Annotated in this window: 49 protein-coding genes and 2 tRNA genes (1 of these 51 running past the window's edge); 33 read left to right on the top strand and 18 right to left on the bottom strand. The window is 58.8% G+C overall.

Features of this window, described 5'->3' with window-relative positions; translation table 11 throughout:
• The 3 genes in view from carB to FW800_RS23815 are tightly spaced (at most 28 nt apart) and all read left to right on the top strand, a layout consistent with a single transcriptional unit that may run on beyond the window.
• Positions 1-3,013: the 3' portion of a carbamoyl-phosphate synthase large subunit gene (carB, locus tag FW800_RS23825; protein WP_446438572.1), read on the top strand. The gene continues 209 nt to the left of window position 1, outside the view; the window shows 3,013 of its 3,222 coding nt (coding positions 210-3,222); its start codon lies beyond the left edge, outside the window; its stop codon occupies positions 3,011-3,013.
• Positions 3,010-3,486 carry a transcription elongation factor GreA gene (greA, locus tag FW800_RS23820; protein WP_005791494.1) on the top strand — a complete coding sequence of 159 codons (477 nt, stop codon included), beginning with the start codon at positions 3,010-3,012 and terminating at the stop codon, positions 3,484-3,486. The genes carB and greA overlap by 4 nt, the downstream gene beginning before the upstream one ends.
• Positions 3,487-3,514: 28 nt before the next feature.
• A complete protein-coding gene (locus tag FW800_RS23815; RefSeq protein ID WP_005791492.1) occupies positions 3,515-3,919 on the top strand; it encodes a hypothetical protein in 405 nt (134 codons plus the stop codon).
• Between the two features lie 9 nt (positions 3,920-3,928).
• On the opposite strand, the gene FW800_RS23810 is transcribed toward FW800_RS23815, so the two are convergent.
• Entirely contained in the window at positions 3,929-4,237 is a 309-nt protein-coding gene (locus FW800_RS23810) for a YhbY family RNA-binding protein (protein WP_003176146.1), read from the bottom strand.
• 106 nt (positions 4,238-4,343) lie between these two features.
• On the opposite strand from FW800_RS23810, the gene rlmE reads away from it, so the two are divergent.
• From rlmE to FW800_RS23730, 16 genes are all read left to right on the top strand, one after another.
• On the top strand, positions 4,344-4,994 hold the full coding sequence (rlmE, locus tag FW800_RS23805) for a 23S rRNA (uridine(2552)-2'-O)-methyltransferase RlmE (RefSeq protein WP_003194199.1): 651 nt from the start codon (positions 4,344-4,346) through the stop codon (positions 4,992-4,994).
• A gap of 200 nt (positions 4,995-5,194) precedes the next feature.
• Entirely contained in the window at positions 5,195-7,105 is a 1,911-nt protein-coding gene (gene ftsH / locus FW800_RS23800; RefSeq protein ID WP_032803717.1) for an ATP-dependent zinc metalloprotease FtsH, read from the top strand.
• A gap of 8 nt (positions 7,106-7,113) precedes the next feature.
• Positions 7,114-7,965 (top strand): dihydropteroate synthase, encoded by an 852-nt coding sequence (gene folP, locus FW800_RS23795; protein WP_446438571.1) that lies wholly within the window; start codon positions 7,114-7,116, stop codon positions 7,963-7,965.
• A gap of 16 nt (positions 7,966-7,981) precedes the next feature.
• A complete protein-coding gene (glmM, locus tag FW800_RS23790; RefSeq protein ID WP_446438570.1) occupies positions 7,982-9,319 on the top strand; it encodes a phosphoglucosamine mutase in 1,338 nt (445 codons plus the stop codon).
• A 66-nt stretch (positions 9,320-9,385) separates the two neighbouring features.
• Positions 9,386-10,141, top strand: coding sequence for a triose-phosphate isomerase (gene tpiA / locus FW800_RS23785; RefSeq protein ID WP_005791483.1), 756 nt, complete (start codon positions 9,386-9,388; stop codon positions 10,139-10,141).
• A gap of 4 nt (positions 10,142-10,145) precedes the next feature.
• Positions 10,146-10,529, top strand: coding sequence for a preprotein translocase subunit SecG (gene secG, locus FW800_RS23780; protein ID WP_003194191.1), 384 nt, complete (start codon positions 10,146-10,148; stop codon positions 10,527-10,529).
• Between the two features lie 22 nt (positions 10,530-10,551).
• Positions 10,552-10,637: transfer RNA gene (locus FW800_RS23775), tRNA-Leu, on the top strand.
• A gap of 96 nt (positions 10,638-10,733) precedes the next feature.
• Positions 10,734-10,810, top strand: a tRNA-Met gene (locus tag FW800_RS23770).
• A gap of 140 nt (positions 10,811-10,950) precedes the next feature.
• Complete coding sequence (gene rimP / locus FW800_RS23765; RefSeq protein WP_003235029.1) at positions 10,951-11,409, top strand: ribosome maturation factor RimP; 459 nt, start codon at positions 10,951-10,953, stop codon at positions 11,407-11,409.
• A 47-nt stretch (positions 11,410-11,456) separates the two neighbouring features.
• Positions 11,457-12,938, top strand: a complete 1,482-nt coding sequence (gene nusA / locus FW800_RS23760) for a transcription termination factor NusA (protein ID WP_005791481.1) — start codon at positions 11,457-11,459, stop codon at positions 12,936-12,938.
• Between the two features lie 27 nt (positions 12,939-12,965).
• The gene (infB, locus tag FW800_RS23755; protein ID WP_005791478.1) at positions 12,966-15,482 is read left to right on the top strand and encodes a translation initiation factor IF-2; all 2,517 of its coding nucleotides are present in this window, start codon (positions 12,966-12,968) and stop codon (positions 15,480-15,482) included.
• 159 nt (positions 15,483-15,641) lie between these two features.
• Positions 15,642-16,037, top strand: a complete 396-nt coding sequence (gene rbfA, locus FW800_RS23750; protein ID WP_003176137.1) for a 30S ribosome-binding factor RbfA — start codon at positions 15,642-15,644, stop codon at positions 16,035-16,037.
• A gap of 3 nt (positions 16,038-16,040) precedes the next feature.
• Positions 16,041-16,958 (top strand): tRNA pseudouridine(55) synthase TruB, encoded by a 918-nt coding sequence (gene truB / locus FW800_RS23745; protein WP_005791476.1) that lies wholly within the window; start codon positions 16,041-16,043, stop codon positions 16,956-16,958.
• A 115-nt stretch (positions 16,959-17,073) separates the two neighbouring features.
• Positions 17,074-17,343: a 30S ribosomal protein S15 gene (gene rpsO / locus FW800_RS23740; protein ID WP_003177875.1), complete on the top strand. Its 270-nt coding sequence runs from the start codon at positions 17,074-17,076 to the stop codon at positions 17,341-17,343.
• 195 nt (positions 17,344-17,538) lie between these two features.
• Positions 17,539-19,644, top strand: coding sequence for a polyribonucleotide nucleotidyltransferase (gene pnp, locus FW800_RS23735; protein WP_005791474.1), 2,106 nt, complete (start codon positions 17,539-17,541; stop codon positions 19,642-19,644).
• A 294-nt stretch (positions 19,645-19,938) separates the two neighbouring features.
• Positions 19,939-20,559: a BON domain-containing protein gene (locus FW800_RS23730; RefSeq protein WP_032879445.1), complete on the top strand. Its 621-nt coding sequence runs from the start codon at positions 19,939-19,941 to the stop codon at positions 20,557-20,559.
• A 294-nt stretch (positions 20,560-20,853) separates the two neighbouring features.
• Here FW800_RS23730 and FW800_RS23725 read toward each other — a convergent pair whose 3' ends face one another.
• The 13 genes from FW800_RS23725 to dksA form a co-directional block, all read right to left on the bottom strand.
• Positions 20,854-23,769, bottom strand: coding sequence for a DUF748 domain-containing protein (locus tag FW800_RS23725; protein ID WP_446438569.1), 2,916 nt, complete (start codon positions 23,767-23,769; stop codon positions 20,854-20,856).
• An 87-nt stretch (positions 23,770-23,856) separates the two neighbouring features.
• Entirely contained in the window at positions 23,857-24,873 is a 1,017-nt protein-coding gene (locus tag FW800_RS23720; protein ID WP_078822319.1) for a class I SAM-dependent rRNA methyltransferase, read from the bottom strand.
• A gap of 93 nt (positions 24,874-24,966) precedes the next feature.
• Positions 24,967-26,904: an acetate--CoA ligase gene (gene acs / locus FW800_RS23715; protein WP_078822318.1), complete on the bottom strand. Its 1,938-nt coding sequence runs from the start codon at positions 26,902-26,904 to the stop codon at positions 24,967-24,969.
• 105 nt (positions 26,905-27,009) lie between these two features.
• On the bottom strand, positions 27,010-28,674 hold the full coding sequence (gene pgi / locus FW800_RS23710) for a glucose-6-phosphate isomerase (protein WP_446438568.1): 1,665 nt from the start codon (positions 28,672-28,674) through the stop codon (positions 27,010-27,012).
• Positions 28,675-28,897: 223 nt separating this feature from the next.
• A complete protein-coding gene (gene panC, locus FW800_RS23705) occupies positions 28,898-29,749 on the bottom strand; it encodes a pantoate--beta-alanine ligase (protein WP_122734166.1) in 852 nt (283 codons plus the stop codon).
• Positions 29,746-30,546: a 3-methyl-2-oxobutanoate hydroxymethyltransferase gene (gene panB, locus FW800_RS23700; RefSeq protein WP_005791461.1), complete on the bottom strand. Its 801-nt coding sequence runs from the start codon at positions 30,544-30,546 to the stop codon at positions 29,746-29,748. Before panB ends, panC begins: the two co-directional genes overlap by 4 nt.
• A 362-nt stretch (positions 30,547-30,908) precedes the next feature.
• On the bottom strand, positions 30,909-31,394 hold the full coding sequence (folK, locus tag FW800_RS23695) for a 2-amino-4-hydroxy-6-hydroxymethyldihydropteridine diphosphokinase (RefSeq protein WP_216092106.1): 486 nt from the start codon (positions 31,392-31,394) through the stop codon (positions 30,909-30,911).
• Between the two features lie 2 nt (positions 31,395-31,396).
• On the bottom strand, positions 31,397-32,800 hold the full coding sequence (locus FW800_RS23690; RefSeq protein ID WP_032879455.1) for a polynucleotide adenylyltransferase PcnB: 1,404 nt from the start codon (positions 32,798-32,800) through the stop codon (positions 31,397-31,399).
• A 697-nt stretch (positions 32,801-33,497) separates the two neighbouring features.
• Positions 33,498-34,937: a sigma-54-dependent transcriptional regulator gene (locus FW800_RS23685; protein ID WP_446438567.1), complete on the bottom strand. Its 1,440-nt coding sequence runs from the start codon at positions 34,935-34,937 to the stop codon at positions 33,498-33,500.
• 22 nt (positions 34,938-34,959) lie between these two features.
• Positions 34,960-37,914: a sensor histidine kinase gene (locus tag FW800_RS23680; protein WP_005791453.1), complete on the bottom strand. Its 2,955-nt coding sequence runs from the start codon at positions 37,912-37,914 to the stop codon at positions 34,960-34,962.
• The gene (locus FW800_RS23675) at positions 37,898-38,074 is read right to left on the bottom strand and encodes a hypothetical protein (protein WP_003176118.1); all 177 of its coding nucleotides are present in this window, start codon (positions 38,072-38,074) and stop codon (positions 37,898-37,900) included. Before FW800_RS23675 ends, FW800_RS23680 begins: the two co-directional genes overlap by 17 nt.
• Before the next feature lie 62 nt (positions 38,075-38,136).
• Positions 38,137-39,024, bottom strand: coding sequence for a tRNA glutamyl-Q(34) synthetase GluQRS (gene gluQRS / locus FW800_RS23670; RefSeq protein ID WP_446438566.1), 888 nt, complete (start codon positions 39,022-39,024; stop codon positions 38,137-38,139).
• Between the two features lie 82 nt (positions 39,025-39,106).
• Entirely contained in the window at positions 39,107-39,541 is a 435-nt protein-coding gene (dksA, locus tag FW800_RS23665; RefSeq protein ID WP_005791430.1) for an RNA polymerase-binding protein DksA, read from the bottom strand.
• A 319-nt stretch (positions 39,542-39,860) separates the two neighbouring features.
• Between dksA and FW800_RS23660 the strand changes: the two genes are divergently transcribed.
• Positions 39,861-41,033 carry a pyridoxal phosphate-dependent aminotransferase gene (locus tag FW800_RS23660; protein WP_005791428.1) on the top strand — a complete coding sequence of 391 codons (1,173 nt, stop codon included), beginning with the start codon at positions 39,861-39,863 and terminating at the stop codon, positions 41,031-41,033.
• Positions 41,033-41,746 (top strand): DNA/RNA nuclease SfsA, encoded by a 714-nt coding sequence (gene sfsA, locus FW800_RS23655; protein WP_446438565.1) that lies wholly within the window; start codon positions 41,033-41,035, stop codon positions 41,744-41,746. The genes FW800_RS23660 and sfsA overlap by 1 nt, the downstream gene beginning before the upstream one ends.
• Here the strand turns inward: sfsA and FW800_RS23650 are convergent.
• Entirely contained in the window at positions 41,743-42,060 is a 318-nt protein-coding gene (locus tag FW800_RS23650) for a Rieske (2Fe-2S) protein (RefSeq protein ID WP_005791425.1), read from the bottom strand. The genes sfsA and FW800_RS23650 overlap by 4 nt on opposite strands.
• Positions 42,061-42,216: 156 nt before the next feature.
• Between FW800_RS23650 and FW800_RS23645 the strand changes: the two genes are divergently transcribed.
• Genes FW800_RS23645 through FW800_RS23635 form a run of 3 tightly spaced genes read left to right on the top strand, consistent with a single transcriptional unit; the run spans position 42,217 to position 44,896 of the window.
• Positions 42,217-43,095 (top strand): heme/hemin ABC transporter substrate-binding protein, encoded by an 879-nt coding sequence (locus FW800_RS23645; RefSeq protein WP_446438564.1) that lies wholly within the window; start codon positions 42,217-42,219, stop codon positions 43,093-43,095.
• A gap of 50 nt (positions 43,096-43,145) precedes the next feature.
• Complete coding sequence (locus FW800_RS23640; protein WP_177327434.1) at positions 43,146-44,129, top strand: FecCD family ABC transporter permease; 984 nt, start codon at positions 43,146-43,148, stop codon at positions 44,127-44,129.
• The gene (locus tag FW800_RS23635; protein WP_446438563.1) at positions 44,129-44,896 is read left to right on the top strand and encodes a heme ABC transporter ATP-binding protein; all 768 of its coding nucleotides are present in this window, start codon (positions 44,129-44,131) and stop codon (positions 44,894-44,896) included. Before FW800_RS23640 ends, FW800_RS23635 begins: the two co-directional genes overlap by 1 nt.
• Before the next feature lie 243 nt (positions 44,897-45,139).
• Here the strand turns inward: FW800_RS23635 and FW800_RS23630 are convergent, their stop codons facing one another.
• From FW800_RS23630 to FW800_RS23620, 3 genes are all read right to left on the bottom strand, one after another.
• The gene (locus FW800_RS23630) at positions 45,140-45,412 is read right to left on the bottom strand and encodes a TfoX/Sxy family protein (protein WP_005791418.1); all 273 of its coding nucleotides are present in this window, start codon (positions 45,410-45,412) and stop codon (positions 45,140-45,142) included.
• Between the two features lie 202 nt (positions 45,413-45,614).
• Entirely contained in the window at positions 45,615-45,959 is a 345-nt protein-coding gene (locus FW800_RS23625; protein WP_032879466.1) for a pentapeptide repeat-containing protein, read from the bottom strand.
• A gap of 90 nt (positions 45,960-46,049) precedes the next feature.
• Complete coding sequence (locus tag FW800_RS23620) at positions 46,050-47,606, bottom strand: bifunctional aminoglycoside phosphotransferase/ATP-binding protein (protein WP_078822314.1); 1,557 nt, start codon at positions 47,604-47,606, stop codon at positions 46,050-46,052.
• Positions 47,607-47,724: 118 nt separating this feature from the next.
• Between FW800_RS23620 and mrcB the strand changes: the two genes are divergently transcribed.
• From mrcB to msrQ, 9 genes are all read left to right on the top strand, one after another.
• Complete coding sequence (mrcB, locus tag FW800_RS23615; protein WP_446438562.1) at positions 47,725-50,049, top strand: penicillin-binding protein 1B; 2,325 nt, start codon at positions 47,725-47,727, stop codon at positions 50,047-50,049.
• A gap of 16 nt (positions 50,050-50,065) precedes the next feature.
• The gene (locus FW800_RS23610; protein WP_005791411.1) at positions 50,066-50,800 is read left to right on the top strand and encodes a tetratricopeptide repeat protein; all 735 of its coding nucleotides are present in this window, start codon (positions 50,066-50,068) and stop codon (positions 50,798-50,800) included.
• Complete coding sequence (locus FW800_RS23605) at positions 50,800-51,129, top strand: YqcC family protein (protein WP_032879470.1); 330 nt, start codon at positions 50,800-50,802, stop codon at positions 51,127-51,129. Before FW800_RS23610 ends, FW800_RS23605 begins: the two co-directional genes overlap by 1 nt.
• A 431-nt stretch (positions 51,130-51,560) precedes the next feature.
• Positions 51,561-53,285: an acetolactate synthase 3 large subunit gene (locus FW800_RS23600; protein ID WP_005791407.1), complete on the top strand. Its 1,725-nt coding sequence runs from the start codon at positions 51,561-51,563 to the stop codon at positions 53,283-53,285.
• Positions 53,286-53,287: 2 nt separating this feature from the next.
• A complete protein-coding gene (gene ilvN / locus FW800_RS23595; RefSeq protein ID WP_003176102.1) occupies positions 53,288-53,779 on the top strand; it encodes an acetolactate synthase small subunit in 492 nt (163 codons plus the stop codon).
• Positions 53,780-53,826: 47 nt separating this feature from the next.
• Positions 53,827-54,843: a ketol-acid reductoisomerase gene (gene ilvC / locus FW800_RS23590; protein WP_003194132.1), complete on the top strand. Its 1,017-nt coding sequence runs from the start codon at positions 53,827-53,829 to the stop codon at positions 54,841-54,843.
• A gap of 144 nt (positions 54,844-54,987) precedes the next feature.
• The gene (gene pssA / locus FW800_RS23585) at positions 54,988-55,845 is read left to right on the top strand and encodes a CDP-diacylglycerol--serine O-phosphatidyltransferase (protein ID WP_005791399.1); all 858 of its coding nucleotides are present in this window, start codon (positions 54,988-54,990) and stop codon (positions 55,843-55,845) included.
• Between the two features lie 63 nt (positions 55,846-55,908).
• Positions 55,909-56,922 (top strand): protein-methionine-sulfoxide reductase catalytic subunit MsrP, encoded by a 1,014-nt coding sequence (msrP, locus tag FW800_RS23580; RefSeq protein ID WP_032879471.1) that lies wholly within the window; start codon positions 55,909-55,911, stop codon positions 56,920-56,922.
• Positions 56,922-57,542: a protein-methionine-sulfoxide reductase heme-binding subunit MsrQ gene (gene msrQ, locus FW800_RS23575; protein ID WP_032879472.1), complete on the top strand. Its 621-nt coding sequence runs from the start codon at positions 56,922-56,924 to the stop codon at positions 57,540-57,542. The genes msrP and msrQ overlap by 1 nt, the downstream gene beginning before the upstream one ends.
• The last annotated feature ends 129 nt before the right edge of the window (positions 57,543-57,671 follow it).

The raw sequence follows: 57,671 nt of genomic DNA, 5'->3' as shown, positions 1-57,671 counted from the left end.
ATGGCAGACCGTTGCCAAGATCATCGAGAAAGAGCGTCCGGACGCGCTGCTGCCAACCATGGGCGGCCAGACTGCATTGAACTGCGCCCTGGACCTGGAGCGCGAAGGCGTCCTGGAAAAGTTCGGCGTAGAGATGATCGGCGCCAATGCCGACACCATCGACAAGGCTGAAGACCGTTCGCGTTTCGACAAGGCCATGAAGTCCATCGGCCTGGCGTGCCCGCGTTCCGGTATCGCCCACAGCATGGAAGAAGCCAATGCGGTCCTTGAGACCCTGGGCTTCCCGTGCATTATCCGTCCGTCCTTCACCATGGGCGGCACCGGTGGCGGCATTGCCTACAACCGTGAAGAGTTCGAAGAAATCTGCGCGCGTGGCCTGGACCTGTCGCCGACCAAAGAGCTGCTGATCGACGAATCGCTGATCGGTTGGAAAGAATACGAGATGGAGGTGGTCCGCGATAAAACGGACAACTGCATCATCGTCTGCTCCATCGAAAACTTCGATCCGATGGGCGTGCACACCGGTGACTCGATCACCGTAGCTCCGGCGCAGACCCTGACCGACAAGGAATACCAGATCCTGCGTAACGCCTCCCTGGCGGTACTGCGCGAGATCGGCGTTGAAACCGGCGGTTCCAACGTTCAGTTCGGTATCTGCCCGGACACCGGCCGCATGGTCGTGATCGAGATGAACCCACGTGTATCGCGTTCTTCGGCGCTGGCCTCGAAAGCTACCGGCTTCCCGATTGCGCGTATCGCTGCCAAGCTGGCTATCGGCTACACCTTGGACGAACTGCAAAACGAAATCACCGGCGGCGCTATGCCGGCGTCTTTCGAGCCGTCTATCGACTACGTTGTGACCAAGCTGCCACGCTTTGCCTTCGAGAAGTTCGCCAAGGCTGATGCGCGCCTGACCACCCAGATGAAGTCGGTCGGCGAAGTCATGGCGATCGGCCGCACGTTCCAGGAATCCCTGCAGAAAGCCCTGCGCGGCCTGGAAGTCGGTGTTTGCGGCCTGGACGAGAAGCTCGACCTGAGCAATCCGGAAAGCATGAGCATCCTCAAGCGCGAGCTGACCGTGCCGGGTGCCGAGCGTATCTGGTACGTGGCTGACGCCTTCCGTGCCGGCCTGAGCGTCGAAGATATCTTCGGCATGAACATGATCGATCCGTGGTTCCTGGTGCAGATCGAAGATCTGATCAAGGAAGAAGAGAAGGTCAAGACTCTGGGCCTGTCGTCTATCGACCGCGACCTGATGTTCCGCCTCAAGCGCAAAGGCTTCTCCGACCAGCGCCTGGCCAAGCTGCTGGGTGTGACCGAGAAGAACCTGCGTACTCATCGCCACAAGTTGGATATCTTTCCGGTCTACAAGCGCGTTGACACCTGCGCCGCAGAGTTCGCCACCGACACTGCCTACATGTACTCCACCTATGAGGAAGAGTGCGAAGCCGCGCCGTCGGATCGCGACAAGATCATCATCCTGGGCGGCGGTCCGAACCGTATCGGCCAGGGCATCGAGTTCGACTACTGCTGCGTACACGCCGCCCTCGCCCTGCGCGAAGACGGGTACGAGACCATCATGGTCAACTGCAACCCGGAAACCGTGTCCACCGACTACGACACTTCCGACCGTCTGTACTTCGAGCCGGTAACGCTGGAAGACGTATTGGAAATCTGCCGCGTCGAGAAGCCTAAGGGCGTGATCGTCCAATACGGCGGCCAGACCCCGCTGAAGCTGGCGCGTGCCCTGGAAGCTGCCGGCGTGCCGATCATCGGTACCAGCCCGGACGCTATCGACCGTGCCGAAGACCGTGAGCGCTTCCAGCAGATGGTTGAGCGCCTGAACCTGCGTCAGCCGCCAAACGCTACCGTGCGCAGCGAAGACGAAGCCATCCGTGCAGCCAGCAAGATCGGCTACCCGCTGGTGGTGCGCCCGTCCTACGTACTGGGCGGTCGCGCGATGGAAATCGTCTACGAAGAAGACGAACTCAAGCGCTACCTGCGTGATGCGGTGAAAGTGTCCAACGACAGCCCGGTGCTGCTGGACCACTTCCTCAACTGCGCCATCGAAATGGACGTGGATGCGGTATGCGACGGTACTGACGTAGTGATCGGCGCGATCATGCAGCACATCGAGCAGGCCGGCGTTCACTCCGGTGACTCCGCGTGCTCGCTGCCGCCGTACTCGCTGCCGGCGCACATCCAGGACGAGATGCGCGAACAGGTCAAGAAAATGGCCCTGGAACTGGGTGTGGTCGGCCTGATGAACGTTCAGTTGGCGCTGCAAGGCGAAGACATCTACGTCATTGAAGTCAACCCGCGTGCCTCGCGTACCGTGCCGTTTGTATCCAAGTGCATCGGTGTGTCCCTGGCCATGATCGCTGCCCGTGTGATGGCCGGTAAGACCTTGAAGGAAATCGGCTTTACCAAGGAAATCATTCCCAACTTCTACAGCGTGAAAGAGGCGGTGTTCCCATTCGCCAAATTCCCTGGTGTGGACCCGATCCTGGGCCCAGAGATGAAGTCCACCGGTGAAGTGATGGGCGTGGGCGATACCTTCGGTGAAGCGTTCGCCAAGGCCCAGATGGGTGCCAGCGAAGTGTTGCCGACCGGCGGTACTGCGTTTATCAGTGTGCGTGATGACGACAAGCCACTGGTTGCGGGCGTGGCCCGTGATCTGATCAACTTGGGCTTTGAAGTTGTCGCGACTGCCGGGACCGCCAAGCTGATCGAGGCTGCGGGCTTGAAAGTACGTCGCGTGAACAAGGTGACGGAAGGCCGTCCGCATGTGGTCGACATGATCAAGAATGACGAAGTCACGCTGATCATCAACACCACCGAAGGTCGTCAGTCGATCGCGGATTCCTACTCCATTCGTCGTAATGCCTTGCAGCACAAGATCTACTGCACCACCACCATTGCTGCTGGCGAAGCTATCTGCGAAGCGCTCAAGTTCGGTCCGGAAAAGACCGTGCGTCGCTTGCAGGATCTACACGCAGGATTGAAGGCATGATCAAATACCCAATGACCGTCCAGGGCGCCAAGGCCCTGGAAGAGGAACACGCCCATCTGACCAAGGTCGTACGTCCGAAGCTGAGCCAGGACATCGGTACGGCCCGCGAGCTGGGTGACTTGAAGGAAAACGCCGAATACCACGCTGCTCGCGAGCAGCAGGGTATGGTCGAGGCGAGGATTCGTGATATCGAGGGCCGTATGCAGAATGCGGTGATTATTGATGTCACGACCATCCCGCATACCGGCAAGGTGATTTTCGGTACGACCGTGGAAATCGCCAACGTCGAGACTGACGAAAGCGTGACTTACCAGATCGTGGGTGAGGATGAGGCTGATTTCAAGCAAGGCAAGATCTCTGTCGGCTCGCCGATCGCTCGCGCCTTGATTGCCAAGGAAGAGGGTGACGTCGTTGCCGTGAAAACGCCGAGCGGCGTCATTGAGTACGAGATTGTCGAAGTCCGCCACATCTGAAAGACGGCGCCCGCTACGTGCGGGCGCCATGCTTTGGCAGCTCTCTCAGATGCTTTGGGTGGGCGGCCTGTGGCTGTTGCATATGGGTGTATTACCGGTGCTGGGCCTTATTGGTCTGGCACCGTTGCTGATCGATGAGATCGACAAATTGCTGAGCGCGCTGCTGGTGGGTTTTGCGGCGGCGTGTGTGTTGCTCCAGGCGTTAGTGCTGGTCAAGGCTGAGGGCTTTGAGAGTTTATGGCGGGACATTCGCGGGCAACTGCTGTTGATGTCGCTGTATGCGTGCGCGATGTTTTGCGTGGTGTATATTTGGCTGCCGCAAGCGTTGCGCTGGCAGTTATTCAGCTATCTTGTGCTAGGGTTTTCCGGTTTGGTGCTGGTCATGCAGCCGGCGCCGGGGTGGAGTGGCAGGGCGCGCGAAGCACGCCCGTGACCCTTTTCATCATTTGAAGCGATGAACGTTCGACAGTTGCTTGTTGACGCTGAAGTTCTTGCGATACAGCAGCGCCATCTTGCCGATGACCTGAACCAGGTCCGCTTTGCCCACCTTGCACAGTTCTGCAACGGCGGCCAAACGCGCTTCGCGATCAAGGATATTGACCTTGATCTTGATCAGTTCGTGATCGTTCAGTGCGCGTTCAAATTCGGCTAAAACACCTTCAGTCAACCCGTTGTCTGCCACAATCAGAACTGGTTTCAGATGGTGGCCAATGGATTTGTACTGTTTCTTCTGCTCTTGAGTGAGCGGCATAATCTGACCCCTGCGTCTGATCTTGTAAAAAGCGGCGGCCAGTTTACCCGAGCGAGTCCGGGACCGCCCAGTTAATCACGACCCGTTTTATTTTTCGAGGTGGCCCGTGGCCCGTTCCAAAACCAGCCTTAAGTGGCTACAAGAACATTTCAATGATCCTTACGTCAAAAAGGCGCAAAAGGACGGCTACCGTTCCCGGGCCAGCTACAAGCTGCTGGAGATCCAGGACAAGGATAAACTGATCCGTCCGGGCATGAGCGTTATCGATCTCGGCGCGGCCCCCGGTGGCTGGTCCCAGGTGACCAGTCGTCTGATTGGTGGGCAAGGCCGATTGATCGCTTCCGACATCCTCGAGATGGACAGCATCCCGGACGTGACCTTTGTTCACGGCGACTTTACCGAAGACAAGGTATTGGCCGAGATCCTGGAGGCTGTGGGAAATTCGCAGGTAGACCTTGTGATTTCCGACATGGCCCCCAATATGAGTGGATTACCGGCTGTTGATATGCCGCGTGCCATGTTCCTGTGTGAGCTGGCGCTGGATTTGGCAGGTCGGGTGTTGCGTCCGGGTGGCGATTTCCTGGTGAAGGTCTTCCAGGGCGAAGGTTTCGACGAGTACCACAAGAACATTCGCAAGTTGTTCGACAAGGTGCAGACCCGTAAACCGGACTCTTCCCGTGACCGGTCCAGGGAGCAGTATCTGCTGTGCCGTGGCTACCGCGGTGTTGAAGGCGCAGCGAGCGAAGAGCGTTTTTGAGAAATTCGAGGAGGGCGATAGGTTTTTTTATATCGCTTTCGTCACGAAGCTTTACGAATATTGTGTAGTCAAAGTTTCACAAAGGGTTACAGACGGCGCCTGCCAGAGTTGTAGGTAATGTAGTAAGTTAGGCCGGTGAATATCATGCGAAGCGCGCGCCAGTAGCGGAGCTTGCTTCAGAGGGTAGTTAATTGAACGATATGGCAAAGAATCTGATCCTGTGGTTGATCATCGCGGCTGTCCTGGTGACGGTGATGAACAACTTCTCCAGCCCTAACGAGCCGCAGACCCTCAACTATTCCGACTTCATCCAGCAAGTTAAGGATGGCAAGGTCGAGCGCGTAGCGGTTGATGGCTACGTGATTACCGGTAAGCGCAACGACGGCGACAGCTTCAAGACCATTCGTCCGGCAATCCAGGACAACGGTCTGATCGGTGACCTGGTGGATAACCACGTGGTTGTCGAAGGCAAGCAGCCTGAACAGCAAAGCATCTGGACTCAGCTCCTGGTGGCAAGCTTCCCGATCCTGGTGATTATCGCCGTGTTCATGTTCTTCATGCGCCAGATGCAAGGTGGTGCGGGAGGCAAGGGCGGGCCGATGAGCTTTGGCAAGAGCAAGGCACGTCTGCTCTCCGAGGACCAGGTCAAGACTACCTTGGCTGACGTTGCAGGTTGCGACGAAGCCAAGGAAGAAGTGGGTGAGTTGGTCGAGTTCCTGCGTGATCCGGGCAAGTTCCAGCGCCTGGGTGGTCGTATTCCTCGCGGCGTGTTGATGGTAGGTCCGCCAGGTACCGGTAAAACCTTGCTGGCCAAGGCGATTGCCGGCGAAGCCAAGGTGCCTTTCTTCACTATTTCCGGTTCTGACTTCGTCGAGATGTTCGTCGGTGTGGGCGCCAGCCGTGTTCGCGATATGTTCGAACAGGCCAAGAAGCATGCGCCGTGCATCATCTTCATCGATGAGATCGATGCCGTTGGTCGCCATCGTGGCGCTGGCATGGGTGGTGGTCATGATGAACGTGAGCAGACCCTCAACCAGTTGCTGGTAGAGATGGATGGTTTCGAGATGAATGACGGCATTATCGTCATCGCCGCGACCAACCGTCCGGACGTACTGGACCCGGCGTTGCTGCGCCCGGGCCGTTTCGACCGTCAGGTCGTGGTTGGCCTGCCGGATATCCGCGGTCGTGAACAGATTTTGAAAGTACACATGCGCAAGGTGCCAATGGGTGACGACGTGGCTCCGGCTGTGATTGCTCGTGGTACGCCTGGCTTCTCCGGTGCCGACCTGGCCAACCTGGTCAACGAGGCTTCGTTGTTTGCTGCCCGTACCGGCAAGCGCATTGTTGAAATGAAAGAGTTCGAATTGGCAAAAGACAAGATCATGATGGGCGCTGAACGCAAATCCATGGTCATGTCCGAGAAAGAGAAGCAGAACACGGCTTATCACGAAGCCGGTCACGCCATTGTTGGTCGCGTTGTGCCTGAGCATGACCCGGTCTACAAGGTGTCGATCATTCCTCGTGGCCGTGCGCTGGGTGTGACGATGTTCCTGCCGGAAGAGGATCGCTACAGCCTCTCCAAGCGTGCATTGATCAGCCAGATCTGTTCGCTGTATGGCGGGCGGATTGCCGAGGAGATGACCCTGGGCTTCGATGGCGTCACCACAGGTGCTTCCAATGACATCATGCGTGCCAGCCAGATTGCACGAAACATGGTGACCAAGTGGGGCTTGTCGGAAAAACTCGGTCCTTTGATGTATGCAGAGGAAGAGGGTGAGGTGTTCCTCGGTCGTGGTGGTGGCGGTCAAAGTGCCAGCTTCTCCGGTGAGACTGCCAAGCTGATCGACTCCGAAGTTCGCAGCATCATTGACCAGTGTTATGGCACGGCCAAGCAGATCCTCACCGATAACCGCGACAAGCTTGATGCCATGGCTGATGCGCTGATGAAGTACGAGACCATTGATGCCGATCAGATCGACGACATCATGGCTGGTCGTACACCGCGTGAGCCTCGCGATTGGGAAGGTGGTTCAGGTACTTCGGGTACCCCACCCGTCGTTCAGAACGAACGCCCTGAGACCCCGATCGGCGGCCCGGCAGCTGACCACTAAGGTTTGAAATGACTTCTGCTTTGTCCTCTACCCGGTTGCCTTGCGGCAACCGGGTTCTTGATTTGGCCCATACGCATGTCATGGGTATTCTCAATGTAACTCCTGATTCCTTTTCCGATGGTGGCCGTTTCAGCCAGCTGGATGCCGCGTTGCGTCATGCCGAGGCGATGGTGGCTGCCGGCGCGACCTTGATTGATGTGGGCGGCGAGTCCACTCGGCCTGGGGCTCGTGTGGTAACCCCGTTGGAAGAGCTTGAGCGGGTAGCGCCCATTGTCGAGCGTATCGCCCGTGAGCTGGATGTGATCATTTCTGTGGACACTTCAACTCCCGCGGTAATGCGTGAAACCGCGCGTCTGGGGGCGGGGCTCATCAATGATGTGCGTTCGTTGCGGCGTGACGGTGCTCTCGATGCAGCTGCAGCGACCGGCCTGCCGGTGTGCCTGATGCACATGCTGGGTGAGCCCGGTAACATGCAGGACAGTCCTCACTACGACAACCTGGTCGGTGAGGTCACTGGGTTCCTGGCAGACAGGATCGCTCAGTGTGTCGAGGTGGGCATCGCGTGCGAGAAGATCATCCTTGACCCGGGGTTTGGCTTCGCCAAGACCCTGCAACATAATTTAAGCCTGTTCAAGCATATGGAGGCGCTGCATGCCCTTGGTCGGCCGCTGCTGGTCGGTGTGTCGCGCAAGAGCATGATAGGGCTGGCCTTGAATCGCCCGGTGGGTGAGCGCTTGTACGGCGGCCTCGCCCTTGCAGCGCTTGCCGTGACCAAGGGCGCTCGTATTTTGCGTGTGCATGATGTCGCCGAGACGGTGGATGTGGTGCGCATGATTGCCGCTGTAGAATCAGCCGAATAAGAATGATGGAGCACTTATGACTAAAAAATACTTTGGCACCGACGGCATCCGTGGTCGGGTTGGCGAGTTTCCGATTACCCCTGATTTCATGCTCAAGTTGGGTTGGGCGGCAGGCATGGCGTTCCGCAGCATGGGGGCGTGCCGGATCCTGGTTGGCAAGGACACCCGTATTTCGGGTTATATGTTTGAATCCGCGCTTGAGGCAGGCTTATCTGCTGCCGGCGCCGACGTAATGCTGTTGGGGCCCATGCCGACGCCAGCGATCGCTTACCTGACGCGTACCTTTCACGCTGAAGCCGGTATTGTGATCAGTGCGTCGCACAACCCGCATGACGACAATGGCATCAAGTTCTTCTCGGGGCAGGGCACCAAGTTGCCTGACGAGATCGAGTTGATGATCGAAGAGCTGCTGGATGCGCCGATGACGGTGGTCGAATCCAGCAAGCTGGGCAAGGTGTCGCGTATCAATGATGCGTCCGGCCGTTATATCGAATTCTGCAAAAGCAGCGTGCCGAGCAGTACCAATTTTGCCGGTCTGAAGATCGTTGTCGATTGCGCCCATGGTGCGACCTACAAGGTAGCGCCGAGTGTTTTCAAGGAGCTGGGAGCGCAGGTCACTGTACTATCGGCTCAGCCTAACGGCTTGAACATCAACGACAACTGCGGCTCCACGCATATGGAGCAACTGCAGGCGGCGGTTCTGGCCGAACATGCGGACCTGGGTATCGCGTTCGATGGCGACGGCGATCGTGTGCTGATGGTGGATCACACCGGCATGATTGTGGATGGTGATGATTTGCTGTTCATCATTGCCCGTGATCTGCATGAGCGTAACAAGCTGCAGGGCGGCGTCGTGGGTACCCTCATGAGCAACCTGGGGCTTGAGTTGGCATTGGCGGAGTTGGGTATTCCGTTTATCCGCGCCAATGTCGGCGACCGTTATGTGATCGCCGAGCTTCTGGAGCGTAACTGGCTGATAGGCGGCGAGAACTCGGGACACGTCGTATGCTTCCAGCATACGACTACGGGCGACGCCATCATCGCTGCGCTGCAGGTGCTTCTGGCCTTGCGTCGTCGTGACGAGAGCCTGGCGCAGGCGCGTCAGGCCCTGCGCAAGTGTCCGCAGGTGCTGCTCAATGTGCGTTTTGCCGGTGGTGAAAATCCGATCGAGCACCCTGCCGTCAAAGAGGCTTGTGAGCGTGTTACCCAGGCAATGGCTGGGCGTGGGCGTGTGTTGTTGCGCAAGTCGGGCACTGAGCCTCTGGTGCGTGTCATGGTCGAAGGCGAGGACGAAACCCAGGTTCGCGGCCATGCCGAAGACCTGGCAAAACTGGTAACTGAAGTTTGCGCCTGAATTCGGCTTGCCAGTGATGGTGTGGTTGGGTAACATCTGCGCCCACTTTGACCGACGGGGTACAGCATGCGTCGCACTATGGTAGCTGGTAACTGGAAGATGCACGGTACCCGCGCCAGTGTCGCTGAGCTGATCAATGGCCTTCGTCACTTGGCCTTGCCTAGCGGTGTTGATGTCGCGGTTTTCCCACCTTGCTTGCATATCAACCAAGTGGTTGATGGCTTGAAGGGCAAGTCGATCCAGGTCGGCGCGCAGAATTCTGCGGTGGAGCCCATGCAAGGCGCATTGACCGGTGAGATTTCGCCGAGTCAGTTGGTTGATGCGGGTTGTGCCTATGTACTCGTTGGGCACTCCGAGCGCCGTCAGATGATGGGCGAGCGGGATGCGACGCTCAATCGCAAGTTCGCCGCGGCACAGGCTTGTGGCTTGGTTCCGGTGTTGTGCATAGGGGAGACCCTTGAGCAGCGCGAATCGGGGAAGACTCTTGAGGTTGTCTCGCGTCAGCTGGGCAGCATCATCGAGGAGCTGGGTGTTGGTGCGTTTGCAAAGGCGGTTATTGCTTACGAGCCGGTCTGGGCCATTGGCACCGGACTGACTGCTACACCGCAACAGGCGCAGGATGTGCACGCAGCCATCCGCGCGCAGTTGGCGGCAGAGAATTCTGAAGTCGCGCAAGGTGTGCGGCTTCTATACGGCGGCAGCGTGAAGGCGGCCAATGCGGTCGAACTGTTCGGCATGCCGGATATCGATGGGGGGCTCATTGGTGGAGCTTCCCTGAATGCAGATGAGTTCGGTGCGATCTGTCGCGCCGCGGGAAACTGAAAAAATGCTGGAAACAGTCGTAGTCGTTTTTCATCTGTTGGCTGCCCTGAGCGTAGTTGCTCTGGTTTTGTTGCAACAGGGTAAAGGTGCGGATGCTGGTGCGTCTTTCGGTGCAGGTGCTTCAAATACTGTGTTCGGAAGCCAAGGTTCCTCTACCTTTCTTAGTAAGTTTACTGCTATACTTGCCGCAGGTTTCTTCATAACCAGCTTAGGGTTAGGTTACTTTGCTAAAGAGAAAGCTCATGTGCTGACTCAGGTAGGTTTGCCAAACCCAGCAGTGTTGGAAGTTCCAAAAGCAAAACCGGCTTCTGATGATGTCCCGGTGCTTCAAGAGCAAAAGTCGGCTACTCCAGCGACTGACGTACCTCCAGCTCAAGAGCAGAAGTAAGAAGGGTTGTAAGCGCTGTATTGCCGAGGTGGTGGAATTGGTAGACACGCAACCTTGAGGTGGTTGTGCCCATAGGGTGTAGGGGTTCGAGTCCCCTTCTCGGTACCAATTATCAGGAGAGCCCGCTGTTGCGGGCTTTCTTGTAGGTGGAAGGTTACATTGACCCTGTAAGGGATCGGTCGTATACTTCCGCCCCAGCTTTGTCGCGGGGTGGAGCAGTCTGGTAGCTCGTCGGGCTCATAACCCGAAGGTCGTCGGTTCAAATCCGGCCCCCGCAACCAGTTTTAGCGGAGCCCCTTTTAAGGGGCTTTTTGTTAGCTGGACACTTTCAACGCCGCTGTTCGACGGCGTTTCAAGGATGGGCGTTTCGCCCATTTTTTTATTTTGCACAGCATGCACATACATGCACGAGGGGGTTCAGGTGTCGAGCAAGCTAGAAGAGTTGCAGGCCTTGCTGGCCCCGGTGGTCGTGGCCCTAGGCTATGAATGCTGGGGTATTGAGTTTTCGGCTCAAGGTCGCCACTCAATGTTGCGCGTTTATATCGATAAAGAGGGCGGCGTGCTGGTGGACGATTGTGCCATTGTCAGCCGTCAGATCAGCGGTGTGCTGGATGTTGAAGATCCGATTTCCGTTGAGTACACCCTTGAAGTTTCCTCGCCAGGCATGGAGCGCCCACTGTTCACTATTGATCAGTTTGCAAAATTTGCCGGTGAACAAGTGAAGATCAAGCTGCGTTCGCCCTTCGAAGGGCGACGCAACTTTCAGGGCCTTCTGCGCGGTGTAGAAGAACAGGATGTCGTGGTGCAGGTAGAAGACCATGAGTTCCTGTTGCCGATCGATATGATCGACAAGGCCAACATTATTCCCAGTTTTGACTGAGACGCGGATCCCGCGGATCCAATGGCTTGCGAAAGGCGAGGCGTACGATGAGCAAAGAAGTACTGCTGGTTGTTGAGTCGGTATCCAATGAAAAGGGCGTACCGGCAAACGTGATTTTTGAAGCGCTGGAGCTGGCCCTGGCCACTGCTACCAAAAAGCGTTTTGAAGACGAAGTTGATCTGCGTGTGGAAATCAACCGCCACACCGGTGCCTATGAGACTTTCCGTCGCTGGACGGTCGTCGAAGAAGCCGATCTTGATGATCCGGCCATCGAAACCTGGCCGAGCAAGGTTGCGCAAACGCACCCGGGCGCCCAGGTCGGTGATGTCGTCGAAGAAAAGATCGAATCGATCGAATTCGGCCGTATTGCTGCACAGACCGCCAAGCAGGTCATCGTGCAGAAGGTTCGTGAAGCCGAGCGCGCTCAAGTCGTTGACGCTTATCGCGAGCGCCTGGGTGAAATCATCTCCGGCACCGTGAAAAAAGTTACCCGCGACAATGTGATCGTCGACCTGGGCAACAACGCCGAAGCGTTGCTGGCCCGCGAAGACATCATCTCTCGCGAAACCTTCCGTGTCGGCGTGCGTCTGCGTGCGCTGCTCAAGGAAATCCGCACCGAGAACCGCGGTCCTCAGCTGATCCTGTCGCGTACCGCGCCGGAAATGCTGATCGAGCTGTTCCGCATCGAAGTGCCGGAAATTGCCGAAGGTCTGATCGAAGTCATGGCTGCGTCCCGCGATCCGGGTTCGCGTGCCAAGATCGCGGTTCGCTCCAAGGACAAACGCATCGACCCGCAAGGCGCTTGCATCGGTATGCGCGGTTCGCGCGTCCAGGCAGTGTCGGGCGAATTGGGCGGTGAGCGTGTGGATATCGTCCTGTGGGACGATAACCCGGCGCAGTTCGTGATCAACGCCATGTCGCCGGCTGAAGTGGCGGCAATTATCGTTGACGAAGATGCCCATGCAATGGACATCGCCGTTGGCGCAGACAATCTGGCTCAGGCCATTGGTCGTGGTGGTCAGAACGTGCGTCTGGCCAGCCAACTGACCGGCTGGACCCTGAACGTGATGACCGAATCGGACATCCAGGCTAAGCAGCAAGCTGAAACCGGTGACATCCTGCGCAACTTCATCGAAGAGTTGGAAGTCGATGAAGACCTGGCACAGGTACTGGTAGATGAAGGCTTCACCAGCCTGGAAGAGATTGCCTACGTACCGTTGGAAGAAATGCTCAACATCGACGGCTTTGACGAAGACACCGTCAACGAGCTTCGCGCTCGGGCCAAGGATCGTTTGTTGACTAAAGCCATCGCTACTGAGGAAAAGCTGGCAGACGCCCATCCGGCCGAAGACCTGCTCTCGCTTGAGGGTATGGACAAGGATTTGGCGATGGAACTGGCGGTGCGCGGCGTAATTACCCGCGAAGACCTGGCCGAGCAGTCTATTGACGATCTGCTCGACATCGACGGCATTGACGAAGATCGTGCCGGCAAGTTGATCATGGCCGCCCGAGCCCATTGGTTCGAGTAATTAGGCGCGGCCTGAGGAGAGAAGTGCATGACGCAAGTCACGGTGAAACAACTGGCCGATGAGGTCAAAACACCGGTAGAGCGCCTGTTGCAGCAGATGCGTGAGGCAGGTCTGCCGCACACCGCCGCCGATGAAGGTGTGAGCGATAGTGAGAAGCAGTCTTTGCTGACTCACTTGAAGAGCAGCCACAAGGCGAAAGTGGAAGAACCGCGCAAGATTACATTGCAGCGCAAAACCACCAGCACCCTGCGTGTTGCGGGTAGCAAGAGCATCAGCGTAGAAGTACGCAAGAAGAAAGTCTTCGTACAGCGCAGCCCGGAAGAAATCGAAGCCGAGCGCAAACGCGAGCTGGATGAACGTCGCGCAGTAGAAAATGCTGCTCGCCAGAAGGCTGAAGAAGAAGCCAAGCGTCGCGCCGAAGAAGAAGCGCGTCGCCAGCCTGCTGCTGCGCAACCTGCCAACACTGAAGCGGTTGCCGCTCCTGTTGAAGCTGTGCGTGAGGCCGCCCCGGTTGCTGCTGCGCCTGCTCCTGCAGCTGACGCCCGCAAGCGCGACGAACCTCGTCGTCCGGACAAACCACGTGCCGACGATAACAATCGTCGCGGTGGTGGTGGCGATGGCGAGCGCAAAAACGCTCCGCATCGTGCCTCGGTCAAAGAGAAAGCGCCTGCTCCACGCGTTGCCCCACGTACTACCGACGAAGAAAGCGATGGCTTCCGTCGCGGTGGTCGCGGCAAGGCCAAGCTGAAAAAACGCAACGCCCACGGTTTCCAGAGCCCAACCGGCCCTGTCGTGCGTGAAGTGAAGATCGGCGAGACCATCACTGTGGGCGATCTGGCCCAGCAGATGTCGGTCAAGGCTGCTGAAATCATCAAGTTCATGTTCAAGCTGGGCACCCCGGCCACCATCAACCAGGTACTGGATCAGGAAACTGCCCAGTTGGTTGCTGAAGAGCTGGGCCACAAAGTGACCCTGGTCAGCGACACCGCCCTGGAAGATTCCCTGGCCGAGTCCCTGAAGTTTGAAGGCGAGGCAGTTTCCCGTGCACCGGTTGTGACCGTAATGGGCCACGTTGACCACGGTAAAACTTCCCTGCTCGACTACATCCGTCGTGCCAAGGTTGCCGCAGGCGAAGCCGGTGGTATTACCCAGCACATCGGTGCATACCACGTTGAAACCGAACGCGGCATGGTCACCTTCCTCGACACTCCAGGTCACGCCGCGTTTACCGCGATGCGTGCCCGTGGTGCCAAGGCGACCGACATCGTGATCCTGGTGGTTGCAGCGGACGACGGCGTAATGCCGCAGACCATTGAAGCTGTCCAGCACGCCAAGGCTGCCGGTGTTCCTCTGGTTGTAGCCGTGAACAAAATCGACAAGCCCGGCGCCGATCTCGATCGCATCCGTAGCGAACTGTCGGTTCACGGCGTGACATCCGAGGAATGGGGTGGCGAGACGCCATTCGTATCGGTCTCGGCGAAAATGGGTACCGGCGTTGACGAACTGCTCGAAGCGGTCCTGTTGCAAGCTGAAGTCCTGGAATTGACCGCTACGCCTTCGGCTCCTGGCCGTGGTGTAGTGGTTGAATCGCGCCTCGACAAGGGCCGTGGCCCGGTCGCGACCGTGCTGGTTCAAGACGGTACCCTGCGCCAAGGCGACATGGTGCTGGTCGGTTCGAACTACGGCCGTGTACGTGCCATGCTCGACGAGAACGGCAAGCCAATCAAGGAAGCAGGTCCTGCTATCCCGGTCGAGATCCTCGGCCTGGACGGTACGCCGGACGCTGGCGACGAGATGAGCGTAGTTGCCGACGAGAAGAAAGCCCGTGAAGTGGCTCTGTTCCGTCAAGGCAAGTTCCGCGAAGTCAAGCTGGCCCGTGCTCACGCCGGCAAGCTGGAAAACATCTTCGAGAACATGGGCCAGGAAGAGAAGAAGACGCTTAACATCGTCCTCAAATCCGACGTCCGTGGTTCCCTCGAAGCGTTGAACGGCGCCTTGAACGGCCTGGGTAACGACGAAGTGCAAGTGCGTGTTGTCGGTGGCGGTGTCGGTGGTATCACCGAGTCCGACGCCAACCTGGCACTGGCTTCCAACGCTGTACTGTTCGGCTTCAACGTGCGTGCCGATGCTGGCGCTCGCAAGATCGTCGAGCAGGAAGGTCTGGACATGCGTTACTACAACGTCATCTACGACATCATCGAAGACGTCAAGAAAGCCCTTACCGGTATGCTTGGCAGCGATGTCCGGGAGAACATCCTGGGTATCGCCGAGGTGCGTGACGTGTTCCGCTCGCCGAAATTCGGCGCGATCGCCGGTTGCATGGTTGTCGAAGGTACCGTGTACCGTAACCGTCCGATCCGTGTACTGCGTGAAGACATCGTTATCTTCGAAGGCGAGCTGGAATCCCTGCGCCGCTTCAAGGATGACGCTGCCGAAGTACGTGCCGGCATGGAATGCGGTATCGGCGTCAAGAGCTACAACGACGTCAAGGTTGGCGACAAGATCGAAGTCTTCGAGAAGGTTCAGGTTGCTCGCAGCCTCTAACTCGCGCACTTCAGGAGCCACACAGCGTGTGGGCATGTACTTGCCCCGCGCCGTGTCCGGACTCTAAACGCAACGCCCGGTCTGGCTTTTGTCAGGCCGGGCGTTTGCCGCTTTCAGACCCCACGGGTTTCACCGTGTGGCAGTAACAGGTAACAAGACATGGCAAAAGAATACAGCCGTACCCAGCGTATCGGCGATCAGATGCAGCGTGAGCTGGCTCAACTGATCCGTCGCGAAGTCAAAGACCCCCGCGTTGGCCTGGTCACCATCACCGCCGTTGAAGTGAGCCGTGACGTGGGTCATGCCAAAATCTTCATCACCGTGATGGGGCAGGACAACAGCGAAGAAATCGCGCAAAGCATCAAGGTGCTCAACTCCGCCGCAGGTTTCCTGCGGATGCAGTTGGCCCGCGAAATGAAGCTGCGCAGCGTTCCGCAGTTGCACTTCCATTACGACGAAAGCGTCGTGCGTGGCGCGCACCTCTCGGCCTTGATCGAGCGCGCCGTGGCTGAAGACAGTCAGCATCCGTCCACACCTGAAGACGCCAAGGAGTAAGCGGTGGCTCAGGTCAAACGTATCCGTCGCAACGTCAGTGGCATCATTCTGCTCGACAAGCCCATTGGTTTTACCTCCAATGCGGCGCTGCAGAAGGTCCGCTGGCTGCTTAACGCCGAGAAGGCGGGACACACCGGCAGCCTGGATCCACTGGCCACCGGCGTTCTGCCGTTGTGCTTTGGTGAGGCCACCAAGTTCTCGCAGTACCTGCTTGATTCGGACAAGGGTTATGAAACCCTCATGCAACTGGGCAAGACAACCACCACGGCAGACGCCGAAGGTGATGTTTTGCAGGTTCGCGACGTGACCGTTGGTCGTGCGGATATCGAAGCTGCATTACCTGCTTTTCGTGGGCAAATCAGTCAGATACCGCCGATGTACTCGGCGCTCAAGCGGGATGGGCAACCTCTTTATAAGCTGGCACGTGCGGGCGAAGTGGTGGAGCGCGAACCGCGTTCTGTTACTATTGCCAGGCTGGAACTGCTCGCCTGTGAAGGTGACACTGCTCGATTGGCGGTGGACTGCAGCAAAGGCACCTATATCCGTACCCTCGTGGAAGATATTGGTGAGAAGCTGGGCTGCGGTGCTTATGTAGCTGAACTGCGACGTACCCAGGCAGGCCCTTTCACCCTGGCCCAGACGGTCACGCTGGAAGAGCTGGAAGCGGTGCACGCCGAAGGCGGCAACGAAGCGGTTGATCGCTTCCTGATGCCCTCGGACAGCGGTTTGCTGGATTGGCCATTGCTGCACTTCTCGGAGCACAGCGCGTTCTACTGGCTCAACGGCCAGCCGGTACGCGCCCCGGATGCCCCGAAGTTCGGCATGGTGCGAGTACAGGATCATAACGGTCGCTTTATCGGTATCGGTGAAGTGAGCGAAGACGGGCGCATCGCGCCGCGTCGACTGATTCGGTCAGAATGACCGAACGAGGGTGGCTGTTAATAGGCATGGTCACTTCTCATTTATAGATACGGGGGTATGCCCTCGGCCTATTGAGATCACCCCTTGGGTGGTTTCCTGAAAAAAGGATTGCCTCATGGCTCTCGACGTTCAAGAAAAAGCACAAATCGTAGCTGACTATCAGCAAGCTGTTGGTGACACTGGTTCGCCAGAAGTGCAAGTTGCACTGCTGACCCACAACATCAACAAACTGCAAGGTCACTTCAAGGCCAACGGTAAAGACCACCACTCCCGTCGTGGTCTGATCCGCATGGTAAACCAGCGCCGTAAGCTGCTGGACTACCTGAAAGGCAAGGATCTGGGTCGTTATCAGACTCTGATCGGTCGCCTGGGTCTGCGTCGCTAATCAGCGATTGCGCTAGAGGTTGGTTGTCTGCCGTGTGCCAGTGGGATTCCCGCTGGCCCATGGTAGGCTCCCAGCCTCAAGTTTTATCTGGATACACGTTTTACCCTGGACGAGGGCCGGGCCGATTCCCGACATTGCCCAAGAATTTCGCAAGAAGACAAGTTCCCCCAAGAGCCACAAAGAAGGTAGGACACCGTGAACCCGGTTATCAAAAAATTCCAGTTCGGTCAGTCGACCGTTACCCTCGAGACAGGCCGTATCGCCCGTCAAGCCTCCGGCGCAGTGCTGGTTACCGTTGACGACGACGTTACCGTACTGGTGACCGTGGTTGGCGCCAAGACCGCTGACCCGAGCAAGGGCTTCTTCCCTCTGTCCGTTCACTACCAGGAAAAGACTTACGCTGCCGGTAAGATCCCTGGCGGTTTCTTCAAGCGCGAAGGCCGTCCTTCCGAGAAAGAAACCCTGACATCCCGACTGATCGACCGTCCGATCCGTCCGCTGTTCCCAGAAGGCTTCATGAACGAAGTGCAGGTTGTCTGCACCGTCGTTTCCACCAGCAAAAAGACCGATCCGGACATCGCTGCGATGATCGGTACTTCGGCTGCGCTGGCGATCTCGGGCATTCCGTTCGATGGTCCTATCGGTGCCGCTCGCGTTGCTTTCCATGAAAGCACCGGTTACCTGCTGAACCCATCTTACGAGCAGCAGAAAGCTTCGAGCCTGGACATGGTCGTTGCCGGTACCTCCGAAGCCGTATTAATGGTTGAGTCGGAAGCCAAAGAGCTGACCGAAGACCAGATGCTGGGCGCCGTACTGTTTGCTCACGACGAGTTCCAGGTGGTAATCAACGCGGTCAAGGAATTGGCTGCCGAAGCTGCCAAGCCAACCTGGACCTGGGCTGCTGCCCCGGAGGCCACCGACCTGCTGGGCGCTATCCGCTCCGAGTTCGGCGCTGCCATCTCCGACGCCTACACCATCACCGTCAAGGCCGACCGTTACGCTCGCCTGGGCGAGTTGAAGGACCAGGTTGTCGCCAAGTTGTCCGGTGAAGAAGGCCAGCCTTCTGCCAGCGACGTCAAGGCTGCATTCGGCGAAATCGAATACCGCACCGTTCGCGAAAACATCGTTAACGGCAAGCCACGTATCGACGGTCGCGACACTCGCACCGTGCGCCCGCTGAACATCGAAGTCGGCGTGCTGCCCAAGACTCACGGTTCGGCGCTGTTCACCCGTGGTGAAACCCAGGCCCTGGTAGTCGCGACTCTGGGTACTGCCCGTGACGCACAGCTGCTGGACACCCTGGAAGGCGAGAAAAAAGACCCGTTCATGCTGCACTACAACTTCCCTCCGTTCTCGGTGGGCGAGTGTGGCCGCATGGGTGGTGCTGGTCGTCGTGAAATCGGTCACGGCCGTCTGGCCCGTCGTTCGATTGCTGCGATGCTGCCGGCTGCCGATGTGTTCCCGTACACCATCCGTGTCGTATCGGAAATCACTGAGTCCAACGGTTCCAGCTCGATGGCTTCCGTTTGCGGTGCTTCCCTGGCGCTGATGGACGCTGGTGTGCCGATGAAGGCGCCGGTTGCCGGTATCGCCATGGGCCTGGTTAAAGAAGGCGAGAAGTTCGCCATCCTGACCGACATCCTGGGCGACGAAGACCACCTGGGCGACATGGACTTCAAAGTAGCCGGTACCGCTAAAGGCGTAACCGCGCTGCAGATGGACATCAAGATCAAGGGCATCACCGAAGAGATCATGGAAATCGCTCTGGGCCAAGCCCTGGAAGCGCGCCTGAACATCCTCGGCCAGATGAACCAGATCATTGGCCAGTCGCGTACCGAACTGTCGGAAAACGCTCCGACCATGATCGCGATGAAAATCGACACCGACAAAATCCGTGATGTTATCGGTAAAGGCGGCGCGACCATCCGTGCGATCTGTGAAGAAACCAAGGCTTCGATCGACATCGAAGACGACGGCTCGATCAAGATCTTCGGCGAAACCAAGGAAGCGGCTGAAGCTGCACGCCAACGCGTCCTGGGCATCACCGCTGAGGCCGAGATCGGCAAGATCTACGTCGGCAAGGTTGAGCGCATCGTCGACTTCGGCGCATTCGTCAACATCCTGCCGGGCAAAGATGGTCTGGTTCACATCTCCATGCTGAGCGACGCTCGTGTTGAGAAAGTGACCGACATTCTCAAAGAAGGCCAGGAAGTGGAAGTGCTGGTACTGGACGTGGACAACCGCGGCCGTATCAAGCTGTCCATCAAGGACGTAGCAGCAGCCAAGGCTTCGGGCGTTTAATCACCCCGCGTTCTAGCTGAAAAAAAGGGACTCTTCGGAGTCCCTTTTTTGTGGGAGAAGGAAATCCCCCTAAAATCAGTTGTTTAGTCGCCTGCAAAAAACCGCAACTTGCACGCAGGCACGACCTGCTTCATGCAACTTGCACGATTTCGAAAAGCACGCTGTTTTTTAACTTGTTGTTTTGTAAGGTTTTTTTCTGTTGTCCCACTTGGCACGCCGCCTGCACTATCCCTGTTAGCGCTGCAGCATCAAGGTTTACGTCTGCAGACTTTTAATAAAACAGGAGTTATTCGTATGAAGAAGTTCGCTCTCGCTACTGCTACCGCTCTGACCCTGGCCATGGGTGCTAACGTAGCCTTTGCTCAGACTTCCCAAGCCCCTATGACTTTGGCGGCCGGTGAAGCGACCAAGGCTAAGGAAAGCGTTTCGGATACTTGGATCACCACTAAAGTCAAAGCCGACTTGCTGACCGAAAAAGGCATTCCGGGTTCGGACATCAAGGTTGAGACCAACAAAGGTGTGGTTTCCCTGTCCTCCGACGTAGCAGTCTCGGATTCGCAGAAAGCCACTGCTGTAGCCATCACCAAGAAAATCAAAGGTGTGAATGCTGTTTCGGCTGACGGCCTGCTGGCTGGCGGCGCTGTCAAAGCTGACGGCATCGACAAAACCAAAGGTGCGGCACACGACGCCAAAGAAACCACCAGCGACACTTGGATCACCACCAAAGTGAAGGCTGACCTGGTTACCGAAAAGGGCATTCCTGGCACTGACATCAAGGTTGAGACCAACAAAGGCGTAGTGTCCCTGTCGTCTCCGACTGCCGTGACTGCATCGCAGAAAGAAACTGCGGTTGCCATCACCAAGAAAATCAAAGGCGTTAAAGCTGTATCGGCCGACGGCCTGAAAGCAGAGTAACGTTAAAGGTTTCGTTTGAACGATATAGCGGCGGCTTAGGGTGAGCTAGTTATCCACCCGATGCACCTCTGGAGTTCATGCGACCGACCACACGGATGTGGTCATTACAGGCCCCGGCACTTGTGTCGGGGCCTGTTCTATTTTGGGGTTGAAACAAAACTGCCAGCCAACCCCCCAAAAAAAATGTGGGAGCTGGCTTGCCAGCGATGTTGGCACCTCAGTCATTCGGTTGCACCGAGGTGATGCTATCGCAGGCAAGCCAGCTTCCACATTAGGATAGGCGTTGCTCAGAAGTTACTCGGCATCCAGATGCATTGGGGTGATGACCCGACCATCTTTCTCCGCCTGCCCCAGTTGCGCATCAATGAAGTACACCCGCTCATCTTCCAACTGGGCCTTGTCCACCAAGTAATCCTTGATGGTACTGGCGCGCTCCTGGCCCAGTTGGCGCAGCAGCACATCACTGCCGCTCCAGAACTTGATCACACCCTCTTTGAGCTTCGCCGAGCGCTCATCGCTGCCAAGGTTTTTCCATTCGGCGGGAGGTTGCTGTTTAAGACGGGTGCGGTAGATACCTTCCAGCAACGGTGCTTTTTCTTTCTCGGGCACTTCAAGCAACGAAGCTTGGGCCGGGACTTTGTCGCCACGGCGCTGGAGGATCTTGTAGTAGTTGTACTGGTATTCACGTTCCAGTCGCTGCGCCGCCAGGAACGGCCCATCGCTGCTGGCAGCAGCCGTGCCTTCGATTTCCAGGCGCAGGGTAGGGCGCTCTTTCAGTGCCTTGGCCAAGGTGTTCAGCGCGCCCTCGGCATCTTTGTTCAGCTCACTGGAGCCGGCGGCGAACGAAACATTACCCAGGTCTTCAGAGCCGCCACCCGTCACCAGCCCGCCAATAAACTTGAAGGGCGCGGTCGCTGCGCGGACGACGAGGTTACGCAGGGTCTGCCACACAATCGGCATCACGCTGAATTGCGGGTTGTTCAGGTCGCCACTGACCGGCAGTTCGATCGAGATCTTGCCGTCGCTGTCCTTGAGCAGGGCGATGGCCAGGCGAATCGGCAAGTCCACCGCATCGGAGCTGTCGACTTTCTCACCCAGTTGCAACTGTTCGACCACCACTTTGTTTTCGGCCTTCAACTGGCCCTTGGTGATCACGTAGTGCAAGTCGAGATTCAGCCGGCCCTTGCGGATACGGAAGCCTGCGAACTTGCCCGAGTAAGGTGTCAAGTTGGTCAACTCGACACGTTTGAAGCTGGTCGCGATATCCAGGGCTGCCATCGGATCAAACGGGTTCACGCTGCCCTTGATGGTCACCGGGGCGTAACGGTCTACCTTACCCTTGATATCGACGCTGGCCGGTTTGGCCTGGCGACTATCGATGGTGCCAATCTGGCCGTTGAGCTGTTGAATCGCGGTGGCGAAGTTGGGCGTGAGGCTGAAGTCGGCAAAGTTTGCCGAACCATCGTTAATTGCGATCTGCCCGATGTGGATGCCCAAGGGCTTGTCTTTGCTGGCAGCCGGCTTGGCGGCTGATTTGGCACCACTGTCGGCAGGCTGGGGAATCAGCAAGTCATCGATGTTGGTGGTGCGATCGTCGTTGATCATGAAGCGCGCATACGGCTGCAGCAGGTTGACCTTGTCGATCGACAGGCTCTGACCGTGCTGATAGTTCACACCCTCCAGTACCAGGCGCTGCCACTTGAGGAAGTCGCGGGTCTTGAGGGTGTCCAGGGTATGCAACTGATCGACCTGAGCGCGGCCGGTGATTTGCAGGGCCAACGGCTCGGTGCTCTTGAGGTTCACATCCAGGTTGCTGCCCAACATGCCGCTGCGCAGTTCCAGGCGAATAAACGGGCTGATATACGACTGGGCCACCCGCAGGTCGATATCCTGGGTATTCACTTTCAGCTTGGCGCTGACCGGGTTGAGGTTAACCTCGCCGGTTGCCTGAATCTTGCCTTGCTTGCCCACGCCACTATCGACCTTCAAGGTGAAGGGGCTTTGGTTGAGGCTGTCGAAGTTCTGCATGTCGACATTCAACGGGCCCAGTTCCAGCGCCACCGCAGGTTTGGCCTGGCGGTCGGCCAGGTGTACCTGATAGTTACGCAGTTGCACATCCTTGAGCATCACTTGCCAGGGTTTGCTCGGCGCCGCCGGTTGGGCTTCAGGCGCGTCGGTGTTGGCCGGTGCCGGTGTTGGCTTGCTTGGCTGGCTGGCGAACAGTTTTTGCCAGTCGAGTTGGCCATCGGCTTCAAGAGCGGCCCAGGTTTCCAGCTTGTTGCTGCGGATTTTGCCGACGACTACCTGCTGCTTGGCCAGGTCTACCGTAGTTTCGCTGACATCCAGGCGTTCCAGGTGTACCAATGGCCGGCCATCCGGCGCCTTGATCGCGAAGGGCGCAATGCTGGCGGCGGTGTTGGTCAGGTTCAGCTCGGTCTCTTTGGCCAGGCTGAACTTATAGTCGGTGCTGAAGTTAAGCACGCCGTCTTCCAGCACCAGCGGCAAGGCGTCACGTACATACGGCCACCAGGCTTTCATCTTGCCGTCGGTGACCTTCAAGGTACCTTCGGAGGTGATCGGTACCAGGCTGACATTACCTTTCCAGTCAATCTGCCCGCCATCAGGGCCAGCGGCCACCAAGGTCATGTCGGCGTTGTCTTCGGGCAAGGTGCTGAGGTTTTTCAGCTCGAAGTCGAGTTTGTCGTAGAGGAATTCGATAGGTTCGCTGGGGCGCAGATCTCGGAAATGCAGATTGCCGCCCGCTAGTTTGATGCTGTCGATACGCAGCGGGAACGGTTTGGCATCGGGATCTGCGGGAGTCGGCTCGCTCGGCGGCAGTTTGAACAACTGCGCCAGGTTCAACTGGCCGGATTTGTCGAACAGCAGTTCGGTCTTGGGCTGGTCCAGTTGCACATCAGCCAGGTGCAGGGCGCGGGTCCAGAGACTGTCAGCCTGCAGGTTGGCGTAAAAGCGCTGGAAGCCCACTTGTTCTTTGCCCGGCTCACCGATCTTCAGGCCCCACAGCGTGAGTTCCAGGCTGAACGGGTTGAGCTCGATGCGCTCGATTCGCGCCGGCACCGTGGCGTAATTCGCCAACTGTTGGTTGGCAATGCGAAGAGCGATGCCGGGTAAAATCAGAAAGCCCAGCAAGCTGTACAAAGCCAGGGCGGTCAACAAGGCGCCTGCGGCGCGGATCAATCCTTTGGGCATGGGTGACGCCATCTGTGTCGAACGAGAGTGCCTTGGAGTATGGCACGGTAATTCGGTTCCGAAGAACAGTGGCTGCTGGGAAACTTCCTACAAATGCAGGATCAAGGTCTTTAACGGAGGCTGCTGATCTGTGGAAGGAAAGTCTGCCCCGGGTGTCATGACCTGCCAGTCGCGCACTGGGCGGCCGGCTTTTTCTGCGCAACGCAGCACCTGTTCACGCCAGTCATCCATGCTGACTTTCGCCAGGTTGTTACAACATATCAGTACCCCATTGTCAGCGGTGGTCAGCAGCGCGGGCTTGAGCAAGCTCTGATAGTCGCGCAGCAGGTCGACGGTGCCGAACGCGCTCTTGGCCCAGGCGGGCGGATCAAGCAGAACCAGGTCGTACTGGCGCTGCTCCAGGCGCGGATAGCTCGGCAGCTTTTGGCCGCGACGCTGGGTGATCGGCAGGCCCGCCAGTTGGCGAATGGCCGGGAAGTAATCGGACTGTACGAACTCCATGCTCGGCAATTGTGGGTTGAGCAGGCCGTTTTCACGCCCGACCGCCAGGTTGCCCTCGGCAAAATCCAGGTTGCACACTTCGCGTGCGCCGCCGGCGGCCGCGCTCAAGCCCACGCCGCAGGTGTAGGCGAACAGGTTCAGCACGCTTTTGCCGGCGCTGTGATCCTTCACCCAACCACGGGTGTTACGCAGGTCGAGGAACAGCAACGGGTCCTGCCCGGCATGGCGCCCCCGCACACGGTAGCTGAGGCCCCACTCGTGGCCGACCAGGTCTTCGAGCGCCGCAGGCTCTGCGCGGTATACCGTGTCTTCACGATCGATACGCGAGTTGCCTCGGGCACGGTCGTTGTACACCAGCAGCAATTCCAGGCCCATGTATTGGTTGATCAGTTGATGCAGGTCCAGAAGGTCTGCGCTGTCCAGCGACTGATGGAAGCTCTGCACCAGCAATTGCGGGCCGTAGCGGTCGATGGTCAAGCCGCCGGCGCCTTCCTGGCTGCCGTGGAACAGCCGGTAGCAGTCTGTACCCTGGGCGTGCAGTTCGTTGATCAGGTCTTGGCGGTGATCGAGGGCGGCGCGCAGCGCCTGATTCAGGGGGGTCATGAAGCGCGCCTTGCTTGCAGAAAAATAAGAAAATCGGGGCGCGGAGTTTAACAGCTAACCCCGGCCTGCACAGGCCGGGGATTATCCTGAGCGCTATCGGTTCAGGCGTTTGTCGATCAACCCGTCTACGACGCTTGGGTCAGCCAGGGTTGAGGTATCGCCCAGGCTGTCCAGTTCGTTGCAGGCGATCTTGCGCAAGATGCGCCGCATGATCTTTCCGGAGCGGGTTTTCGGCAAGGCAGGCGCCCACTGGATCAGTTCCGGTTTGGCAAAGCTGCCAATTTCCTTGCTGACCAGGTCCAGCAAGTGCTTTTTCAGCGTATCGCTGGGCTCGACGCCGTTCATTGGCGTTACAAAGGCATAGATGCCCTGGCCCTTGACGTCATGGGGATAGCCGACCACAGCGGCTTCAGCGACCTGGTCATGCAGCACCAGGGCGCTTTCGACCTCGGCGGTGCCGATGCGATGGCCGGACACGTTGATCACATCATCGATGCGACCGGTGATCCAGTAGTCGCCGTCTTCATCGCGGCGCGCGCCGTCGCCGGTGAAGTAGTAGCCGGGATAGGGCTTGAAGTAAGTGTCGATCATACGCTGCGGGTCGCCGTAGACGCTGCGAATCTGCCCCGGCCAGCTTGATTTGATAGCGAGGACGCCGCTGCCGGCGCCGCTGATTTCCTTGCCCTGCTCATCGAGCAGCACCGGTTGTACGCCGAACATCGGCTGTGTCGCGCAGCCCGGCTTGATGCGCTGGGCGCTGACCAGCGGGCTGAGCATGATGCCGCCGGTTTCGGTTTGCCACCAGGTATCGACGATGGGGCAGCGCTGTTCGCCCACCGCATTGAAGTACCAGTCCCAGGCCTCCGGGTTGATCGGCTCACCGACACTGCCCAGCAGGCGCAGGCTGGCGCGGGAGGTGCTCTCCAATGGGCCGTGGCCTTCACGCATCAGGGCGCGCAAAGCGGTGGGCGCGGTGTAGAAAATATTCACCTGATGTTTATCGATCACCTGCCAGAAGCGCGAGCTGTCCGGATAACTCGGCACGCCCTCGAACATCAGCGAAGTGGCGCCATTGGCCAGCGGACCGTAGACGATGTAGCTATGCCCGGTGACCCAGCCCACATCGGCGGTGCACCAGAACACTTCGCCCTCTTGGTAGTCGAGTACGTACTTGAAGGTCATCGCCGCTTGCAGCAGGTAGCCGCCAGTGGTGTGCAGTACGCCCTTGGGTTTGCCGGTGCTGCCGGAGGTGTAGAGGATGAACAACGGATCCTCGGCGTCCATCGGCTCGGGTGGGCAGTTGTCGCTGGCGGCGTCCAGGGCCGCTTGATACTTGAGGTCGCGGCCCTCGTTCCAGTTCACGCTGGCTCCGGTGCGCTCGACCACCAGCACCGTGCTGACGTTCGGGCAACTGGCCAGGGCTTTATCGACATTCTGTTTCAGCGCCACGGGCTTGCCGCCGCGCACGCCTTCGTCGGCGGTGATCACGGTGCGGCAATCGGCATCGAGAATACGGTCACGCAGGGCGTCAGGCGAAAACCCGCCAAACACCACTGAGTGCACCGCGCCAATTCGCGTGCAGGCCAGCATGGCGTAGGCCGCTTCCGGGATCATCGGCATGTAGATGCACACGCGGTCGCCTTTTTTCACGCCACGGTTTTTCAGCACATTGGCCAGGCGGCTGACGTTTTGATGCAGTTGGCGGTAAGTGATCGTGGAGGATTTTGACGGATCGTCGCCCTCCCAGATGAAGGCCGGCTGATCGGCGCGTTGCGCCAGGTGACGGTCAATGCAGTTGTAGCTGACGTTCAGTTGGCCGCCGGCAAACCATTGGGCGGCACCGGTATTGATGTCTGACTGCTGGACGGTGTGCCACGGTGTTATCCAGTCCAGAAAGCCCTTGGCCTGTTCGGCCCAGAAGGTCTCTGGCTGCTCGATGGATTGGCGATAGAGGCGCTGATAGTCTTCTTGACTGAGTTGCGCAGCCCGGCGGACGGCATCGGCGGTGGGAAACGTGCTTATATCGAACATGAGCGATCCTTATTCTTGTTTTTGCGACAAGTGATAAAGATGCACCCTGTGGTGGGAGGGTTCAAGGCCAACGTCCAAACAGACGTTGGCCTTGAGTGATCAGCATCAGCCGCGGTGACGACCGCGGAAGTAGTTGATCAGGCCCTGGGTCGAAGCGTCCTCGGCTGAGGTTTCTTCGGCGCCCGTCAGGCGGTTGTAAACGCCTTTGCCCAGTTCCTTGCCCAGTTCAACGCCCCATTGGTCAAAAGCGTTGATGCCCCAGACCACGCTCTGCACGAACACCTTGTGCTCATACATCGCCACCAGCGCACCGAGGCGACGCGGGCTGATGCGTTCGACCACGAGGGTGTTGCTCGGACGGTTGCCCGGGATCACCTTGTGCGGTGCCAGCTTCTGCACTTCCGCTTCCGGCAGGCCCTTTTCACGCAGCTCGGCTTCGGCTTCGCCGCGGGTCTTGCCGAGCATCAGTGCCTGGCTCTGGGACAGGCAGTTGGCGTATAGCCACTGGTGGTGATCGGAGACCGGGTTGAAGCTGACGATCGGCACGATGAAGTCGGCCGGGATCAGTTGCGTCCCTTGGTGCAGCAGCTGGTGGTAAGCGTGCTGCCCGTTGCAGCCTACGCCGCCCCAGATCACCGGGCCTGTATCGGTGGACACTGGCGTGCCGTCCTGGCGCACGCTCTTGCCGTTGGATTCCATGTCCAGCTGTTGCAAATGCTTGGTGATGTTACGCAGGTAATGGTCGTACGGCAGGATCGCATGGCTCTGCGCGCCCCAGAAGTTGCCGTACCACACGCCCAGCAAACCCAGCAGCACAGGCATGTTGGCTTCGAACGGCGCGTCCAGGAAGTGCTGGTCCATGGTGTAGGCACCCGACAGCAGTTCCTTGAAGTTGGACATGCCGATGGCCAGGGCGATTGGCAAGCCAATCGCCGACCACAGCGAGTAACGCCCACCTACCCAATCCCACATCGGGAAGATGTTCTCTTCACGAATACCAAAGGCTACGGCCGCCGCGTTGTTGCTCGAAACGGCGATGAAGTGGCGATACAGCTCAGCTTCCGAACCACCCTGGGCCAGGTACCAGGCGCGGGCGGCCTGGGCGTTCTTCAGGGTTTCAAGGGTGTTGAAGGATTTGGACGAAACAATGAACAGCGTGGTCTCGGCGCGCAGCTTCATGGTCAGCTCGTGGAACTCGCTGCCGTCGATATTCGCCAGGTAGTGGCAACGCACGCCTTTGTGGGCGTAGGACAACAGCGCTTCGGAGACCAGTTCCGGACCGAGGAACGAACCACCGATGCCGATGTTCACCACGTCGGTGATCGGCTTTTCGGTGTAGCCACGCCACAGGCCGTCGTGGATGCGACCGACCAGGTCAGTGATCTGGTTCAGCACCTTGTGCACGTCCGGCATGATGTTCACGCCGTTGACCGACAGCTTGTCACCCACCGGGCGGCGCAGGGCGGTATGCAGCGCCGGGCGGCCTTCGGAAGAGTTGACGGGCTCGCCGGCGTACAGCGCATCAATCGCGCCTTTAAGGTTCACTTCCTTGGCCAGGTCCACCAGCAGGTCGCGGGTTTCGCTGGTGATCAGGTTTTTCGAGTAATCGAGGAAAAGTCCGCAGCTGCTCAAGGTAAATTGGGAAAAGCGCTGAGGGTCGGCATTGAACGCTTCGCGCATGCTGAAATCCTGCATGGCTTGGCGATGTTGAACAAGCGCTTGCCAGGCGGGCAGAGCGGTAACGTCATGAGGGGTGCGGTAGTACGCCATCGCTGCGGGTTTCCTTTTATTACAGGGACTGCCTTTAGGACACTTAAAAGCCCGGAACATCCATTCTTGTCTCAACGACTGGGTTCCAGACAGCGCTAACCATAGCGCAGGGCGATTACATTAAACCTAGCGTGTGGATATGTCTTGGCTTTGTCTGCGCTGTGGCCGGTACTTTTTTATACCGGCACAGCCGTCGGGGCAACAGGTGGAGGGTAAAGTAGGGTCAGGCGAGGTTCAGGTGCAGGTTATCGATCAGGCGTGTGGCGCCCAGATAAGCGGCGACCAGGATCACCACATCCCGATCTTCAGCCGTGGCCGGGCGCAGATGTACGCCCTGGCGCACTTCCAGGTAGTCCATGCGTAGCCCTGCGGCTTCAATCTGCTGGATTTGCTCGGCGCGAAGCTTGGCGAAATCATGATCACCGTCTTGGATGGCCGTGGCGATCTGGCTGAGCGCGCGGTACAGCACTGGCGCGACCGCACGTTGCTCCTCGGTGAGGTAACCGTTGCGTGATGACAGCGCGAGGCCGTCCGCTGCACGCACGGTGGGTTCGCCGATGATCTGGATCGGCATGTTCAGATCGCGGACCATGGCGCGAATGACCGCCAACTGCTGGTAGTCCTTCTGGCCAAATACGGCCATGTCGGGCTGGACCATGTTGAACAACTTGCTGACCACCGTGGCCACGCCTTCGAAATGCCCTGGGCGGCTGGCGCCGCACAAGCCTTCGGACAGTTGTGGCACGCTGACGCGGGTCTGGCCGTTCATGCCATCGGGGTACATTTCCTCGACAGTGGGCGCAAACAGGAGGTTGCAGCCCGCCTGCAGGAGTTTTTCCTGGTCGGCGGCCAAGGTGCGCGGGTATTTATCCAGATCTTCGCCGGCACCGAATTGCAGTGGGTTGACGAAGATGCTCGCCACCACGAAATCCGCCTGCTGCGCGGCCTTGGTCACCAGGGTGGCATGGCCGCTATGCAGGTTGCCCATGGTAGGCACAAAGCCGATGCGTTTGCCGGCGCTGCGGGCGTGGGTCACGGCAGCCCGCAGTTCGCGGACGGTTTTAACGGTGTTCATGCCGAGAATCCGTGTTCAACGCCTGGGAAAGTCACATTCTTGACTTCGCTGACGTAAGCGCTCAGGGCTGCGTGAATGCTGTCCTGGCCGGCCATGAAGTTCTTCACGAACTTGGGCACGTGACCGCTAATCGACAGGCCGAGCATGTCGTGCAGGACCAGCACCTGACCATCGGTGGCGGAGCCGGCGCCAATGCCGATTACCGGCACTTTGACGGCCTGGGTGATTTCTGCGGCCAGTTCGCTGGGGACGCACTCCAGCACAATCATCGCGGCACCGGCTTGTTCCAGGGCGATGGCATCGGCGCGCATCTGACGCGCCTGGGCTTCATTGCGGCCCTGTACCTTGTAGCCGCCGAGGATGTTCACCGACTGCGGGGTCAGGCCCATGTGTGCACATACCGGTACACCGCGTTCAGCCAGCAGCCGGATCGACTCGGCCAGCCACACGGCGCCTTCGACTTTGACCATATGGGCGCCGGCCTGCATCAGTTTGCCGGCGTTCTGGAAGGTCTGCTCAAGCGTGGCATAACCCATGAACGGCAGGTCGGCGATGATCAAGGCGCCGTCGTTGCCACGCTTGACGCTGGCGGTGTGGTAGGCCAGTTCATCCGTGGTCACGGGCAGGGTGCTGTCATTCCCTTGAAGAACCATGCCCAGGGAGTCGCCCACTAACAACACTTCAACCCCGGCCTGGCAACAGGCGTTGGCGAAGGTGGCGTCATAGCAGGTCAGCATGGTGATTTTTTCACCCTTGAGCTTGAGGCTCTGCAAGGTGGTCAGGGTAATGTCTGGCATGAAAAGGGTCCTCGTTCAGGCGCTTGGAAACAGCGAGTAACGCGCGTGAGTCTTCGTTTATACAGGCGCACTGTCTTGAAAGCAGTGCTTATAAGGCCTGGATTGCGCCCTGTAGCGCCGGGTTGGCGGCAGCGGGACGCCTATAGTCGTGAGGAGGACACGGGAAGTCAATTGGATGTGTTACCGCATTGTTACGATGGCGGTGTTACCGCTGTTACTGACGCCATTGCGCAACTTGTGCGCGGTTTACGGCAGCGCAGATCAAATGTGGAAGCTGGCTTGCCTGCGATGGCATCCACGCGGTGTGGCTGATACACCGAGTCGCTTGTATCGCAGGCAAGCCAGCTCCCACATTGACCGAGTCATTCTTGCGGTAAGCGTTCCAGGCCGACGAATGGGCAGGCTGTGAGCAGGGCGCTCAAGCGTTGGCCGTCAGGCAGTTGCAGGTCGGTTGACGCCAATTCAGCCAGCGGATACAGCACAAAGGCACGCAGATGCATCTGGTAGTGCGGCACCTTGAGGCGCGGTTCGTCGATCAGGCGATCACCGAACAGCAAGATATCCAGATCCAGTGTACGTGGGCCCCAGCGCTCAAGACGTTCGCGGCCCTGGTCATTCTCGATGGCTTGCAGTGCGTCGAGCAGGTCCAACGGCGCCAGGCTGCTGTCCAGTGCCGCAACCGCGTTGGTGTAGCGCGGTTGGCCTGGGAGCAGGGAGTCACTTTGATAAAAGGCAGACACCCCGGCGAGGTGGGTGCCAGGCAGTTGCGCCAGCGCCTCGATCGCGCTGCGCAATTGCTGTTGCGGGGCAGCCAGGTTGCTGCCCATGCCGATGTAGATACGTTCCACGTTTATTCGCCCGCGGCGCCCGAGGCATCGGCACTGCTGCGTTTACGCTTGCTGCCGCTGCGGCGACGCTTTTTCGGCCCTTCACCGGCACCATCGCCTTTGCTGCCAAGCTCACGAATCATTTCGCGACGCTGGCTGTCATTGGCGTCCTGATAGTCAGTCCACCATTCGCCCAGGCCATCGGTCTGCTCACCGGCGCTTTCGCGCAGCAGCAGGAAGTCGTAGCCGGCACGGAAGCGCGGGTTGTCCAGCAGCAGGTCAGCACGCTTACCGCTGCGACGCGGCAAACGTTCCTGCATGTCCCAGATTTCGCGGATCGGCATGGTGAAGCGTTTCGGGATGGCGATGCGTTGGCACTGCTCGGCGATCAGTTCGTGAGCGGCTTCCTGCATGGCCGGGATCGGCGGCATGCCACGGTCCTGCAGGCGCAGTACGCGCTTGGGCAGCGCTGGCCACAGCAGGGCGGCAAACAGGAATGCCGGGGTTACCGGTTTGTTCTGCTTGATGCGCAGGTCGGTGTTGACCAACGCTTCGCTGATCAGCGTGTGGGTGTACGTGGGGTTGTATTCCAGCGCCTCGGCACTGGCCGGGAACAGCGGGTCGAACAACTGCAGGTCGACGAGCATTTCGAAGGTGTCGGCGGCATACCCCGAGAGGAACAACTTGAGCACCTCTTCGAACAGGCGTGCCGAGGGGATTTCCCGCAGCATGGGCGCCAGCTCGCGAATCGGCGCGGCAGTGTGCTTCTCGATACCGAAGTTGAGTTTGGCCGCGAACCGCACGGCGCGCAGCATACGCACCGGATCTTCCTGATAGCGCTGGGTCGGGTCACCGATCAGGCGGATCAGGTTATTGCGAATGTCGTGTACGCCATTGGCGTAATCGAGGATGCGCTCGCTGACCGGATCGTAATAAAGGGCATTGATGGTGAAGTCGCGACGTTGCGCGTCCTCCTCCAGGGTGCCGTAGACGTTATCACGCAGGATGCGCCCGCTCTCGTTGCGGGAAGACTGATTGGTGTCTTCCTCTTCATCGTTTTGCGGGTGGCCGGCGCGGAAGGTCGCGACCTCGATGATTTCGCGACCAAAATGGATATGCACCAGCTTGAAGCGCCGGCCGATGATTCGTGCGTTACGAAACTCGGCGCGCACTTGTTCAGGTGTGGCACTGGTGGCTACGTCGAAATCCTTGGGCGTGATATTGAGCAGCATGTCGCGTACGCAACCACCCACCAGGTAAGCCTGGTAGCCGGCGTTCTGCAAACGTTCGACGATGTTCACTGCATAACGGCTGAATTGAGCGCGCTGCAACGAATGCTGGCTGCTGTTGAGCACTTCAGGCGTGCTGCGTTTGTGTTGCGTACGACGCAAGGGAGAACGGAATGACTGGAACAACTTCTTCAGCATGGGATGCACTGTTTGAAGGAATGTTCGGCCATAACGAAGAATGACCGCATGATGGGCGGGGATTCTAGCATTTAGTCAGGGGATGGTGTAGGAACAAGCTACAGGCATTGCGCCATAAGCGTTTTGGAGTCAAATCCCGGAAACTACAAGGGGAGCCGAAGCTCCCCCAGAAGTAGTTGCGTGCTCTATTTTTATTATTGATTTCGGGCTTCTTGTTTTTGTTGATCGCCCTCGCCATGAAGCTTCACCTTCATGACACTCCCAATCGAGAGTCAAGAGCAAACGGATTGCTTTGGTCGCTGTGTTGCTGATCTACGATCCAACCAGTTCAGGCTCTGCCTTAGGGCAGTTTTTGTTGTTCTCGGCCTGGTTGCGGGGCAAGCCCCAAATGCAACGCCTCTCCAAAAGAATCAGTTAGCTGCGCCTCCGCCGTGTTGTTTTTGTTATGCGTGAGTCGATTCGTCTTATTTTTATTGTCTTGTACATAGCTTGTTATTGTTTTTGTACTAAGCATATAGCAGGGTGCGTGCCAACTTTTGTGCCGGCCAGCAAAATCAGGGGGTTGAGGTGGTTTTGCAGTTTTCGAGGGCAAAAAAAAGCCGGGGCTTCGTTACCGTAAGCCCCGGCTTTTGTTACGTGAAAAGTCAGCGGTAACAGTTTTTTCACATTAACAGGTGTTACCCATAGGGGCGCACCCTCAGCTCTCGCTGGCAACCCCGGTCTTGCGCCGCGGAATGCCCAGGCGCTGGCGCCGCTCCCACAGGCACTTGCGACTCACACCCAGCTTGCGGGCCAGTTCGGTCTCGGTCATATGGTCCTGATGTTCCAGGACGAAATGCTGGAAGTAGTCTTCCAGTGACAAATCCTCCGTCGGCTCATGACTGGTATTGCTACCGCCGCCCTGTTGTGGGGCCAGGCCGATGAAGTCATCGTCTTCCAGGTCACTGAGCTCGATATCGATGCCCAAAAGCTCGGCGGAAATCTCCGGGCTTTCCGACAGGATCACCGCGCGCTCCACGGCGTTCTCCAATTCCCGCACGTTACCCGGCCACGAGTAATGCCGGATTGCCTGCTCGGCGTCCGCGGCAAACTTCAGGTCGGTACGGTTGATGCGTGCGCTCTGGCGTAACAGGAACGCACTGGCGATCTCGTTGACGTCGGCGCCGCGCTCGCGCAGGGCTGGCAATTTGAGGGCGATCACGTGCAGGCGGTAATACAAGTCTTCACGGAACTGGCCGATCTTGGCCAGGCTCTTGAGGTCACGGTGCGTCGCTGCAATAAGCCGCACATCAACCTTTTGCGATTGCACCGAACCGACTCGGCGAATCTCGCCTTCCTGCAACACCCGCAACAAGCGCGCCTGGGCTTCCAGTGGCAGCTCGCCGATTTCATCGAGGAACAAGGTGCCGCCGTCCGCCGCTTCAACCAGGCCAGCACGCCCGGCGCTGGCGCCGGTGAACGCGCCTTTCTCGTGACCGAACAGTTCGGACTCGATCAGCGATTCGGGGATTGCCGCGCAGTTCACCGAGATCATCGGTGCCTTGGCGCGCTTGGACAGGTTGTGCAGGGCGCGGGCAACCAGCTCCTTGCCAGTGCCCGACTCGCCCTGGATCAATACATTGGAATCGGTCGGCGCCACTTTGCGGATCTTGCTGTACAGATCCTGCATCGGCGGGCAGGAGCCGATGATGCCGATCTCGCCATTGCTGTTGTCCACACCGGGCTTGTCGGCGCCGTTGGTCGCTTTACCGGTTGGACGCTGTTCGGCAGGCGCGCTGCTGGCCGACTGACGGTCACGCAGGATGCGGGCCACGGCTTGGAGCATCTCATCGTGATCGAAAGGCTTGGCGATATAGTCCACCGCGCCCATCTTCATCGAGTCGACCGCCGAGCGCAGGCTGGCGTAGCTGGTCATGATCAGCACCGGGGTGCCTTGGCCCAGCTTGATCAGCTCGGTGCCCGGAGCTCCAGGCAGGCGCAGGTCGCTGACAATCAGGTCGAACGTGGGGATGCTGAACCGCTCCTGGGCTTCCTGCACCGAGCCGGCTTCGCTGACCTGGTACTGATTTCGTTCAAGCAGGCGACGCAAGGCAGAGCGGATAATGGTTTCGTCTTCGACGATCAAAATGTGCGGCATTGATTCAATTCTCTCGACGGTCTCAGTTCACAGCGGACGTCGCTTCGACATGACGCGGCAAGGTCACCCGGATACGGGTGCCGCGTTGGCTTTCGGTGTCAGCCGGGCTGTCGATGGTGATTTGTCCATAATGCTCTTCAACGATGGAATAGACCAGTGCAAGGCCCAGACCGGTACCTTCACCGGGGTCCTTGGTGGTGAAGAAAGGTTCGAACAATCGGTCCATGATGTTCTGTGGGATGCCGCTGCCTTCGTCCTCCACGATCAGGTCGACCGTGTGCTCGAAAGCCTCGCTCTTGACGCGTACAGCGCTGCCGGCCGGCGACGCATCGCGTGCGTTGGACAGCAGGTTGATCAGCACTTGGGCCAGGCGTTGCGAGTCGCCATCGACCCAATGTTCCGGATCACACAGATTAAAGAACTGTACTTCGAAATTGCGCCGATTCAAGGCCAGAAGCCCAATGGCGTCCTGCGCGACCTCGGCCAGGCACACCGCTTCGTCCTGGTTTTGATGCGCGCCGGAGTGGGCGAAGCTCATCAGCGACTGCACGATGCGCGAAACGCGCTTGGTCTGTTCAAGGATCTGCCCGCTGATTTCAGTGATTTCACCGTCTTCCTCGCGCTCCTCGCGCAGGTTCTGCGCCAGGCAGGCGATACCGGTGATCGGGTTGCCGATTTCGTGGGCCACGCCGGCTGCGAGACGACCAATACTGGCCAGGCGCTCGGAATGCACCAGCTTGTCTTCGAGCATCTGCGTGTCGGTGAGGTCTTCCACCAGCAAAACCAGGCCGCTGTTACCGGGAGCCAGGGGCTCATCAATGGCGGCTTTGTGCAGGTTGAGCCAGCGGGTCTGGCCGTCGAGGGCCAGGTGCTGCTTGTGCAAGTGCTCGTCGGGCAGGTTGATAAACCCCTGAAGCAGTTCTTTCCACGGATCGGCCAGGGTATTGAGGCGCGAACCCACTACCCGCTGCGCGGCGATGCCGGTGAGTTCTTCCATGGCCTTGTTCCACATCAGGATTTCCTGGTCCTTGGCCAGGGAACAGACACCCATCGGCAGTTCCTGCAAGGTCTGGCGGTGGTAACGGCGCAAGGCATCGAGTTCGGCGGCCAGGCCGGTGAGGCGTGAGTGGTAATCCTCCAGCCGGCTTTCGATGAAATGGATGTCTTCGGTCACGTAGTTTTCGCCGCCCGCCTTGTAGGGCAGGAAGGTCTCGACCATGTCCTGGGACACGCTGGGGCCCATCAGGCCGGAGAGGTTGGCCTCGATACGGTCACGCAGACGGCGCAGGGCATAGGGGCGACGCTCGTCGAACGGCAGGTAGAGGTCACGCAGCGCTTGCTCGACCTCCTTTTGCGCCGCCTTGGCGCCCAGAGGCTTGGCCAGTTGCGTGGCAAACTCCTGGGGCGAGGCTGCGTGCAGTTCGCGGCGTTGCGGGCGACGCACGTTGTCCACTGCGCAGGCTTCGGCGGCGCTGGTTTCTTCGGCGCTGGCGTTGGTGAACAGTGAGATCAGGGTGAACATCAGTACGTTGGCGGCCAGCGAGGCAATGGCCGCCATGTGCCAACTGGTGTCGTCGAGCACGTAAATCATGTTCAGCAACGGAATGTAGAAGCCCTGCAAGTTGCCGACCAGTGGTAGCAACATGGTGACGATCCACACCAGGATCCCCGCCAGCAGCCCGGCGATAAAACCACGGCGGTTGGCGGTCGGCCAGTACAGCACCGACAACACCCCCGGCAGGAACTGCAAGGTGGCGACAAACGCGACAATGCCAAGGTTGGCCAGGTCTTGCCCGGCGCCGAGCAGCAGGTAGAACCCGTAGCCGGCGGTAATGATCGCAACGATCAGCGCGCGGCGGGTCCATTTCAACCAGCGGTAGATATTGCCCTCAGCCGGCGGCTGGTACAGCGGCAGCACCAAGTGGTTGAGTGCCATGCCCGATAGCGCCAGCGTGGTGACAATGATCAATCCACTGGCCGCCGACAAACCGCCGACATACGCCAGCAGTGCCAACGCCGGGCTGTTGGCGGCAATGCCGATGCCCAGGGTGAAATACTCAGGGTTGGTGGTGGCCCCCAGTTTCAGGCCGGCCCACAGGATCAACGGCACCGCCAGGCTCATCAGTAACAGGAACAGCGGCAAGCCCCAGCTCGCACTCACCAGTGAGCGTGGGTTGAGGTTTTCGGTGAAGGTCATGTGGTACATGTGCGGCATTACGATCGCCGAGGCGAAGAACACCAACAGCAGCGTGCGCCATGGGCCTTCCTGCAAGGGTGTGTGCAGCGCGGCGAGGGCAGTCTGGTTTTGCAGCAGCCACAGCTCCAGCTGTTGCGGGCCGTCGAACACGCCGTAGAGCGCATACAGGCCGACGCCGCCGATGGCGATCAGCTTGATGACCGACTCAAAGGCAATTGCGAACACCAAACCTTCGTGTTTCTCGCGGGTAGCAATATGGCGCGAGCCGAAGAAAATTGTGAACAGGCTGATCAGTGCACAGAAAGCCAGGGCAACACGGTGTTGCACGGGTTCGCGGGTCAGGATGCTGATGGAGTCTGCCACTGCTTGAATCTGCAGGGCCAGCAACGGCAGTACGCCGATCAGCATGAAAATCGTGGTCAGCGCACCGGCCCAGGTACTGCGAAAGCGGAAGGCAAACAGGTCCGCCAGGGATGATAACTGGTAGGTACGAGTGATTTTCAGGATCGGGTACAGCAACACCGGCGCCAGCAGGAACGCACCGGACACCCCCAGGTAACTGGACAGAAAACCGTAGCCGTACTGATAGGCCAGGCCCACCGTACCGTAGAACGCCCAGGCGCTGGCGTACACGCCCAGGGACAAGGTGTAGGTCAGCGGATGGCGAATGATCGCCCGCGGAATCATTCCGCGCTCACTGATCCAGGCCACGCCGAACAACGCAGCCAGGTAGGCGGCGCTGATCAGCAGCATCTGGGTGAGGCTAAAGCTCATCGGCATCTTTTTGGCTCTGCAGGATGAAGGTCACGACGATCAGGATCAGCCACAGCAGATAAGGGCGATACCAGGCACCCGTGGCGTCGATCCACCAATCCATGATGGCGGGGGAGAACAGGTAGATCCCGACGACCAGCAACAGGACCAATCGATAGATATACATATTGGCCTCTGAAAAAAAGTCTGCGGCGATGGTAACGGATGGCGGGCAACCTGCAAGCGCCTTCAACTCAATTGCGCTTCGGCCAGCGTGAGTGTGCGCGGGATCTGCGTCGCGTCCCAGTGCGTAATGCCCCAATCCAGCAGTTCCCGTGGGCTTGCGTAAAGCAGTTCGTTACCGGCTGGCTGGCCGAGGGCGCGCAGTGCGCGAAGCAGCAAGGGCGTGGCCTGGTCGGCGGTCAAAGGTGGGGAGCGGTAGGATTTTCCCAGTTTGTTGCCGTCCGGCTGCACAATCAGTGGTACATGCAGGTAACGTGGCTGGCGCAGGCCGAGCAGCTCTTGCAAGTAAAGCTGGCGCGGCGTGGAGTCCAGCAGGTCGGCGCCGCGCACGATATCGGTAACCCCTTGCCAGGCATCGTCGAGGACCACGGCCAACTGATAGGCGTAGAGGCCGTCGCGGCGCCGGATGATGAAGTCGCCGGCGTCGCGGCCCAGATGCTGTCGGAACTCGCCCTGCACGCGGTCGGTAAAGTGGTATTCCAGTTCAGGCACACGCAGACGGATGGCAGCATCCTGCTGGTTGTGGCCGGCATTGCGGCACAAGCCTGGGTAAATCCCGTTGTAGGGTTCCAGTTGCTTGCGCGAGCATGTGCAGGCGTAGGCCAGGCCATGGTTGAACAGGTCATTCAGCACTTTGGCGTAGGCGTCATGCCGCTCGCTCTGCCGAACCAGCTCGCCATCCCATTCAAAGCCGTAGCTTTGCAGGGCATGCAGGATCGCTGCCTGGGCGCCGGGCTCTTCACGGGGAGGGTCAAGGTCTTCCATGCGCATCAACCAGCGGCCATGTTGGGCGCGTGCGTCGAGGTAGGAGGCGAGGGCAGCAACCAGGGAGCCGAAGTGCAAATGGCCGCTGGGCGTGGGGGCGAAACGCCCGATATAGGTAGAGGCTGTCATGGGCGGATACTACTGCAAAACCGGTAAACGCCAGAAACAAAAATGGGGCGTTTGCACGCCCCATTCGTTCAGTTCGGCAGGGTTACTTGCCGACCTGTTTTTCCTTGATTTCAGCCAAGGTCTTGCAGTCTACGCACAGGTCCGCAGTCGGGCGGGCTTCGAGGCGGCGAATACCGATCTCGACGCCGCAGGATTCGCACCAGCCATACTCTTCGTCTTCGATCAATTGCAGGGTCTTGTCGATCTTCTTGATCAACTTGCGTTCGCGATCACGAGCGCGCAGTTCAAGGGCGAATTCCTCTTCCTGGCTGGCACGGTCTGCCGGGTCCGGGAAGTTGGCTGCTTCGTCCTTCATATGGTCAACCGTGCGGTCGACTTCCTGCATCAAGTCCTGCTTCCACTGCTTCAGGATTTTGGAGAAGTGCTCGCGCATGGGCTTGCCCATGTATTCCTCGCCCTTGGATTCAACGTAGGGCTGGAAACCGCTGATGCTCTGTTGCTTTGCTTGGGTGGACATGAATAGACCGCCTCTCACTCTTCTAATCCATTGCGCAGGATTGCAACGTCACCGACACCTGCCGGCCCTGCGGCTGCAAGCGGGCGAACTTACCAGATAGATTCAGGGTGCGCTACTCCCGGTTGTCGAGCTCCAGGGCAAAGGGGTTGCAAACTGCAGCAGCCCGCCATGACTGGGTATGTATCGCCTCGAATATTGATTTTAGCTGTTTTACGAGCGTGCGCAGGGTGCACTTGCAGCCCCAATCAGGCAATAGAGCATGTTTTACCGCGAGGGTTCGGTAGAATCCTGATTTTGTCCTCACCGTTAAGGAAGGCTAATGGCTCAGCCCTACAGTGCGCGCAGTCGCGCCATCGAACCTTTTCATGTCATGGCGTTGCTGGCACGCGCCAATGAGCTGCAGGCTGCCGGCCACGACGTGATCCATCTGGAAATCGGCGAACCGGACTTTACCACCGCCGAGCCGATCATCCAGGCCGGCCAGGCTGCGCTGGCCAACGGCAAGACGCGCTACACGGCGGCCCGTGGGGTGCCCGAGTTGCGCGAGGCCATCAGCGGGTTTTACCAGCAGCGCTACGGCTTGAGTGTCGATCCCGAGCGTATCTTGATTACGCCCGGTGGCTCCGGCGCGTTGCTGTTGGCCAGCAGCTTGCTGGTCGACCCTGGCAAGCACTGGCTGCTGGCTGACCCAGGCTACCCCTGCAATCGACACTTTCTGCGGCTGGTAGAGGGCGCGGCGCAGTTGGTGCCGGTGGGGCCTGAGGTCCGCTATCAGTTGACCGCCGATCTGGTCGCCAGGCATTGGGACCAGGACAGCGTGGGCGCGCTGGTTGCGTCCCCGGCCAATCCTACCGGCACAGTCCTCACGAGGGACGAACTGGCAGGCTTGTCGAGTGCAGTCAAAGCGCGTAACGGCCACTTGGTAGTGGACGAGATCTACCACGGCCTCACCTACGGCACCGATGCCGCCAGCGTGCTGGAAGTCGACGATGACGCTTTCGTCTTGAATAGTTTTTCGAAGTATTTCGGCATGACCGGATGGCGCCTCGGTTGGCTGATAGCGCCTCCTGCTGCGATCAGCGAATTGGAAAAACTGGCGCAGAACCTCTACATCAGTGCGCCGAGCATGGCCCAGTACGCTGCCTTGGCCTGTTTTACCCCGCAGACCCTGAGCATTCTTGAAGAGCGCCGCGCCGAATTCGGCCGGCGTCGTGACTTTCTGCTGCCGGCGCTGCGCGAGCTTGGATTCGGTATCGCCGTGGAGCCGGAAGGGGCGTTTTATTTGTATGCCGATATCAGCGCGTTCGGCGGCGATGCCTTCGCGTTCTGCCGTCACTTTCTGGAGACCGAGCACGTGGCTTTTACACCCGGGCTGGATTTCGGTCGTTATCAAGCGGGCCACCATGTGCGTTTTGCCTACACGCAAAATATTGACCGGCTGCAAGAAGCGGTGGAGCGCATCGCTCGTGGCCTGCGGAGCTGGCAAGGCTGATGCACTTTTATCCTCCTCTTGAAGAAGGGCGGCTGATCCGCCGCTACAAGCGTTTTCTCACCGATATCGAAACCGTTACCGGCGAGTTGCTCACCATTCATTGCCCGAACACCGGCTCGATGCTCAATTGCATGGTCGAAGGTGGCCAGGTCTGGTTCAGCCGTTCCTCGGACCCCAAGCGCAAGTTGCCAGGCACCTGGGAAATTGCCGAAACACCTCAGGGCCGGCTGGCGTGCGTCAACACCGCGCGAGCCAATCAGCTGGTTGAAGAGGCGCTGCTGGCTGGCGTGATCACTGAACTCAATGGCTTTACGGCGCTAAAGCGTGAAGTGCCTTACGGTCAGGAGAAGAGCCGCATTGACTTCCGCCTGGATTACCCACAGGGCGCCGCCTTCGTGGAGGTCAAAAGCGTCACCCTGGGTTTTGACGCAACCTCGGTGGCGGCTTTTCCTGATGCAGTGACGCAGCGCGGTGCCAAGCACTTGCGCGAACTGGCTCACCTGGCGCGTGAAGGTGTGCGGGCGGTGCAGTTGTATTGCGTGAATTTGTCGGGCATCGATGCGGTTCGCCCAGCGGTGGAAATTGACGCCGGTTACGCTGCGGCGTTACGCGAGGCCAAGGCCGCGGGTGTGGAGGTGCTGGCTTACGGCGTGCGGGTCACACCGCAAGAGATGTATGTCGAGCGTCGACTGAAGGTGTTGTTGGGCGACTAGAGTTCTACCCACAAGCCTTGTTCATCCTCATGGCCGGGCAGGGCGGTGAGACTCTGGCCTGCGCACGGGCCGGCGATGCACTCGCCGCTCTCGATCAGGAACAGGGCGCCATGGGTGGCGCATTGGATCAGGCTGGCGCTGGCGTCGAGGAAGCGGTCGGGCTGCCATTCCAGCGGGATGCCGCGATGGGGGCAGCGGTTGCGATAAAAGTAGGCAATGCCGTCTCGGCGCACGGCCAGCAGTTTATGGCCATCGATATCAAAACCGCGGCTGCTGTTGGGTGCGAGGTCGCTTGAGGGGCAGAGAAACTTCATTTCAATCCTTAAGTGCCTTGACGTTCAAATGCAAACAATTATCAAATGGCCGCTTCGCCCGTCAGCTGACTGGGTGCTTAATACGATGTCCGGCAGCAATGTTCTGTCACATTGATGAGTGCCTGAATGGCCCTGCCCTAGGAAGGAAACCCTGTTATGCGCCTGAGTACCAGCGCTATTGCGCTTGTTGTCTCATTGCTGGTCAACCACGGGGCACACGCCTCTGAACTGCCACAACGCTGGGTCAGTGCTGGAGGGGCGCTATCGGAATGGGTGACGGCTTTAGGCGGCGAATCGAAATTGGTCGGGGTCGACACCACCAGCCAGCATCCGCAGTCGCTCAAGGCGTTGCCGAGCATTGGCTACCAGCGGCAGCTGTCGGCTGAAGGCATTCTCAGCCTGCGCCCGCAAATCCTTGTGGGCACTGAGGAAATGGGGCCGCCGCCGGTACTGGCGCAGATTCGCAATGCCGGCGTGCAGGTCGAGATGTTTTCGGCCCAGCCGGATTTGCCGACATTGAAGGGCAACCTTGAACACTTGGGAAAACTGCTGGGCAGTGAGACCCGGGCAGACGCACTGTTTGCCAAATACGGGCAGGCGCTGGAGCAGCAAAAAAGCTGGGTGACCAAGGCCCAGGCGGCGCAAAAGGCTCCGGGCGTGCTGTTGTTGCTGGGCCATGCCGGTGGCAAGCCGCTGATCGCGGGCAAGGACACGGCCGCCGATTGGATATTGCAGCAGGCGGGCGGACGTAACCTGGCCACGCACTCGGGCTATAAGCCCTTTTCAGTCGAGTCTTTGGCGGGTTTGAGTCCTGATGTGCTGGTGTTTGCCGATCGCGCGCTGACCGGTGATGCGGCGCGTGCTGCCTTGTTCAAGGAAAACCCGATTCTCGCGTCGACACCGGCAGCCAAGCGTGGGCGAGTGTTTGAGCTGGATCCGACCTTGCTGGTGGGTGGTCTGGGGCCGCGATTGCCAGAAAACCTGGTGAAACTGTCCGCTGGTTTTTATCCGTCCCAGGCTAAATCGGCTCCATGACCACTCTGCTTAAGCCCAAGACACTGTTTATTGGCCTGTCGCTGCTGTGTGTGTTGGCGATCTGGCTTTCATTGGCCCTCGGACCGGTCAGCTTGCCGTTGATTGATACGCTCAGAGCCGCGTTAAGGCTATTGGGCGTGCCGATTGAGGCGGCGGGGTTGGAGCAGGCTGAATTGATTCTGGGGCAGATTCGCCTGCCGCGGACCCTTTTGGGGCTGGCCGTCGGCGGTGTCCTTGCGTTGTCGGGCGTGGCGATGCAGGGGTTGTTTCGCAACCCGCTGGCCGATCCTGGGTTGGTGGGTGTGTCCAGCGGTGCGGCGTTGGGGGCAGCGGTGGCGATTGTCGGCGGTTCGTTCTTCGGTGGGCTGCCGGATGCGTTCGGTCCCTATTTGTTGTCGCTGTGCGCATTTCTGGGGGGGCTGGGCGTTACCGCACTGGTCTACCGATTGGGGCGTCGCAATGGCCAGACCAATGTCGCAACGATGCTGCTTGCCGGTATCGCGCTGACGGCACTGGCCAGCTCAACGGTGGGGCTGTTTACCTATCTGGCCGACGATGCCACCTTGCGCACCCTGACGTTCTGGAACCTGGGCAGCCTCAATGGCGCGAGCTATTCGCGGTTGTGGCCCTTGCTGTTGGTAAGCGCGGGCGTGGCGCTGTGGTTGCCGCGCCGGGCGAAAGCGCTGAACGCATTGCTGCTGGGTGAGTCGGAGGCCAATCATCTGGGCATTGATGTTGAGGGGCTCAAGCGCGAGTTGGTGTTCTGCACGGCCCTGGGCGTTGGTGCAGCCGTGGCGGCTGCGGGCATGATTGGTTTTGTCGGTTTGGTGGTGCCACATCTGGTGCGGCTGCTGGCGGGGCCGGATCATCGGGTGCTGTTACCGGCGTCAGTGCTGGCGGGCGCGAGCCTGCTGTTGTTTGCCGATCTGGTGGCGCGCTTGGCGTTGGCGCCGGCGGAACTGCCGATCGGTATTGTCACTGCATTTATCGGTGCGCCATTTTTCCTCTATTTATTGTTACGAGGGCGCGCCTGATGCTGCGGGTAGAAGCGTTGCAGATTCGGCGCGGTGGTAAAACCGTGTTGTCCGATGTCACCTTGGACCTGCTGCCGGGCGAAGTGCTGGGCGTGCTGGGGCCCAATGGTGCGGGCAAAAGTACCTTGCTCGGAGCGCTGTGCGGGGAGTTGTCGCCTGATCAGGGCAAGATCTGGTTGGACCAGCAAGAATTGAAGAGTCTGGGAGGGGCGCAACGTGCCCAGCGTCTGGCGGTGTTGCCACAGACTTCCACCCTGGACTTCGCCTTTCGTGTCGAAGAGGTGGTGGGCATGGGGCGCTTGCCTCATCAGACCGGGCGAGTGCGCGACGATCAAATCATCCGCGCGGCGCTGCACGCGGCCGACGTGGGCCACCTGAGTGGCCGCAGCTACCTGGCCTTGTCGGGCGGCGAGCGACAAAGGGTGCACTTGGCGCGGGTGTTGGCGCAGTTATGGCCAGGTGAGGCGGGGCAAACGTTGTTGTTGGACGAGCCAACGTCGATGCTTGATCCCCTGCACCAGCACACCACCTTGCAGGCGATTCGCAGCTTTGCCGACAAGGGGGCTGCGGTGCTGGTGATCTTGCATGACTTGAACCTGGCGGCGCGTTACTGCGACCGGATCCTGCTGCTGGAAGGCGGGCGCCCCCATGCTCTGGATAGGCCCGCAACAGTCCTGCAACCTGAGCCACTCAAGGCTGTATTTGGTCTGGATGTGCTGGTACAACCACATCCGGAGCGGGGGCATCCGCTGATCATTGCGCGCTGAAGTCAGTAATTTGCAGGCAAAAAAAGACCCGGCAAGAGCCGGGTCAAATAACCGTGATTAGCCTGATGAGGAGATAATCTGAGAGTCCGAACCAATGGTCTTTCAGTTATCGGCTGATCTCGCGACCAGTTGTGATAATCATAACGATTCTCATTTGAGAGTCAACTATTGTTTTATCTGCTCATCCAGTTTTTCTCAAACGCTCGTTTGTAATGCCTGTAAACATTGGGCTTGAGGGCCGATCTAGTTTTTCTGCCGCGCTGACAGGGCATCCAACTGGCGGTTCAGCGCCTCCTTGCGTTCAGAGGGGAGGTCGTTCCAGTGCACATCCATCAATGCGCCTTCAATGGCGTACAGCAGAACTTTCGAGGCTCGGAAGCCGCGAGTCCGTACGGCTCGGTAAGCATCGACCGCGCCCAGGCGGCGCAAGTCAGACGCGCTGTGGATACCCACCGCATGCAGCCACTGCGCTGATGTCTTGCCGAGGTTTTTCAGGTGTTGCAGCTCATCGTTCATCAAGCCTCCTTGCGACGGCCGAATGGTGCGGTGGGTATCGTGACCAGGCAGCCTGAAAATGAGTGTAGCGCTCAGTAGGAAAAACGCAGTTCTTTGGGCAGGAACGGCTGAAAAGCTTATAAGAATGTGGCGATGCTTTAGCTGACGGGCAGGCGTGAAACGCCCGGCACGCTTGAGGCGAAGCCGGGGTTCAGAAGGTGGATTACTTGGTGCGGTAGCGTAGGCGAGTGCCGAAGTTGACTGACATCAGGATCTCGTCAGCCGTGAGCTCGGGTGGGAAGTAAGTGCCGGAAATCTGCGCGTGGGCCAGGCTCGCGCCTTCCATCGAGCAGTCGCGTAAATCCAGGCCGCGCAAGTCGGCAGAGCGAAAATAGGCGTCGGTGAAGTCAACACCTGCGGCGTTCAGATCTCGCAGGTCCAGCCCTCGGAAGTCGCCACCGCGCATATCGATGGTGCCGTCTTGAGGGCGCTGCTGGTTGAAGCCGCGGATGTCATCCTTATGCAGGAGCGCATAGAGCGGGGTATCAAGAAGCTTGGGCTGACTCACGATAGCGACTCCTGTTAGGTGGTGATGTCATTATAGTGGCTATATTGCCGGGTCGTGCGCCATGTGGGCGACACGACCAGGAAATATTGCTTACAAGCCCGGGAGGCGCTGGCGAATATGCGCGACCAACGCATCCAGCGTTCCGCTTTCATTGGTTTCCACGCGCTTGCTCAGCAACAGCTCTTGCGCCGTCAACGGCTCACGACTGGCTTGCTGCTCTTGGATAACGCTCAGCGTTGCGTCGGACGGATCGTTTTGATCCGCCTGACGTTGTGCCAGCCAACTGCTGATAACCGCTTGAGGTGCGTTGCAATCGAGGATCAGGAATGGCGCGCCGGTGGCTTCGGCGATCTGGGCTGCCGCATCACGTTGAGCGCGTTTCAAGAAGGTCGCATCCAGCACCACCGGGTAACCTGCGCGTAGTACGGTCTCGGCAATTTCGTTCAAGCGTGTATAGGTGGCAATGCTGGCATCCTGATTGTAGATGCCGGCCTGTGGCGCGTTTTCGACCTGCTGCTCGCCAAACAGACGCTTGCGCTCCACATCCGAACGCAGGCGTACAGCGCCCAGAGCCTCGACCAGGCGCATGGCAACATGGCTCTTGCCTACCGCTGAAACACCATGGGTGATTGCCAGAAAGCGCGACGGAATGGTGCTGTAGCTTTCCGCCAGGTTGGCGTAGTTGCGGTACTGGCGCAGGGTAGTGGCGCGCTGCACCGGGCTTGCCTCGCTCGGCATGCTGAACAGCGCAACCTTTGCACGTACCAGCGCACGGTAGGCTTTATAGAAATTCAGCACTTCCAGGCCTTGATAGTCGCCGGTCAGTTCCAGGTACTGGCTGATGAAGCGGCGCGCCAGAGACTTGAGCCCACGGTCTTCAAGGTCCATGGCGAGGAAGGCGGTATCGGCGTACACATCGGTAAAGCGGAAAGGCTCGTTGAACTCGATGCAGTCGAAGATCACGACGTGGCCGTCAATCAGGGTGGCGTTGCCCAGATGGATGTCACCGTGGCATTCGCGAGTGAAACCATTGAGCTTGCGTTGTTCCAGCAGCGGCTTGAGGCGCTCGAAGCTGCTTTCGGCCCAGGCTTGCAGGGCCTCAAGTTGAGTCAGGTCAGCTTTGTCGCTCAGGAACGGGCGAATCTGGTCGAAGTTCTGGCGTACCGGCGCCATGACTTCATCCGGCGTGCCGGCCGGGTGCTCTTGCGGGACCTTGGGGGCAGTGAGGTGAAAGTGCGCAATCTGACTGGCCATCTCGTCGATGTGGGCGTTGGTCAGTTCGCTGTTGGCTTGCAGGGTGCTGAGCATCTGGCTTTGCGGGAACTGGCGCATTTTCAGTGCGTACTCGATGACCGGGCCGTCGCCGCCCAACTGCGGCGCATCGGCAGTGCCGGTAATCGGCAACACTTCGAGATACAAATCTTTGGTCAAGCGCTGGTTGAGACGCAGCTCCTCATTGCAGAAGTGGCCACGTTTTTCCAGATCGGTGAAATCCAGAAATCCGAAGTTCATCGGTTTCTTCAATTTGTAAGCATAGGGACCTGTCAGAACCACCCAGGAAATATGGGTCTCGATGACTTGAAATGCTTCAACCGGATGAGGGTATAAAGCCGGGTTTTGCAGGGCAGCGATCAGGGACTGGCTCACGGGCGATCCTTCAAAGTCTGGGAGAAATCATCGTGGCCATTATGGCTGCTGATGCCAGTCGTGCAAACCGCTGTCCGGCTCATGTTGATCATCAATAAAGTGCGTATAATCCGCCGCCATGACTCGAACCCGATCTCCCCGTTCCCGTAAAAAACCTCCTTCCCGCAGCTTGCGCCCCTGGTTGGGCTGGGCGCTCAAGCTGGGCCTGGTTGGCCTTGTGGTGGTCGCCGGCTTTGCGGTGTACCTCGATGCCGTGGTGCAGGAAAAATTCTCTGGCAAGCGCTGGACGATTCCGGCCAAGGTGTATGCACGCCCGCTGGAACTGTTCTCCGGGCAGAAGCTGAGCAAGGAGGACTTCCTTACCGAGCTCGACGCACTGGGCTATCGCCGCGAACCTGTGAGCAATGGCCCCGGCGCCGCAGCCGTCAGCGGCAACACCGTCGACCTGAACACCCGTGGGTTCCAGTTCTACGAAGGCCTGGAAAAAGCTCAGCCGGTACGCGTGCGTTTCTCCGGCGATTATGTGGCTGAACTGTCCTCGCTCAATGGCTCCAAGCTGCCGGTAGTGCGCCTGGAACCGTTGATGATTGGCGGTATTTATCCGAAAAACCTAGAAGATCGCATCCTGATCAAGCTTGATCAGGTACCGCCTTATTTGCTGGAAACCCTGGTGGCGGTCGAAGACCGCGATTTCTACAGCCATTGGGGCGTCTCGCCGAAGTCGATTGCCCGCGCTGTCTGGGTCAACACCTCCGGTGGCAAGATGACCCAGGGCGGCAGTACGCTCACGCAACAATTGGTCAAGAACTTCTACCTGACCAACGAGCGCAGCCTCACCCGTAAACTCACCGAAGCCATGATGGCGATGTTGCTGGAGCTGCATTACAGCAAGCAGGAAATCCTTGAGGCGTACCTCAACGAGGTATTCGTCGGTCAGGATGGCCAGCGCGCGGTGCACGGTTTCGGTTTGGCCAGCCAGTTCTTCTTTGGGCAACCGTTATCCGAGTTGAAGTTGCATCAGGTCGCGCTGCTGGTGGGCATGGTCAAGGGGCCGTCCTATTACAATCCGCGTCGCAACCCGGAGCGTGCGCTCGAACGTCGCAACCTGGTACTCGATGTATTGGAGCAGCAGGGTGTCGCGACGGCTGAACAAGTGGCCGCCGCGAAGAAAATGCCGTTGGGTGTGACCACTCGCGGCAAGTTGGCCGATAGCTCGTTCCCCGGCTTTATCGATCTGGTCAAGCGCCAGTTGCGTGAAGACTACCGCGACGAAGACTTGACCGAAGAGGGCTTGCGGATTTTCACCAGCTTCGACCCGATCCTGCAGATGAAGGCCGAAGCGTCCGTCAACGACACCTTCAAACGCCTGACCGGCCGTAAAGGCTCGGATGAAGTCGAAGCCGCCATGGTCGTGACCAACCCGGAAACCGGTGAAGTCCAGGCCATGATCGGCAGCCGCCAGGCCAGTTTCGCCGGCTTCAACCGCGCACTGGACGCCGTGCGGCCGATTGGCTCGCTGGTCAAGCCTGCGGTCTACTTGAGTGCGTTGGAAAAACCCAGCAAGTACACGCTGACCAGTTGGCTGTCGGATGACCCGTTGTCGGTCAAAGGAGCGAATGGCCAGGTATGGACGCCGAAGAACTTCGATCGCCGTTCCCACGGCACGGTGTTCCTGTATCAGGGGCTGGCGCATTCCTACAATATTTCCACCTCGCGCCTGGGGCTTGAGGTCGGCGTGCCAAATGTCCTGAAAACCATCGCGCGACTGGGGGTGGAGCGTGAGTTCCCGGCATTCCCGTCCATGCTTCTGGGCGCTGCGGCCATGACCCCGATGGAAGTGGCGACCATGTACCAGACCCTCGCCAACGGTGGCTTCAATACACCGATGCGCGGGATCCGCAGTGTGCTGACCGCCGAAGGCGAACCGCTCAAGCGCTACCCGTTCCAGATCCAGCAGCGTTTTGACGCGGGCTCTATCTACCTGATCCAGAACGCCATGCAGCGTGTGATGCGTGAGGGTACAGGGCGCTCGGTGTACAGCGTGCTGCCGTCGAACCTGACGCTGGCGGGCAAGACCGGTACCAGTAACGACTCGCGTGACAGCTGGTTTGCGGGTTTCGGCCAGGATGTATTGGCCGTGGTGTGGCTGGGGCGTGACGATAACGGCAAGACGCCGTTCACCGGTGCGACCGGCGCGCTGCAGGTATGGACCAGTTTCATGCGCAAGGCTGACCCGTTGCCGCTCAACATGCCCCAGCCGGACAATATCGTGCAGGTCTGGATTGATCCGCACACCGGCCAGGGCTCTGATGCCAACTGTCCGGGGGCGGTGCAGATGCCGTATATTCGCGGCAGCGAACCACCACCCGGCCCTGCGTGCGGTGGCAGTGCCCCTGCTGACGCGGATTCGGTGATGGATTGGGTCAAGGGCTGGATGAATTAAGCAAAGAGGGTTTCAAGTGAACAAGTTGTGGATTCCAGCAATTACGGCTCTGGCTTTGCTCGGCGGTTGCTCCAGCGTGCAGCGCGGCTCCATCCCTGTGGTGGACTCAAGCACGTCCGTCTCCAATAACGACCGCATTTCGGCCAATGGCGGCTTCCGTCAGACGGTAGTCAAGCGGCCTGCCCAGGCTGCAACCCAGGCAATTCCCCAGGACTCCGGCGTCGTGGTGATGGTGCCTGGCAGTGGTGCTGCAACCTCGGCGCCTATCAGCGCCGAGCCATGGACCCCAGGCCCTAGCACTTCCGGGCCGGTTAACGCCACGCCGATTCAAACCGCGCCGGTCAACCAGGGCACCTACAACATGCCTTCGACGCCGAGCGGTATTCCGTCATCGTCCAATGCGGGCGGGTTGTCGGCTGACGAACAACTCGATGGCCCGGTGCTGGCGCTGCTCACCACCGCTCAGCAGCAGCAGGCGGGTGGCGATTTGAATGGCGCCTCGTCGAGCCTTGAACGTGCCCAGCGCGTGGCGCCGCGTGAGCCACAAGTGCTGTATCGCCTGGCCCAGGTGCGCATGGCCCAGGGCGATGCGCCCCAGGCGGAGCAATTCGCTCGCCGTGGCCTGAGCCTGGCCAATGGCCGCCCAGACCTGCAAGCCAGCCTTTGGGCCTTGATCGGTGATGCGCGTGCCGCCCAGGGCGATGCAGCGGGTGCCGCCCAGGCGCGACAGAAAGCCAAGGTCAGCCTCTGATGGATGCACGTTTCCCAGCGATTGCCGAACAGCTATTGCTGATCGAGCGAGAACTGCGCGTGCAGGGCTGGTGGGATGAAGAGTCCCCCGGTGCTGAAGCGCTCAGCAGTGTCGAACCCTTTTCAGTCGATACCCTGGACTTCCACCAGTGGCTGCAATGGATCTTCCTGGTACGCATGAAGCAGATCCTTGAACAGGACCTGCCCTTGCCGAATGCATCGGGGATCCTGGAAATGGCCGAGATGGTCTATGCCGACCGACCGCGGGAGAGCCTCGGCTTGCGTAACGCGCTGAAAAAGTTCGATCAATTGATCGTCGACGCTCGTTAATTGCCTGACTGCCGGGTTTTCCGGCAGTCTTGCGCACATTTCTACCGCTTGACGACATTCAGGCGAGTTTTATCCCTCCTCAAAGCCCTTTCTTCTACGTTCTCATGCGCTTAGTTGGAAAAAAGCGCAATTATTGCTTGACTTGAAGGGCCTGAAACACAAGAATCCAAAGTCCGCTGTATCGGGACTGCCAGAAGCAGGCCCGCTCAGCAGATCATGAGGCGCACACCCGCGCCGACCTGTAACACCCGCAACGCGTTACCTCGCGCTGGGTGGGAAAAGCCCGCAACACTTGGGACGATCCCAATACTTGCTCAGTCAGTGCTGACGTAGTCGGCGACCACCGTCGCTCATGCTCTGTTGAGAAGTAAACCTATTAAGACCCGTCGGTTTTTAACGGACGGTATTCTGGCGTTTTAGAGGTGAACAACGTGGAGCTTTTATCTGGCGGTGAGATGCTCGTCCGCTTTTTGCGTGACGAAGGCGTCGACTATATCTACGGGTACCCAGGTGGTGCTCTGTTGCATGTCTACGACGCACTGTTCAAGGAACCGGCTGTTACCCACATCCTGGTTCGCCACGAACAGGCCGCGACCCATATGGCTGACGGTTACGCCCGTGCCACCGGTAAAGCCGGCGTGGTACTGGTAACGTCTGGCCCAGGCGCAACCAATGCCATTACCGGTATTGCGACTGCGTATATGGACTCCATCCCGATGGTGATCATTTCTGGCCAGGTGCCAAGCACCATGGTCGGCACCGACGCTTTCCAGGAAACCGACATGATCGGTATTTCCCGCCCGATCGTGAAACACAGCTTCATGATCAAGCACGCGTCGGAAATCCCGGAAGTCATGAAAAAGGCGTTCTACCTCGCACAGTCCGGTCGTCCGGGCCCTGTGGTGGTGGATATCCCGAAAGACATGACCAACCCGGCCGAAAAATTCGAATACATCTTCCCCAAGAAAGCCAAGCTGCGTTCCTACAGCCCGGCCGTCCGCGGGCACTCGGGGCAAATCCGCAAGGCGGCAGAAATGCTCCTGGCAGCCAAGCGCCCCGTGTTGTACTCCGGCGGTGGCGTGATTCTGGGCGGCGGTTCCGCTCCGCTGACCGAACTGGCCAAGCTGCTCAACCTGCCGGTGACCAACACCCTGATGGGCCTCGGCGCATTCCCGGGTACGGACCGCCAGTTCGTCGGTATGCTCGGTATGCACGGCAGCTACACCGCCAACCTGACCATGCACCACGCTGACGTGATCCTGGCCGTGGGCGCGCGGTTCGATGACCGTGTGATCAATGGTGCGAGCAAGTTCTGCCCGAATGCCAAGATCATCCATATCGACATCGACCCGGCGTCCATCTCCAAGACCATCAAGGCCGATGTGCCGATCGTGGGGCCGGTGGAGAGCGTGTTGACCGAAATGGTCGCAGCGCTCAAGGACATCGGCGAGGCACCGAACAAGGAGTCCGTTGCCAGCTGGTGGAAGCAGATTGACGAATGGCGTGGTGATCGCGGCCTGTTCCCTTATGACAAGGGCGACGGCAGCATCATCAAGCCACAAACCGTGATCGAAACCCTGTGCGAAGTGACCAAGGGCGACGCCTTTGTAACCTCCGACGTGGGCCAGCACCAGATGTTCGCGGCGCAGTACTACAAGTTCGACAAGCCTAACCGCTGGATCAACTCCGGTGGCCTGGGCACGATGGGCTTTGGTTTCCCTGCGGCCATGGGTGTGAAACTGAGCTTCCCGGATGCCGACGTTGCCTGCGTCACCGGCGAAGGCAGCATCCAGATGAACATCCAGGAGCTGTCGACGTGCCTGCAATATGGTCTTCCAGTGAAGATCGTCTGCTTGAACAACGGCGTGCTCGGCATGGTTCGTCAATGGCAGGACATGAGCTACGGTAGCCGTCACTCCCATTCCTACATGGAATCGTTGCCGGATTTCATCAAGTTGGTTGAAGCCTATGGCCACGTCGGCATTCGCATCACTGATTTGAAAGATCTGAAGCCGAAGATGGAAGAAGCGTTCGCCATGAAAGACCGCCTGGTGTTCATCGATATTCAGGTCGATACCAGCGAGCACGTCTATCCGATGCAAATCAAAGACGGCTCCATGCGCGACATGTGGCTGAACAAGACGGAGCGTACTTAATCATGCGGCATATTATCTCCCTGCTTCTGGAGAACGAGCCCGGCGCCTTGTCCCGTGTTGTCGGCCTGTTTTCGCAACGCAACTACAACATCGAAAGCCTGACCGTGGCGCCGACCGAAGACCCGACCCTGTCGCGCCTGACGTTGACCACTGTTGGCCACGATGAGGTGATCGAGCAGATCACCAAGAACCTCAACAAGCTGATCGAAGTGGTCAAGCTGGTCGACCTGTCGGAAAGCGCCCACATCGAGCGCGAACTGATGCTCGTCAAGGTCAAGGCCACGGGTGCCCAGCGTGCCGAGATCAAGCGCACTACCGATATTTATCGCGGGCAGATCGTCGATGTGAGCGCCAGCGTTTATACCGTTCAACTGACCGGTACAAGCGACAAGCTGGACAGCTTCATCCAGTCGATCGGGACAGCCTCGATTCTGGAAACCGTACGCAGTGGTGTCACCGGGATTGCCCGTGGCGACAAAGTACTCAGCATCTAACCCAAATTAGCGAATGGCCTTACGGCCTGGATATATAGAGGAACCTCATGAAAGTTTATTACGATAAAGATTGTGACCTGTCGATCATCCAGGGCAAGAAAGTCGCCATCATCGGCTACGGTTCCCAGGGCCACGCACAAGCGTGCAACCTGAAAGATTCCGGCGTGGACGTCACCGTTGGCCTGCGCAAAGGTTCGGCTACTGTTGCCAAGGCTGAAGCCCACGGCCTGAAAGTGACCGACGTTGCTTCCGCCGTAGCGGCTGCCGACCTGGTCATGATCCTGACCCCGGACGAGTTCCAGTCCTCGCTGTACAAGAACGAAATCGAGCCGAACATCAAGAAAGGCGCCACCCTGGCCTTCTCCCACGGTTTCGCGATTCACTACAACCAGGTTGTGCCACGCGCTGACCTGGACGTGATCATGATCGCGCCGAAAGCCCCGGGCCACACCGTGCGTTCCGAGTTCGTCAAAGGCGGTGGTATCCCTGACCTGATCGCGATCTACCAGGACGCTTCGGGCAACGCCAAAAACGTTGCACTGTCCTACGCTGCTGGCGTTGGTGGTGGTCGCACCGGCATTATCGAAACCACCTTCAAGGACGAGACTGAAACCGACCTGTTCGGCGAACAAGCCGTTCTGTGCGGCGGTACCGTTGAGCTGGTCAAAGCCGGTTTCGAAACCCTGGTTGAAGCTGGCTACGCGCCGGAAATGGCCTACTTCGAATGCCTGCACGAACTGAAGCTGATCGTTGACCTCATGTACGAAGGCGGTATCGCCAACATGAACTATTCGATCTCCAACAACGCCGAGTACGGTGAGTACGTGACTGGTCCGGAAGTGATCAACGCCGAGTCCCGCCAGGCCATGCGCAACGCCCTGAAACGTATTCAGGACGGCGAATACGCCAAAATGTTCATCAGCGAAGGCGCTACCGGCTACCCTTCGATGACCGCCAAGCGCCGTAACAACGCCGCTCACGGTATCGAAGTCATCGGCGAGCAACTGCGCTCCATGATGCCGTGGATCGGTGCCAACAAGATCGTCGACAAAGCCAAGAACTAAGTCGTACGCATCAAGGGAAAACGCGGCTTAGGCCGCGTTTTTTCGTTTGAGGGGCCGGTTCTGGTATAAAGCTGCATCGTTTGCGGGCGAACACTCGCCGCAAGTATCTGTCGAATTTTTTCACACCGTTGCAAGGTAAAGTCCATGAGCGAACGTCCCGAAGAGCCAAACCAGGCTTCCGACGCCGAAAGCATGCTGCCGATCGATGAACATGTCGAAGAAGGGCATGACGCCGAAGGCCGTAAGGTCCGGCATCGTGGCATCTATCTTCTGCCCAATCTGTTTACGACGGCGAACCTGTTTGCCGGCTTTTATTCCATCATCAACTCCATGAGTGCCCAAAGCGCGCTGGCGGCAGGTGATGCGGCGAGTGCCAGCAAGTACTTTGGTTTTGCTGCCATCGCAATCTTCGTGGCCATGGTGCTCGACGGCCTGGATGGGCGCGTAGCGCGGATGACCAACACCCAAAGTGCTTTTGGCGCCGAGTACGACTCGCTGTCGGACATGGTTGCCTTTGGTGTCGCCCCTGCGCTGCTGGCTTTTGCTTGGGCATTGGGTGACATGGGCAAGGTCGGCTGGATGGTTGCCTTCATCTATGTCGCCGGTGCCGCGTTGCGACTGGCGCGTTTCAATACGCAGGTGGGCACTGCCGACAAGCGTTACTTCATCGGGCTTGCCAGCCCGGCAGCCGCCGGCGTCGTGGCGGGTATCGTCTGGGCGTTCAGTGATTACGGCATCCAGGGGTCAAAGATGTCGTTCCTGGTAGCGTTGATGGTTGCAGCGGCCGGGATGCTGATGGTCAGCAATATCAAGTACAACAGCTTCAAGGAGCTGGACCTCAAAGGGCGCGTGCCTTTCGTGGCGATCCTTGTGGTGGTGCTTGTGTTTGCAGTGGTGTTCAGTGATCCGCCGCGGATTCTGCTGCTGGCGTTCCTGGTTTACGCCGCGTCTGGTCCGATTCAGTATTTGCTGCATCTGCGCCGGGACAAAACATTGCCTTAATGTAATTTCCCCCATACTCCGCAGTCTATTGGTGCATCAGTTCTCCAATGCTGCGGAGTTGCCATGTTAATCAAACTACCCAAAGCGTCCGATTGCCATGAATCGGATGTCACGCCTGAATCCCTCTATTTCTCTCGTCGCAGTTTGCTCGGTGGTGCGCTGGCCGGTATTGCCGCCAGTAGCTTGCCGCGTTGGGCCAGTGCGGGCGATGCGGCGCGTTATGCCGATGTCGAAGCGGGCAGGGCGCCCAACTGGTTTGCCGAGAAGCTTCCTGGTACGAAATGGCAGGCGGTGACGGTCAAGGACGAGGCGATCACGCCGTTCAAGGATGCAACCCACTACAACAACTTTTATGAGTTCGGTACCGACAAGGGCGACCCGGCGGCGAATGCAGGTGCGCTCAAGACCGAGCCGTGGAGTGTTGTGATCGATGGTGAGGTGGCCAAGCCTGGGCGTTATGCCTTGGAAGACTTCATGAAACCCTATGAGCTGGAAGAACGGATCTATCGATTGCGCTGCGTTGAAGCCTGGTCGATGGTGATTCCGTGGATCGGTTTCCCGATCTCGGCCTTGCTCAAGCAGGTTGAACCTACCTCCAAAGCGAAGTACATCCGTTTTGAAACCCTCCAGGACCCGAAGAGCATGCCTGGGCAGCGCTCCAGTTTCGGCTTGATCGACTGGCCTTATGTAGAAGGGCTGCGTCTGGACGAAGCGATGAACCCGCTGGCGATTCTCGCCGTAGGTATGTATGGGCGCGAGCTGCCTAATCAGAATGGTGCGCCGTTGCGCTTGGTGGTGCCGTGGAAGTACGGCTTCAAAAGTGTCAAATCCATCGTGCGGATCAGCCTTGTCAGCGAGCAGCCGAAAACCACCTGGCAGAGCATTGCGGCTGATGAGTATGGGTTCTACGCAAATGTGAACCCTACGGTCGATCATCCGCGGTGGACCCAGGCGCGGGAGCGACGTCTACCCAGTGGCCTGTTCAGCCCGAACGTGCGCGATACGCAGATGTTCAATGGCTACGCGGATGAGGTCGCGTCTTTATATACAGGTCTCGATCTGCGGAAGAACTACTGATGCGCTTTCCAATCTGGCGCATTGGAGTCTTTATAGCTGCGGCGGTTTGGCCATTGCTCTGGTTGTATGAAGCATGGAGTTTTGCCCTGGGGCCTGATCCGGGCAAAGTGCTGGTCGATCGCTTGGGGCTGGGTACGTTGATCCTGCTGCTGATCACGCTCGGGATGACGCCGCTGCAGAAGTTGAGCGGTTGGGCAGGGTGGATCGCGGTACGCCGGCAGTTGGGGCTGTGGTGCTTCGCCTATGTAGTACTGCATTTGGCGGCATACTGCGTGTTCGTCCTTGGGCTCGATTGGTCGCAGCTCGGCGTAGAACTGCGCAAGCGGCCCTACATAATTGTGGGGGCGCTGGGGTTTATGGCTCTATTGGTGCTGGCTGTCACATCCAACCGCTATAGCCAGCGTCGATTGGGTAGCCGCTGGAAGAAGTTGCATCGCTTGACCTATGTGATCCTGGGCCTGGGTTTGCTGCACATGCTCTGGATAGTTCGGGCTGATCTGAAGGAGTGGGCTGTCTACGCTTCCATTGGTGCACTGCTTCTTTTGTTGCGGGTGCCACCGGTGATGCGCCGAATCCCTCGCCTTATTGCTAAAAAGACACCTTCTGCCACAAAAGTGTAATTAACCCTTGACGGCAGATTCTGGAAGCCTATAATTCGCCCCACTTCCGGCGCAGTCGAAACGGAAAACTCCTTGGTAAACAATGAGTTACGTGGTTTTCGGCAGCAGGTTGCTTCAGTTCATCGAAGT

This window comes from Pseudomonas sp. 910_23 (assembly GCF_052850795.1).
The sequence above is the reverse complement of the archived record's forward strand: the minus strand, read 5'-3'. Positions and strand labels throughout refer to the sequence as shown.

What these genes read in the sequence shown, in the direction of transcription:
- greA (WP_005791494.1), top strand. Translation starts at nt 3,010, where the DNA reads ATGATCAAATACCCAATGACCGTCCAGGGCGCCAAGGCCCTGGAAGAG.
- FW800_RS23815 (WP_005791492.1), top strand. Translation starts at nt 3,515, where the DNA reads ATGCTTTGGCAGCTCTCTCAGATGCTTTGGGTGGGCGGCCTGTGGCTG.
- FW800_RS23810 (WP_003176146.1), bottom strand. Translation starts at nt 4,237, where the DNA reads ATGCCGCTCACTCAAGAGCAGAAGAAACAGTACAAATCCATTGGCCAC.
- ftsH (WP_032803717.1), top strand. Translation starts at nt 5,195, where the DNA reads ATGGCAAAGAATCTGATCCTGTGGTTGATCATCGCGGCTGTCCTGGTG.
- folP (WP_446438571.1), top strand. Translation starts at nt 7,114, where the DNA reads ATGACTTCTGCTTTGTCCTCTACCCGGTTGCCTTGCGGCAACCGGGTT.
- glmM (WP_446438570.1), top strand. Translation starts at nt 7,982, where the DNA reads ATGACTAAAAAATACTTTGGCACCGACGGCATCCGTGGTCGGGTTGGC.
- tpiA (WP_005791483.1), top strand. Translation starts at nt 9,386, where the DNA reads ATGCGTCGCACTATGGTAGCTGGTAACTGGAAGATGCACGGTACCCGC.
- secG (WP_003194191.1), top strand. Translation starts at nt 10,146, where the DNA reads ATGCTGGAAACAGTCGTAGTCGTTTTTCATCTGTTGGCTGCCCTGAGC.
- nusA (WP_005791481.1), top strand. Translation starts at nt 11,457, where the DNA reads ATGAGCAAAGAAGTACTGCTGGTTGTTGAGTCGGTATCCAATGAAAAG.
- infB (WP_005791478.1), top strand. Translation starts at nt 12,966, where the DNA reads ATGACGCAAGTCACGGTGAAACAACTGGCCGATGAGGTCAAAACACCG.
- rbfA (WP_003176137.1), top strand. Translation starts at nt 15,642, where the DNA reads ATGGCAAAAGAATACAGCCGTACCCAGCGTATCGGCGATCAGATGCAG.
- rpsO (WP_003177875.1), top strand. Translation starts at nt 17,074, where the DNA reads ATGGCTCTCGACGTTCAAGAAAAAGCACAAATCGTAGCTGACTATCAG.
- FW800_RS23730 (WP_032879445.1), top strand. Translation starts at nt 19,939, where the DNA reads ATGAAGAAGTTCGCTCTCGCTACTGCTACCGCTCTGACCCTGGCCATG.
- FW800_RS23725 (WP_446438569.1), bottom strand. Translation starts at nt 23,769, where the DNA reads ATGCCCAAAGGATTGATCCGCGCCGCAGGCGCCTTGTTGACCGCCCTG.
- FW800_RS23720 (WP_078822319.1), bottom strand. Translation starts at nt 24,873, where the DNA reads ATGACCCCCCTGAATCAGGCGCTGCGCGCCGCCCTCGATCACCGCCAA.
- acs (WP_078822318.1), bottom strand. Translation starts at nt 26,904, where the DNA reads ATGTTCGATATAAGCACGTTTCCCACCGCCGATGCCGTCCGCCGGGCT.
- pgi (WP_446438568.1), bottom strand. Translation starts at nt 28,674, where the DNA reads ATGGCGTACTACCGCACCCCTCATGACGTTACCGCTCTGCCCGCCTGG.
- panC (WP_122734166.1), bottom strand. Translation starts at nt 29,749, where the DNA reads ATGAACACCGTTAAAACCGTCCGCGAACTGCGGGCTGCCGTGACCCAC.
- panB (WP_005791461.1), bottom strand. Translation starts at nt 30,546, where the DNA reads ATGCCAGACATTACCCTGACCACCTTGCAGAGCCTCAAGCTCAAGGGT.
- FW800_RS23690 (WP_032879455.1), bottom strand. Translation starts at nt 32,800, where the DNA reads ATGCTGAAGAAGTTGTTCCAGTCATTCCGTTCTCCCTTGCGTCGTACG.
- FW800_RS23685 (WP_446438567.1), bottom strand. Translation starts at nt 34,937, where the DNA reads ATGCCGCACATTTTGATCGTCGAAGACGAAACCATTATCCGCTCTGCC.
- FW800_RS23680 (WP_005791453.1), bottom strand. Translation starts at nt 37,914, where the DNA reads ATGCCGATGAGCTTTAGCCTCACCCAGATGCTGCTGATCAGCGCCGCC.
- FW800_RS23675 (WP_003176118.1), bottom strand. Translation starts at nt 38,074, where the DNA reads ATGTATATCTATCGATTGGTCCTGTTGCTGGTCGTCGGGATCTACCTG.
- gluQRS (WP_446438566.1), bottom strand. Translation starts at nt 39,024, where the DNA reads ATGACAGCCTCTACCTATATCGGGCGTTTCGCCCCCACGCCCAGCGGC.
- dksA (WP_005791430.1), bottom strand. Translation starts at nt 39,541, where the DNA reads ATGTCCACCCAAGCAAAGCAACAGAGCATCAGCGGTTTCCAGCCCTAC.
- FW800_RS23660 (WP_005791428.1), top strand. Translation starts at nt 39,861, where the DNA reads ATGGCTCAGCCCTACAGTGCGCGCAGTCGCGCCATCGAACCTTTTCAT.
- sfsA (WP_446438565.1), top strand. Translation starts at nt 41,033, where the DNA reads ATGCACTTTTATCCTCCTCTTGAAGAAGGGCGGCTGATCCGCCGCTAC.
- FW800_RS23650 (WP_005791425.1), bottom strand. Translation starts at nt 42,060, where the DNA reads ATGAAGTTTCTCTGCCCCTCAAGCGACCTCGCACCCAACAGCAGCCGC.
- FW800_RS23645 (WP_446438564.1), top strand. Translation starts at nt 42,217, where the DNA reads ATGCGCCTGAGTACCAGCGCTATTGCGCTTGTTGTCTCATTGCTGGTC.
- FW800_RS23635 (WP_446438563.1), top strand. Translation starts at nt 44,129, where the DNA reads ATGCTGCGGGTAGAAGCGTTGCAGATTCGGCGCGGTGGTAAAACCGTG.
- FW800_RS23630 (WP_005791418.1), bottom strand. Translation starts at nt 45,412, where the DNA reads ATGAACGATGAGCTGCAACACCTGAAAAACCTCGGCAAGACATCAGCG.
- mrcB (WP_446438562.1), top strand. Translation starts at nt 47,725, where the DNA reads ATGACTCGAACCCGATCTCCCCGTTCCCGTAAAAAACCTCCTTCCCGC.
- FW800_RS23605 (WP_032879470.1), top strand. Translation starts at nt 50,800, where the DNA reads ATGGATGCACGTTTCCCAGCGATTGCCGAACAGCTATTGCTGATCGAG.
- ilvN (WP_003176102.1), top strand. Translation starts at nt 53,288, where the DNA reads ATGCGGCATATTATCTCCCTGCTTCTGGAGAACGAGCCCGGCGCCTTG.
- ilvC (WP_003194132.1), top strand. Translation starts at nt 53,827, where the DNA reads ATGAAAGTTTATTACGATAAAGATTGTGACCTGTCGATCATCCAGGGC.
- pssA (WP_005791399.1), top strand. Translation starts at nt 54,988, where the DNA reads ATGAGCGAACGTCCCGAAGAGCCAAACCAGGCTTCCGACGCCGAAAGC.
- msrP (WP_032879471.1), top strand. Translation starts at nt 55,909, where the DNA reads ATGTTAATCAAACTACCCAAAGCGTCCGATTGCCATGAATCGGATGTC.
- msrQ (WP_032879472.1), top strand. Translation starts at nt 56,922, where the DNA reads ATGCGCTTTCCAATCTGGCGCATTGGAGTCTTTATAGCTGCGGCGGTT.